This is a genomic window from Actinoplanes sp. NBRC 101535, assembly GCF_030269225.1.
GTDB lineage: Bacteria > Actinomycetota > Actinomycetes > Mycobacteriales > Micromonosporaceae > Actinoplanes > Actinoplanes rectilineatus.
Genome location: NZ_BSSY01000007.1, coordinates 397,864 through 453,820, shown reverse-complemented (window position 1 = coordinate 453,820; position 55,957 = coordinate 397,864). Strand labels below are relative to the sequence as shown.

General features: G+C 71.5%; 57 protein-coding genes (2 of these 57 running past the window's edge). 28 read left to right on the top strand and 29 right to left on the bottom strand.

Annotated elements, in window-relative coordinates; genetic code table 11:
* Together QSK32_RS22340 and QSK32_RS22335 are read left to right on the top strand one after the other, a co-directional pair.
* Positions 1–73, top strand: partial view of an AraC-like ligand-binding domain-containing protein gene (locus QSK32_RS22340; RefSeq protein ID WP_045741113.1) — the final stretch only. Its footprint begins 824 nt before the window's first position; the window shows 73 of its 897 coding nt (coding positions 825–897); its start codon lies off the left edge, out of view; its stop codon occupies positions 71–73.
* Between the two features lie 46 nt (positions 74–119).
* Positions 120–581 carry a DUF8821 family protein gene (locus QSK32_RS22335; protein WP_285473033.1) on the top strand — a complete coding sequence of 154 codons (462 nt, stop codon included), beginning with the start codon at positions 120–122 and terminating at the stop codon, positions 579–581.
* A 193-nt stretch (positions 582–774) separates the two neighbouring features.
* Here the strand turns inward: QSK32_RS22335 and QSK32_RS22330 are convergent, their stop codons facing one another.
* From QSK32_RS22330 to QSK32_RS22300, 7 genes are all read right to left on the bottom strand, one after another.
* Entirely contained in the window at positions 775–1,191 is a 417-nt protein-coding gene (locus tag QSK32_RS22330; protein WP_285473032.1) for a YybH family protein, read from the bottom strand.
* 31 nt (positions 1,192–1,222) lie between these two features.
* Positions 1,223–1,783 carry a hypothetical protein gene (locus tag QSK32_RS22325; protein ID WP_285473031.1) on the bottom strand — a complete coding sequence of 187 codons (561 nt, stop codon included), beginning with the start codon at positions 1,781–1,783 and terminating at the stop codon, positions 1,223–1,225.
* A gap of 177 nt (positions 1,784–1,960) precedes the next feature.
* Entirely contained in the window at positions 1,961–3,142 is a 1,182-nt protein-coding gene (locus QSK32_RS22320; RefSeq protein WP_285473030.1) for a hypothetical protein, read from the bottom strand.
* Between the two features lie 62 nt (positions 3,143–3,204).
* A complete protein-coding gene (locus QSK32_RS22315; RefSeq protein WP_285473029.1) occupies positions 3,205–3,807 on the bottom strand; it encodes a transglycosylase domain-containing protein in 603 nt (200 codons plus the stop codon).
* A 72-nt stretch (positions 3,808–3,879) separates the two neighbouring features.
* Positions 3,880–4,722: an aldo/keto reductase gene (locus QSK32_RS22310; protein ID WP_285473028.1), complete on the bottom strand. Its 843-nt coding sequence runs from the start codon at positions 4,720–4,722 to the stop codon at positions 3,880–3,882.
* Positions 4,723–4,887: 165 nt separating this feature from the next.
* Entirely contained in the window at positions 4,888–6,240 is a 1,353-nt protein-coding gene (locus tag QSK32_RS22305) for an FAD-binding oxidoreductase (protein ID WP_285473027.1), read from the bottom strand.
* The gene (locus tag QSK32_RS22300; protein ID WP_285473026.1) at positions 6,237–7,835 is read right to left on the bottom strand and encodes an AfsR/SARP family transcriptional regulator; all 1,599 of its coding nucleotides are present in this window, start codon (positions 7,833–7,835) and stop codon (positions 6,237–6,239) included. Before QSK32_RS22300 ends, QSK32_RS22305 begins: the two co-directional genes overlap by 4 nt.
* Positions 7,836–7,939: 104 nt before the next feature.
* Between QSK32_RS22300 and QSK32_RS22295 the strand changes: the two genes are divergently transcribed.
* The 4 genes from QSK32_RS22295 (at position 7,940) to QSK32_RS22280 (ending at position 12,537) form a co-directional block, all read left to right on the top strand.
* Positions 7,940–10,618, top strand: a complete 2,679-nt coding sequence (locus QSK32_RS22295) for a helix-turn-helix transcriptional regulator (protein ID WP_285473025.1) — start codon at positions 7,940–7,942, stop codon at positions 10,616–10,618.
* 10 nt (positions 10,619–10,628) lie between these two features.
* A complete protein-coding gene (locus QSK32_RS22290) occupies positions 10,629–11,738 on the top strand; it encodes an SGNH/GDSL hydrolase family protein (RefSeq protein ID WP_285473024.1) in 1,110 nt (369 codons plus the stop codon).
* Between the two features lie 44 nt (positions 11,739–11,782).
* Positions 11,783–11,959, top strand: coding sequence for a hypothetical protein (locus tag QSK32_RS22285; protein WP_285473023.1), 177 nt, complete (start codon positions 11,783–11,785; stop codon positions 11,957–11,959).
* A gap of 62 nt (positions 11,960–12,021) precedes the next feature.
* Positions 12,022–12,537 carry a DUF4260 domain-containing protein gene (locus tag QSK32_RS22280; protein ID WP_285473022.1) on the top strand — a complete coding sequence of 172 codons (516 nt, stop codon included), beginning with the start codon at positions 12,022–12,024 and terminating at the stop codon, positions 12,535–12,537.
* A gap of 147 nt (positions 12,538–12,684) precedes the next feature.
* Here the strand turns inward: QSK32_RS22280 and QSK32_RS22275 are convergent, their stop codons facing one another.
* Complete coding sequence (locus QSK32_RS22275; protein WP_083448865.1) at positions 12,685–13,581, bottom strand: endonuclease/exonuclease/phosphatase family protein; 897 nt, start codon at positions 13,579–13,581, stop codon at positions 12,685–12,687.
* 143 nt (positions 13,582–13,724) lie between these two features.
* Between QSK32_RS22275 and QSK32_RS22270 the strand changes: the two genes are divergently transcribed.
* Complete coding sequence (locus tag QSK32_RS22270; RefSeq protein WP_045741118.1) at positions 13,725–14,168, top strand: hypothetical protein; 444 nt, start codon at positions 13,725–13,727, stop codon at positions 14,166–14,168.
* Positions 14,169–14,213: 45 nt separating this feature from the next.
* Positions 14,214–15,041, top strand: coding sequence for an isocitrate lyase/PEP mutase family protein (locus tag QSK32_RS22265; protein WP_211275310.1), 828 nt, complete (start codon positions 14,214–14,216; stop codon positions 15,039–15,041).
* A gap of 85 nt (positions 15,042–15,126) precedes the next feature.
* Here the strand turns inward: QSK32_RS22265 and QSK32_RS22260 are convergent, their stop codons facing one another.
* The 4 genes from QSK32_RS22260 to QSK32_RS22245 all read right to left on the bottom strand — a co-directional run bounded on the left by QSK32_RS22260 (position 15,127) and on the right by QSK32_RS22245 (position 21,633).
* A complete protein-coding gene (locus QSK32_RS22260; RefSeq protein ID WP_045741120.1) occupies positions 15,127–16,362 on the bottom strand; it encodes an MFS transporter in 1,236 nt (411 codons plus the stop codon).
* Between the two features lie 74 nt (positions 16,363–16,436).
* Positions 16,437–17,894, bottom strand: a complete 1,458-nt coding sequence (locus QSK32_RS22255; RefSeq protein ID WP_052720253.1) for an NB-ARC domain-containing protein — start codon at positions 17,892–17,894, stop codon at positions 16,437–16,439.
* 527 nt (positions 17,895–18,421) lie between these two features.
* Positions 18,422–19,867: a sulfite exporter TauE/SafE family protein gene (locus QSK32_RS22250; RefSeq protein ID WP_285473021.1), complete on the bottom strand. Its 1,446-nt coding sequence runs from the start codon at positions 19,865–19,867 to the stop codon at positions 18,422–18,424.
* 530 nt (positions 19,868–20,397) lie between these two features.
* Positions 20,398–21,633, bottom strand: a complete 1,236-nt coding sequence (locus QSK32_RS22245; protein WP_052720257.1) for a tetratricopeptide repeat protein — start codon at positions 21,631–21,633, stop codon at positions 20,398–20,400.
* A gap of 91 nt (positions 21,634–21,724) precedes the next feature.
* Between QSK32_RS22245 and QSK32_RS22240 the strand changes: the two genes are divergently transcribed.
* Positions 21,725–23,110 carry a DUF4331 domain-containing protein gene (locus QSK32_RS22240; protein WP_045741122.1) on the top strand — a complete coding sequence of 462 codons (1,386 nt, stop codon included), beginning with the start codon at positions 21,725–21,727 and terminating at the stop codon, positions 23,108–23,110.
* Between the two features lie 28 nt (positions 23,111–23,138).
* Here QSK32_RS22240 and QSK32_RS22235 read toward each other — a convergent pair whose 3' ends face one another.
* The gene (locus QSK32_RS22235; RefSeq protein ID WP_157410887.1) at positions 23,139–23,843 is read right to left on the bottom strand and encodes a hypothetical protein; all 705 of its coding nucleotides are present in this window, start codon (positions 23,841–23,843) and stop codon (positions 23,139–23,141) included.
* Positions 23,844–23,974: 131 nt separating this feature from the next.
* On the opposite strand from QSK32_RS22235, the gene QSK32_RS22230 reads away from it, so the two are divergent.
* Together QSK32_RS22230 and QSK32_RS22225 are read left to right on the top strand one after the other, a co-directional pair.
* On the top strand, positions 23,975–24,847 hold the full coding sequence (locus QSK32_RS22230) for a hypothetical protein (RefSeq protein ID WP_285473020.1): 873 nt from the start codon (positions 23,975–23,977) through the stop codon (positions 24,845–24,847).
* A complete protein-coding gene (locus QSK32_RS22225) occupies positions 24,847–25,719 on the top strand; it encodes a hypothetical protein (protein WP_285473019.1) in 873 nt (290 codons plus the stop codon). The genes QSK32_RS22230 and QSK32_RS22225 overlap by 1 nt, the downstream gene beginning before the upstream one ends.
* Here the strand turns inward: QSK32_RS22225 and QSK32_RS22220 are convergent, their stop codons facing one another.
* Positions 25,720–27,003, bottom strand: a complete 1,284-nt coding sequence (locus QSK32_RS22220) for a diaminopimelate decarboxylase family protein (protein ID WP_285473018.1) — start codon at positions 27,001–27,003, stop codon at positions 25,720–25,722. It lies immediately after the preceding gene.
* Positions 27,004–27,227: 224 nt separating this feature from the next.
* Between QSK32_RS22220 and QSK32_RS22215 the strand changes: the two genes are divergently transcribed.
* The gene (locus QSK32_RS22215; RefSeq protein ID WP_285473017.1) at positions 27,228–27,719 is read left to right on the top strand and encodes a universal stress protein; all 492 of its coding nucleotides are present in this window, start codon (positions 27,228–27,230) and stop codon (positions 27,717–27,719) included.
* A gap of 4 nt (positions 27,720–27,723) precedes the next feature.
* Here the strand turns inward: QSK32_RS22215 and QSK32_RS22210 are convergent, their stop codons facing one another.
* A complete protein-coding gene (locus QSK32_RS22210) occupies positions 27,724–28,467 on the bottom strand; it encodes an SDR family oxidoreductase (RefSeq protein ID WP_285473016.1) in 744 nt (247 codons plus the stop codon).
* Between the two features lie 102 nt (positions 28,468–28,569).
* Here QSK32_RS22210 and QSK32_RS22205 point away from each other — a divergent pair, with 102 nt between their 5' ends.
* A complete protein-coding gene (locus QSK32_RS22205) occupies positions 28,570–29,409 on the top strand; it encodes a helix-turn-helix transcriptional regulator (protein ID WP_285473015.1) in 840 nt (279 codons plus the stop codon).
* A gap of 364 nt (positions 29,410–29,773) precedes the next feature.
* Here the strand turns inward: QSK32_RS22205 and QSK32_RS22200 are convergent, their stop codons facing one another.
* The 5 genes from QSK32_RS22200 to QSK32_RS22180 all read right to left on the bottom strand — a co-directional run bounded on the left by QSK32_RS22200 (position 29,774) and on the right by QSK32_RS22180 (position 36,319).
* A complete protein-coding gene (locus tag QSK32_RS22200; RefSeq protein WP_083448868.1) occupies positions 29,774–30,865 on the bottom strand; it encodes a M35 family metalloendopeptidase in 1,092 nt (363 codons plus the stop codon).
* 243 nt (positions 30,866–31,108) lie between these two features.
* A complete protein-coding gene (locus QSK32_RS22195; RefSeq protein WP_285473014.1) occupies positions 31,109–32,752 on the bottom strand; it encodes a dipeptide ABC transporter ATP-binding protein in 1,644 nt (547 codons plus the stop codon).
* Positions 32,749–34,413, bottom strand: a complete 1,665-nt coding sequence (locus QSK32_RS22190; RefSeq protein WP_285473013.1) for an ABC transporter substrate-binding protein — start codon at positions 34,411–34,413, stop codon at positions 32,749–32,751. Before QSK32_RS22190 ends, QSK32_RS22195 begins: the two co-directional genes overlap by 4 nt.
* Positions 34,410–35,405, bottom strand: a complete 996-nt coding sequence (locus QSK32_RS22185) for an ABC transporter permease (RefSeq protein ID WP_045741130.1) — start codon at positions 35,403–35,405, stop codon at positions 34,410–34,412. The genes QSK32_RS22190 and QSK32_RS22185 overlap by 4 nt, the downstream gene beginning before the upstream one ends.
* A complete protein-coding gene (locus QSK32_RS22180) occupies positions 35,402–36,319 on the bottom strand; it encodes an ABC transporter permease (RefSeq protein WP_285473012.1) in 918 nt (305 codons plus the stop codon). Before QSK32_RS22180 ends, QSK32_RS22185 begins: the two co-directional genes overlap by 4 nt.
* A gap of 142 nt (positions 36,320–36,461) precedes the next feature.
* Here QSK32_RS22180 and QSK32_RS22175 point away from each other — a divergent pair, with 142 nt between their 5' ends.
* On the top strand, positions 36,462–37,346 hold the full coding sequence (locus tag QSK32_RS22175) for an alpha/beta fold hydrolase (RefSeq protein ID WP_285473011.1): 885 nt from the start codon (positions 36,462–36,464) through the stop codon (positions 37,344–37,346).
* Between the two features lie 67 nt (positions 37,347–37,413).
* Positions 37,414–37,947 (top strand): NUDIX domain-containing protein, encoded by a 534-nt coding sequence (locus tag QSK32_RS22170; RefSeq protein WP_285473010.1) that lies wholly within the window; start codon positions 37,414–37,416, stop codon positions 37,945–37,947.
* On the opposite strand, the gene QSK32_RS22165 is transcribed toward QSK32_RS22170, so the two are convergent.
* Positions 37,944–38,549, bottom strand: a complete 606-nt coding sequence (locus QSK32_RS22165; RefSeq protein ID WP_285473009.1) for an NsdA family TPR-like regulatory protein — start codon at positions 38,547–38,549, stop codon at positions 37,944–37,946. The genes QSK32_RS22170 and QSK32_RS22165 overlap by 4 nt on opposite strands.
* A 249-nt stretch (positions 38,550–38,798) precedes the next feature.
* Here QSK32_RS22165 and QSK32_RS22160 point away from each other — a divergent pair, with 249 nt between their 5' ends.
* The 4 genes from QSK32_RS22160 to QSK32_RS22145 all read left to right on the top strand — a co-directional run bounded on the left by QSK32_RS22160 (position 38,799) and on the right by QSK32_RS22145 (position 41,643).
* Positions 38,799–39,161, top strand: coding sequence for a PadR family transcriptional regulator (locus QSK32_RS22160; RefSeq protein ID WP_045741134.1), 363 nt, complete (start codon positions 38,799–38,801; stop codon positions 39,159–39,161).
* Entirely contained in the window at positions 39,158–40,519 is a 1,362-nt protein-coding gene (locus QSK32_RS22155) for a permease prefix domain 1-containing protein (protein WP_285473008.1), read from the top strand. The genes QSK32_RS22160 and QSK32_RS22155 overlap by 4 nt, the downstream gene beginning before the upstream one ends.
* A gap of 157 nt (positions 40,520–40,676) precedes the next feature.
* Positions 40,677–41,306: a superoxide dismutase gene (locus QSK32_RS22150; protein WP_285473007.1), complete on the top strand. Its 630-nt coding sequence runs from the start codon at positions 40,677–40,679 to the stop codon at positions 41,304–41,306.
* A gap of 10 nt (positions 41,307–41,316) precedes the next feature.
* Positions 41,317–41,643 (top strand): hypothetical protein, encoded by a 327-nt coding sequence (locus tag QSK32_RS22145; protein ID WP_045741137.1) that lies wholly within the window; start codon positions 41,317–41,319, stop codon positions 41,641–41,643.
* Positions 41,644–41,794: 151 nt separating this feature from the next.
* Here the strand turns inward: QSK32_RS22145 and QSK32_RS22140 are convergent, their stop codons facing one another.
* Positions 41,795–41,977, bottom strand: a complete 183-nt coding sequence (locus QSK32_RS22140; protein WP_285473006.1) for a hypothetical protein — start codon at positions 41,975–41,977, stop codon at positions 41,795–41,797.
* On the opposite strand from QSK32_RS22140, the gene QSK32_RS22135 reads away from it, so the two are divergent.
* A complete protein-coding gene (locus QSK32_RS22135) occupies positions 41,959–42,429 on the top strand; it encodes an NAD(P)-dependent oxidoreductase (protein ID WP_285473050.1) in 471 nt (156 codons plus the stop codon). The two genes, QSK32_RS22140 and QSK32_RS22135, sit on opposite strands and share 19 nt — an antisense overlap.
* A 45-nt stretch (positions 42,430–42,474) precedes the next feature.
* Here the strand turns inward: QSK32_RS22135 and QSK32_RS22130 are convergent, their stop codons facing one another.
* Both QSK32_RS22130 and QSK32_RS22125 read right to left on the bottom strand, forming a co-directional pair.
* Positions 42,475–42,714 (bottom strand): hypothetical protein, encoded by a 240-nt coding sequence (locus tag QSK32_RS22130; protein ID WP_285473005.1) that lies wholly within the window; start codon positions 42,712–42,714, stop codon positions 42,475–42,477.
* Complete coding sequence (locus QSK32_RS22125) at positions 42,711–43,649, bottom strand: NADP-dependent oxidoreductase (RefSeq protein ID WP_285473004.1); 939 nt, start codon at positions 43,647–43,649, stop codon at positions 42,711–42,713. The genes QSK32_RS22130 and QSK32_RS22125 overlap by 4 nt, the downstream gene beginning before the upstream one ends.
* Positions 43,650–43,757: 108 nt before the next feature.
* Here QSK32_RS22125 and QSK32_RS22120 point away from each other — a divergent pair, with 108 nt between their 5' ends.
* A complete protein-coding gene (locus QSK32_RS22120; RefSeq protein WP_285473003.1) occupies positions 43,758–44,612 on the top strand; it encodes an MmyB family transcriptional regulator in 855 nt (284 codons plus the stop codon).
* Between the two features lie 67 nt (positions 44,613–44,679).
* Complete coding sequence (locus QSK32_RS22115) at positions 44,680–45,612, top strand: NADP-dependent oxidoreductase (RefSeq protein WP_285473002.1); 933 nt, start codon at positions 44,680–44,682, stop codon at positions 45,610–45,612.
* A gap of 400 nt (positions 45,613–46,012) precedes the next feature.
* Here QSK32_RS22115 and QSK32_RS22110 read toward each other — a convergent pair whose 3' ends face one another.
* Together QSK32_RS22110 and QSK32_RS22105 are read right to left on the bottom strand one after the other, a co-directional pair.
* Positions 46,013–46,405, bottom strand: coding sequence for a nitroreductase/quinone reductase family protein (locus QSK32_RS22110; protein WP_169792423.1), 393 nt, complete (start codon positions 46,403–46,405; stop codon positions 46,013–46,015).
* A 116-nt stretch (positions 46,406–46,521) separates the two neighbouring features.
* Positions 46,522–47,319, bottom strand: coding sequence for a helix-turn-helix domain-containing protein (locus tag QSK32_RS22105; protein ID WP_285473001.1), 798 nt, complete (start codon positions 47,317–47,319; stop codon positions 46,522–46,524).
* Between the two features lie 93 nt (positions 47,320–47,412).
* Here QSK32_RS22105 and gabT point away from each other — a divergent pair, with 93 nt between their 5' ends.
* Complete coding sequence (gene gabT / locus QSK32_RS22100; protein ID WP_285473000.1) at positions 47,413–48,723, top strand: 4-aminobutyrate--2-oxoglutarate transaminase; 1,311 nt, start codon at positions 47,413–47,415, stop codon at positions 48,721–48,723.
* Here gabT and QSK32_RS22095 read toward each other — a convergent pair.
* Positions 48,720–49,613 carry a LysR family transcriptional regulator gene (locus tag QSK32_RS22095; protein WP_045741146.1) on the bottom strand — a complete coding sequence of 298 codons (894 nt, stop codon included), beginning with the start codon at positions 49,611–49,613 and terminating at the stop codon, positions 48,720–48,722. The two genes, gabT and QSK32_RS22095, sit on opposite strands and share 4 nt — an antisense overlap.
* Before the next feature lie 115 nt (positions 49,614–49,728).
* On the opposite strand from QSK32_RS22095, the gene QSK32_RS22090 reads away from it, so the two are divergent.
* From QSK32_RS22090 to QSK32_RS22075, 4 genes are all read left to right on the top strand, one after another.
* Positions 49,729–51,018: an MFS transporter gene (locus tag QSK32_RS22090; protein ID WP_045741147.1), complete on the top strand. Its 1,290-nt coding sequence runs from the start codon at positions 49,729–49,731 to the stop codon at positions 51,016–51,018.
* Between the two features lie 13 nt (positions 51,019–51,031).
* The gene (locus tag QSK32_RS22085) at positions 51,032–52,666 is read left to right on the top strand and encodes an amidohydrolase (protein ID WP_285472999.1); all 1,635 of its coding nucleotides are present in this window, start codon (positions 51,032–51,034) and stop codon (positions 52,664–52,666) included.
* Between the two features lie 214 nt (positions 52,667–52,880).
* Positions 52,881–53,522 (top strand): NADPH-dependent F420 reductase, encoded by a 642-nt coding sequence (locus QSK32_RS22080; protein WP_285472998.1) that lies wholly within the window; start codon positions 52,881–52,883, stop codon positions 53,520–53,522.
* A gap of 64 nt (positions 53,523–53,586) precedes the next feature.
* On the top strand, positions 53,587–54,054 hold the full coding sequence (locus QSK32_RS22075; protein ID WP_285472997.1) for an NUDIX domain-containing protein: 468 nt from the start codon (positions 53,587–53,589) through the stop codon (positions 54,052–54,054).
* A gap of 36 nt (positions 54,055–54,090) precedes the next feature.
* On the opposite strand, the gene QSK32_RS22070 is transcribed toward QSK32_RS22075, so the two are convergent.
* Positions 54,091–54,696 carry a TetR/AcrR family transcriptional regulator gene (locus QSK32_RS22070; protein WP_045741151.1) on the bottom strand — a complete coding sequence of 202 codons (606 nt, stop codon included), beginning with the start codon at positions 54,694–54,696 and terminating at the stop codon, positions 54,091–54,093.
* An 89-nt stretch (positions 54,697–54,785) separates the two neighbouring features.
* Between QSK32_RS22070 and QSK32_RS22065 the strand changes: the two genes are divergently transcribed.
* The gene (locus QSK32_RS22065) at positions 54,786–55,541 is read left to right on the top strand and encodes an SDR family NAD(P)-dependent oxidoreductase (protein ID WP_045741152.1); all 756 of its coding nucleotides are present in this window, start codon (positions 54,786–54,788) and stop codon (positions 55,539–55,541) included.
* 46 nt (positions 55,542–55,587) lie between these two features.
* Here QSK32_RS22065 and QSK32_RS22060 read toward each other — a convergent pair whose 3' ends face one another.
* Positions 55,588–55,957, bottom strand: the 3' portion of a protein-coding gene (locus QSK32_RS22060; RefSeq protein WP_285472996.1) for an alpha/beta hydrolase family protein. Its footprint extends 2,300 nt past the window's final position; 370 of the gene's 2,670 nt are visible here — the last part of the coding sequence; its start codon lies off the right edge, out of view — the gene reads right to left on this strand; the stop codon is at positions 55,588–55,590.

The window sequence follows — 55,957 nt, the reverse complement described above, 5'->3', positions numbered from 1 at the left end:
CGCCGACGTGACCGCTTTCCATCGCGCGTTCCGCCGCGAGTTCGGGCATTCCCCCGGCCGGCTACGACCCTGACCAAACCCTGGTGACGGCTGCGCCGGGTGCCGTAGCGTCGGATGTCATGCCTACTGTCGTGGACTTCGGCACCGTCTCGACCACCGGCCTGGAGTCGTCACCGGTCGCGGACGCGCTCGCCGGCCTGCGGGCCAACGAGGCCCGCTACTTCAGCAACAAATACGACCACGTGTTCACGGTGTCGCCCGCCGACGAGGTTCCGGAGGTCGTCGAGTGGGTGCACGGCATCCTCGCCGACGAACGCGGGCTGGTCATCGCGTCCCGGCCCCTGGAGGCGACCGCCTTCCAGGTGGAGAACATCAGGATGGCGTACGTGTTCTACGAGAGCGGCCTGTCGATCAACGTGATGTACACGCTCGACGACGGCGGCAAACGCGCTGTCGGTTTCAAACTGTCCGACGGCATGGATGTTCCGGAGGAGCTGGGCGGGTTCAAGTTCGCCCGGCAGAAGTCGAAGCTGGCCGGCACGATCCGCGGCTCCTACTTCGTCATCAAGAAGGAGCACTGACGATCTGCCGGGCCAGGGCGACGAAGTCCTCCCACTCGGATACCGCCGCCTACGTTCCTGGAGCTGGAGCGCGGAGCCGGCGGCGTTCGCGGCCGACCGGGCACACCGCTCGAGAGACGCGATCGTGTGGTGACCGAAGGCACCACACGATCGTCGCCCCAGGAACGTGGCACACTCGCCGCGGTGATCGCACTCAGGAGGCGGTGCCGAACGGGTTGTTGATGAGATAGCGCCAGCGACCGTCGTCTCCCCTGCGAAGCACATCGGCGGCTGTCCCGGCCAGGTTCAGCGGGTAGCCCTGGCGGGCGGTGCCCCGCATCGACCAGTCGACGACCGACAGGGCGATGTCGCCCGCGACATAGAGGTGCCGGGTGTCCGCGACCATCGGGACGCCGAATCCGAGCAGATGCTCGTACGCGGCCAGGCGCTCGGCCGTACCCGTCAGTGGTGTTCCCGGTTGAGGGATGAGAATCGCACCGGGCTCGTAGAAGCGGTCCACGATGACACTCGACCCGGCGGCGAAGGCCGCGCTGTAGGCGGCCACGTGCCGGGCGGCGTCGACCTCCGGAAGCATGGCGGTGTCACGAGGGGGCTGCTGTGCATCTGTCATGCCCGACCAGCATAACTCCGGACCGGCCACGTCACTGCTCGCGCCACTCCTCCACGGTCTCCTCGAGCAGGTCCCGCAAGGACTCGGACAGCAGATCCGGCTCGGCCGTCAGGTGCGGGATCGACGCGGGGCGCTCGTTAGTCAGCTCCGGCGCGGCCAGCATGGTGAACGCGGCCTGCCGGGCGGCGACCCGGATCTCCGGATCCGGGTGTGCGAACTGGGTGGTGACGGCCCGGTACCACTCGGGGATCAGCGCGTAGCAGTCGTCGATGGCCGGGTCCTCCTCGACGTCCTCGGCGCCGGCGAACTCGACGGCGTTGGCCGCCACGTCGTCCAGCCACTCGAGCAGGTCCGCCCGGATCGGGGTGGTCCGTTCGTCGGTGAGGATCGCGGCCACGTACCGGGCGGCCGGAGCGGTCGCCGGATACACCGAACCCTGATGGGTCACCGTCGTGTACAGGAAGTGCAGGGCAGCGGTGCGCTCCTCCGGCCCGGCGCCGAGCAGCGCCGCGAGGTGCGCGGGCACGTCACCGGCGGGCCCCTGCGCGTGTTCCAGCCCGGCCCAGTCAGTCCCGTGGAGAAAGTCGATCACGAACGGTCATGATAGGTGGGCCAGCCACAACCAGAGGGCGAGCATCACGACGCCGCCCAGGATGCCGGCGGCTGCCCGGCGCCACGGTAGTTCCACTGTCACTCCCCGCTGATCAAGATGGCTGCCGGACCATATCGCCGCTCGGCGACGGCCCGGCCACGCGCGGGTGAACAGTGGTCAGCGGCGCCAGTCCTGCCGGGGCGGGACGAGGATGTCGTGGACGTCGCCGGGGCGGTTCATCGTCTTCATGTCGGCGAGGACGTCCCGCAGCAACGATGCCGGACCGCCCGCGGTCGACCGCGCGACGACGATCGGGGCGACCGGGCTGCGGCTCCGCGGCGGTTCCCGGGACGGGTCGGCGGCCGCCAGCCAGTCGCCCAGGTCGCGGCGGAACGTCGTCACCCACGGCATGTCGCGCAGCGTGTAGGCCACGTCCAGGACGTCCTCGCGGCGTTCGGCGATGCGGACGACGCCGGGCAGCACGAACGTCAGACCGCATCCGGTCAGCTGGAGCCGCAGCCGCTCGTTCACCGTGTGGCGGTCCGCCCGGAGGCCCCGCTGCCACGTCGCCAGGTAATCCTCGGTGACGGGTGGGCGAGCATCGAAGTTCCAGGATCGCCGGCCCGGCCGGGCCAGGCAGTATCCGGCGAGCCGGGCGCGCAGGGTGTGCGGCAGGTACGGGACGCCGTGCTCCTCGGCGACCAGCTGATGACAGCGGGTCCGCCACGTCGTCCAGGCGAGCCGGGCACCGAAGAGGGCGAGGTCCCCGGCCACCGCGCCGTCCGCGACGATGCCCACGATCATCTCGGGGATGCCGGCTGACGCGAGCGCCTCGGCGAGCCGTCCGCGCGCGGGCTTCTCCGGTTCACAGCCGCGCAGCCGGGGTTTGCCCTTGCGGCGGGCCGGGCCGACCGGGATCCGGGACTCACCGCCCCACTCGGTGATCGCCTGGACCTGTGCCGTCTCCCGGTCCCGCAGCCCGAAACCGGAGATGGCGTGCGGCTCGTAGCGCGTACCCCATCCGTTGTGGTTGGTGGTGTATCCGCCGTCGACGATGCCGACCAGTTCGGCGAGCCGGGCCTCGGTGGCGATCCAGGCGCTGGCGGTCTCGCGGATCCGGACGATGTCGGCCGAGCCCTTGACCACGGTCATCGCCTCGCCGAACGGGGCGACCAGGCGGCGCAGCGAGGCGGGGCTGCCGTCCAGGGCCGGGACCAGCACCCGGTCGAAGAACGCGAGGGCCTCCAGCACCTGCCCGGTCGCGGCGATGTGCCGCTCCGAGAGGGTCCGGTCGCCGTCGGGGAACAGCACCCGGCCGGCGTCCCGGACGGTCGCCGCGTCGAGCATCACCGCCGTCATCCGGCGAGGCTATGCGGGCCCGTTCCCGGAACCCGCGAAGCCCGGCCCCGACAGGCGGGATGTCACCCGGGGAAGGCCTGGCCGCCCCGGTCGGCCGCGGTCAGCCAGCCCAGGTCGACCATGGTGTCGAGCACCGCGTTCCAGGCGGCCTGCTGGTCGGTCGCGGCCGGGTCGAGCTGGACGGCCAGGAACGCCGCCTCGGCGACGGTCAGCTGCTCGGGCGCCTTCTGGAAGTACACCTGGGCGGCGGCGACCAGGCCGGTCGCGCCCCGGCCGTAGTCGGCCCGGTTCAGGAAGCGATCCAAGATCTCGACCTTGGTGTACGCGGACTCGGCCTTACGCGCCATGATGCGGGCCCGCAGGGAGGACTCCTCGCCGGCTCCCGCCGCCAGCACCACGTACCGGCGGGTGATCAGCGAGTCGTTCGACGCGTAGAAGTCCGGGTCGACGGCGGCGACGAAGGCATGTGCCGCGTCGTCGCTCACCGTGACGACCGGGTACCCGACGGCGCTCTCCACCAGGGGCACGCTGTCGTAGTAGTAGGCGGCCCCGGTGGTGCCGCCGGCCACCAGCGCCAGGGCGATCGAGGCGCCGACGACCAGTCGCCGGCCGGGACGCCAGGACGGCGCGGCGGGCACGGAACGGGGCATGTCAGCAACTGTCATCGCCACACCCTAGGTGACCGGGGCCAGGGTGTTGATCACCAGGGGCGCTGTGGGGCCGGCCGCGAAAGAGACCTAGTGGCCGGCGACGTCCGAGTCCACGACCGCGGACTCGCCCTGGTCGAGGTTGTTCAGGGTGGCCATCTGCGCGTCGGTGAGGGCGAAGTCGTACACGTCGAGGTTCTGCCGCAGGCGCTGCGGGTCGGCCGACTTCGGCACCGCGGTCAGGCCGGTCTGCAGGTGCCAGCGCAGCACCACCTGGGCCGGGGTGCGGCCGGTCTCGCGGGCGATGTCGCCGACGGCCGGCAGGTCCAGCACGCGGACGCCCTGACCGCCGATCGGCGACCAGCTCTGCGTGACGATGCCGTGCCCGGCGTGGAAGGCGCGGGCCTCGGCCCGGGTGGACGCCGGGCTGAGCTGGATCTGGTTGACGTCCGGGGCCACACCGGTCGCCGCGATGATCCGCTCCAGGTGGGCAGGCTTGAAGTTGCTGGTGCCGATCGCCCGGACGAGGCCGGACTCGAGCAGCTGGACCAGGCCCTCCCAGGCTTCGGCGTACCGGTCGTGTCCCGGGTTGGGCCAGTGGATCAGCAGCAGGTCGAGGTATTCCAGACCGAGGGTGTCCAGGCTGTTCTTCGCCGCCTCGGCGACCAGGTCGCGTCCGTGCCACTCCTTGTTGAACTTCGACGTCACGAAGATGTCGCCGCGGTCCACACCGGCGGCGCGCAGGCCCCGGCCGACGCCGCGCTCGTTGCCGTACGCCTGCGCGGTGTCGATCAGCCGGTAGCCGGCGGTGAGCGCGTCGGCGACCACCCGTTCGGCCTCGTCGTCCTTCAGCGGCCAGGTGCCCGCGCCGATCCGCGGCATCTCGGCGCCGTGCAGCAGTGTCACCGTCGTGCTGATCGCGTCATTCGTCATGATCCTCAGCCTACGTACCGGCGGATCCCGTCGGCCACGACATCCGGGCCGGTGAACGGCACGTCGTGTCCCGAGTGCGGGGCGAGGACGTGCCGTCCGGCCCGGTACGCGTGGGAGGTGTCCGTCCCGGCCCGGGGCTGGACGGGACGCCGTCGTCGCCCCTCGTCAGGGGCGGATGTTGTGGTTGATCCGGAACAGGTTGGCGGGATCGAAGTACTTCTTGATGTCGAGCAGCCGGTCCCAGGAGTCCGGGGCGAAGGCCGCGCGGACCGCCGCCGGGCCGGTGTCCTCGGTGCTCTGGAAGTTGGCGTACGCCCCGCCGGTGCTCCACGGCGCCATCCGCTCCAACAGTCGCCGCTGTGCCTCCCGGATCCGTTCGGCGTCGCCCGGGACCGGGGCGGGGATGCTCGCGGTGAACAGGCAGTAGGCGGCGTCCTGCCGGTTACCGACCGCGGCGGGCACCGCCGGCGGGCGCTGCAACGCCCCGCCGAGCAGCCGGATCTCGGTCATCATCAGGTCGTCCTCCGGGGCGGACAGCAGCGTGTCCAGCGCCTGCCGGGGCAGGTCACGCAGCACCGCCGACCGGTCGATGCCGGCGCCCGGCTCGGTCGGGTCGTTGTGGATCGTCGCGGTGGCGGTGTACGGCATCTCCGCCACCGTGTCCTGGAACGCCGGTGCCGCCGCGCGCAGCGGCGCGACCAGTGCGGCGCCCTCTTCGGCGCTGCCCAGGAAGGCGATCCGCACGTGCAGGATCAGCGGGTCGCCCGGCAGCCGGAGCAGGCAGAACGACGTGGACAGGTTCTCCGGCACGGTCGGCGCCCACTGCCGCCACACGTCGAGCACCGCCGGTACCTGCGCCTCGGTGAAGAACAGGCCGCCGCCGTACAGGCGGCTGATCGGGAACAGGCCGAACTCCAGGGCGGTGACGACGCCGAAGTTGCCCTTGCCGCCGCGGGCCGCCCAGAACAGGTCAGGTTCCCGGTCGGCGGTGACGTGGCGCAGCTGCCCGTCGGCGGTGACGACGTCGAACGCTCGGACGTGGTCGGCGCCGAATCCGCGGGTCCGCCCGAACACCGGGCTCAGTCCACCGCCGAGGGTGAAGCCGACCGTCCCGACCTGCGGCGACGATCCGGAGATGCCGGCCAGGCCGTGGACCGCGGCGGCCGGGATCACCTGGTCCCACCGGACGCCGCCCTGGACGCGGGCGGACCGGCCGGGTGCGTCGACCGTCACGCCGGACATCCGCCGGGTGGTGATCATGAGGCTGCCGTCGGCGGAGACCACCGCGCCGTGGCCGGTGGTGTGCACGGCGACGGCCAGGTCGTGATCGGCGGCGAAACGGACCGCGTGCTGGACGTCGGCGGGTCCGGTCGCGCCGACCACCAGGGACGGCCGGTGCGGCAGGGTCAGGTTGAAACCGGCGGTCTCCACGGCGTAGGCGTCGTCGCCCGGGGTGAACACCGGCCCGGCGATCAGGTCGGCCAGCCGGCCGCGGGCCGCAGGTGAGAGCGAAGTCATGCGTTCAGCACACCGGCCGGGCGCCGATCTCCGGTTGACATGCGGTTGACGGCCGCGATCGTGTGACGGATCCGCAGCAGTCCCGGGCCGGGGTCCACGCCGAGACGGTCGGCGAGCAGGTTCCGGCCGTCGTCGAAGGCGGCCAGCGCGGCGGCCGGCTGCCCGGACCGGGTCAGGGCCAGCATCAGCAGTTCCCGGGGGCGTTCCAGCATCGGATGCCGGGCGACCAGGCTCCGCAGCCGGGCCAGGGCCGGGGCGGGGTCGTGGCCGGGGGCGTCCAGGGCGGCGGCGAGGGCGTCGAGTTCGGTGGCGAACCGCAGTTCGCGCAGCATGCCCCGCTGGGCGACGGCGAACTCACCGGGCACCCCGCCGAGGGGCTCGCTGCCACGCCACAGTGCTCCGGCCGTACCGTAGAGGGGCAGTGCGGCGGCAGGCCGGCCGGCGCGCCGCAGGGAGGCCGCCCGGGTGACCAGGTCGCGGTGTACGCCGAGATCGATGCGGTCCGGGGCGATCGCGGCGGTGTATCCGCCGGAGGTCCCGGTGACGGTGGCGGCTCCCAGCGTCTTGCGCAGCCGGGAGACGTACGTGCGGACGACCGCCCCCGCCCCGGCCGGAGCCCGGGTGCCCCACACCACGGCGACGAGTTCCTCGACGGCGACCACCGCGCCCGGGCGCAGCAGCAGCGCGGCCAGTAGTGCCCGCTGTTGCGGGGTACCGACCGGCAGCGGCACCCCGTCGCGGACCGCGCCGAGCGGACCGAGCAGGGTGAACCGGAGGTCGGTGGCCGCGGCCCGGTGCGGCTTGCGCACCGGCGGCACCGGCTCCGGGGCTGCGGGTGTCGCGGGTAGCAGGGCCGGGTCGGCGGTCAGGATCCGGTGGTGCAGCGCGCGCAGTCCCGGTCCGGGTGTCAGGCCGAGTTCGGCGCGCAGACGCCGCTGGATGTCACGGAACCCGGCTAGCGCCTCGGCCTGCCGGCCGGAGCCGTAGAGAGCCAGCATGGACAGTTCCCGGAACCGTTCGTGCAGCGGGTGCTCGGCGACCAGCAGCGCCAGTTCGACGGTCTGCGCGGCGTGCCGGCCGAACTCCAGGTCGAGGGAGATCCGGTCGGCGAGGGCGAACAGCCGGGCCTCGGACAGCCGGGCGCGGTGGGCGGTGACGTGCTCACCGGGCAGTCCGGCCAGCGGGCAGCCCTGCCACAGATCAAGGGCTTCGACCAGTGCGGTGTACGCGGCCCGCGGGTCCCCGTCGCGGCGGGCGATGTGCGCGGCCGCCACCCGGCGGCGGAACACCGTCCAGTCGGCGGCCTCGGCGGGCAGCCGCAGCACGTAGCCGCCGGCCAGTGACCGGATCGGCGAGGCGGCGCCACCGAGCACGCGGCGCAGCCGGGAGACGTACGTGCGGATCGTCCCCACCGCGGTCGGCGGCGGGTCCTCGCCCCACACCGCGCGGATCAGTTCGTCCACTGTGGCGGGTGTTCCCTCGCGCAGCAGCAGCGCGGCCAGGACCACCTGTTGCTGGGGACCGCCCAGGTCGGCCTCCGTCCCGCCCTGCCAGGCCCGTACCGGGCCGAGCAGCGAGAACCGGAACATCGTCATGTCATCCCCCGTCTGTGTGACTGTCCTTGACAGGAGATCGCGGTGGCCGGACTGTCGGCTTCTGTATCGCGACTGCATCGGGAGATGTCGTACTGTTCCGCCCCGTGGAGGCGACAGTCACGGGCCGGGCGCGGGAGATGGCGATCCTCACCGGAGTCGTCGACGACGCCGCCCGTGGCGCCGGCGGGGTGCTGCTGGTGCGCGGCGAACCGGGGATCGGCAAGTCGCATCTGCTCGCCGCCGCGGCCGGGCACGCCCGGTCGCGGGGTGTGCTGGTGCTCGCCACGGTGGGCGTGCCGGCCGAGGCGCATCTGCCGTTCGCCGGACTCCACCAGCTGCTGCGGCCGCTGTTGTCCCGCACGTCGGAGCTGCCCGAGCCGCAGCGGGCGGCGATGCTGGCGGCGTTCGGGATGTCGCCGGGTTCGCAGAACGTCTTCTTCATCGCGCTGGCCGCCCTGGAACTGCTGGCCGACGCCGGCCCGGTGGTGGTCCTCGCCGACGACCTGCACTGGCTGGACGACGCGACCGTCGAGGTGCTGGCGTTCCTGGCCCGGCGGATCGCGGCGGAGCCGATCGCGGTGCTGGCCGCGACCCGGTCCGGCTCGTCGCTGGACGGCCGCCTGGTCGAGGTGACCGGTCTCGACGACGACGCCTCCCGGGCCCTGCTCCGGCGGCACGCGGCGGACCTGACCCCGGCCACTCGCGAGCGGCTGCTCACCGAGGCGGCCGGGAACCCCCTCGCCCTGGTGGAACTGCCCGCGGCGATCCGGGCCGGCCGGTGGGACGACGCGGCGGTGCTGCCGTCGATGCTGCCGCTGACCGCCCGGCTGGAGAGCGCTTTCAGCGCCCGGCTGGACGACCTGCCGGCCGCGACGAACGCGCTGCTGCTCGCGGCGGCGCTGGACGACGGCCGGGGCCTGCCGTCGGAGATCCTGGCCGCCGCCGGGGTCACCGAGGACGCGCTGACCGCCGCGCAGGTGGCCGGGCTGATCAGCCTCGACGGCGGGCGGATCCGGTTCCGGCACCCGCTGATCCGGGCCGCCGTGCACCACCGGGCCGGCGACGCCGACCGCCGGCGCGCGCATCTCGCCTGGTCGGCGGTGCTCGCCGAGCAGCCGGACCGGCATCTGTGGCACCGGGCGGCGGCCGCCACCGGACCGGACGCCGCCATCGCCGACGCCCTCGAGGAGGTGGCCGGGCGGGAACGCGACCGGGGTGCCCTGGCCGCGGCGAACATCGTCCAGCAGCGGGCGGCCCGGCTCACCGCAGTCCCGGCGGACCGCGCCCGGCGGCTGCTGGACAGTGCCGAGCTGGCCTTCGAACTCGGCCACCACCACCTGGTCCGCAGCCTGGTCGACGAGGCCGGGCCGATCGCGGACACCCCCCGCGAGCAGTCCCGGGTCATGCTGCTGACCGGCGTGCTCGACGACGGTCGGGCCGGGGACGTCGCGGCGATCCGGGGCATCACCGAGCAGGCCCGCCGGATGGCCGCGGCCGGCGAGCAGGACCTGGCCGGGCTGCTGCTGGTCGGGGCGGGCCGGCGCTGCTGGTGGACCGAGCCCGGCCCGGCGCAGCGCCGGGCGATCGCGGCGCTCGCCGACGAGTTGCCGGTGCCCGAGCCGGTCCGGTTGTCGGTGCTCACGTTCGCCGAGCCGATCGAGCAGGGCGGCCGGGTGATCGCCGCGCTGCCGGAGGTGTTCGCGGTCACCCGCGACCCCGGTGAGCTGGCGCTGCTGGTGCTGGCCGCCTACATCACCGGCGACTTCGACCGGTGCCTGGAGGTGGCCGGTCCGGCGACCGACGGGCTGCGCGCCCAGGGCCGTCTCGCCCTGCTCGGGCAGGTGCTAACCCTGGAGGCCAGCGCGGCGATGCACCGCGGTGTCTGGGCGGACGCGGCGACGATGGCGGACGAGGCGGTCCGGGCCACCGTGGAGACCGGCCAGCCGGACTGGATCCTGGCCGCCCGGCACGTGGACGCGGCGATGGCCGGGCTGCGCGGCGACACCGGCCGGGCCGGCGAGCAGGTCGCGTTGATCGTCGGGGACGACCAGACGTCGGCGGTGGCGTCGTCCGCCCACCAGTCCCGGGGGCTGGCCGCGCTGGCGTCCGGCGCGTACGCGGAGGCGTACGACCAGTTCCGCCCGGCGTTCGATCCGGAGCATCCGGCGTACCAGCGGGCCCTGCAGTGCTGGCTGATCAGCTATCTCGCCGAGGCGGCGATGCACAGTGGCGACCGCCTCGAGGACGCCCGTCTCGTACTCGCCGGCCTCGAGGAGCTGGCGGTGGTCAGCCCGTCACCGGCGCTGCACGTGTCGGTCCGTTACGCGCGGGCGGCGCTGGCCCCCGACGACGACGCCGAGAAGCTGTTCCGGGACGCGATCGACCGGCATCCGGCGCGCTGGCCGTTCCCGCGGGCGCGGCTGGATCTCGCGTACGGGTCGTGGCTGCGCCGGCACCGCCGGATCGCCGAGTCCCGGGAGCCGCTGCGGGCGGCCCGCGAGGCGTTCGACCGGCTCGGCGCGCAGGGCTGGAGCGAGCGGGCCCGCCAGGAGCTGCGGGCCACCGGCGAGAGCAGCAGCCGGCCCGCGCCCGACGGCTGGCAGCGGTTGTCCCCGCAGGAGCTGCAGATCGCCACGATGGCCGCGGCGGGCATGTCCAACCGGGAGATCGGCCAGCGGTTGTACCTGTCGCACCGCACGGTCGGCTCGCACCTGTACCGGCTGTTCCCGAAGTTGGGCATCACGTCGCGCATCCAGTTGAAAGATGCCATCGCTCATCGATAGCCTTCTCTTTATGGGAGCGCTCCCGATCAGTCTCGCCGCACTCGTCCTGGCCACCGCCGCCGTCGCCGTCCCCGCCCCGGACCAGGCCACCGCCGACCCCCTCTCCGCGGCCACCGGGCAGGCCGCCGCACCGGCACTGCCCGGTGTCCACACCCCCGGCCGCGTCGAGGACCGCGGCGCCGAGGTGCGCTACACCTGGCCGGGCGTCTACTTCGAGGCGACCGTCCGCGGCGGCGACGTCGGGATCGTCCTCGACGATGCGGTCAACGACTATGCCGTGACCGTCGACGACCAGCCGCCGGTCACCCTCACCCAGCCGGGCCGGCAGACCATCTGGGTCAAAGCCCGTCATCGGGTACGCCTCGCGAAGCGCACCGAGAGCCCCTGGACCCCCGGACAGTTCGGTGGTTTCGTCGCCGGTCCCGGCAATGCGATCGTCGGCACCCCGGCCGCCCGTCACCGTCAGATCGAGTTCATCGGCGATTCGTGGACCGCCGGCTACGGCAACATGTCCACGGTCCGCGACTGCTCGCCGACCGGCGGCGTCGACCGCAACTCCAACGCCGACCAGAGCTTCGGGGCGCTGACGGCCCGCGCGCTGAACGCCGACTACCAGCTCAACGCGTGGTCCGGGCGGGGCATGGTCCGCAACTACGACGGCGGCGACCCGGGAACCGACTACCGCACCTACTACGACCGGACCCTGCAGGCCGCGTCCACCGCCGTGTGGCAGCGCCCGGCGAGCTGGCGTCCGCAGGTGATCGTCATCGGTCTGGGCATCAACGACTTCTCGACACCGGTGCACGCCGGCGAGCAGTGGGCGGACGAGGCCGCGCTGTCCGCCGACTTCCGCACCGCCTACCTGGGGTTCCTGCGCAGGCTGCGGGACCGGTACGGGCCGAACCCGCGGATCCTGCTGACCCACCCGACCCTGAACGCCACCCTGACCGACGCGATCACCCAGGTCGCCGCCGCGTCCGGCGACCCGCGCGTCCAGGCGTTCCACTACGACAACGCCGCCCTGGGCCTGGACCTGATGGGCTGCGACTGGCACCCGTCGGCCCGCGACCATCGGCTGATCGCGGACGCCCTGACCGCCCACCTCCGGACCCTCACATAGAGGTGCGGCGTCTCCGCAGCTCGGCCAGGACCACGCTCTCCCGCTTGGTGACCTCGCCGTCCACGGCGGCCACCCGGCATGCCGACCGGACCGCGCCGACCTGGCCGAACGAGGCGACTGTGGACGGTTCGTCAGGTGGTGCGCAGCACGACGCGCCCCGGCGGGCGCGGGCCGTGATCAGCGCGAGCGCCGCCGCGAACCCGTCGAGCGGGAACCCTTGACAGTCGCTAGCTAATACAATTAGCTTTTAGCTAACTCAATTAGCCAAGGCGTGAGGAACGACATGAGCGAGCAACCGACCACCGCCGGCGTGGTCACCGGACGGCCCCTGACCTGGCTGCGCGCCGAAGGGCTCGCCGTCGCCGCCGGCGCCCTCGCCCTCTACGCCGGCACCGGACAACCCTGGTGGCTGGTGCCGGCGCTGTTCCTGGCCCCCGACCTGACCTGGTTCGCCTACCTGGCCGGGCCGAAGGTGGGCGCCTGGTTCTACAACCTCGCCCACACCGCGCCCCTGCCGATCGCGCTGCTCGCCGTCGGCGCATACGCGGACATCACCGCCCTCACCGTCGCCGGCGCCGTCGGGCTGTTCCACATCGGGCTGGACCGGCTGATGAAGTACGGCGTCAAGTACGACCACGGCTTCACCATCACCCACCTCGGCGTCCACGGCCCCGGCAAGCGCCCGCCTGTTCAGCGGGACCTTCTCTCCACTGCCGAACACGATCGCGTACGGCGAGACCATGGTCACGACGCTGCGCGAGGGCGGGCTGTCCCTGCTCAGCCGGCCACCCAGCAGTAGACCGGGTGTGGTTCGCCGATCGCGTCGTCCGCGTCGAAGAAGGCCCCGGACACGGTGGCGACCCGCCGGGCCGGCCCACCGGCGCACGACGGCCGCCCGGCGGGACGGTGCCGGATCACCGGACCGGCCCGCCGGACGTACCCGATATCAGGCGATCTTCATGCTGAAGATGACGGCTGCGTGGTCCGAATAGGGCGTGCTCGCCACCGCGCACCAACGCCACGGCTCGGTGCTGAACACGTGGTCGAACTTGACGTTCCACACCGTCGTCGAGCGCCCCGTGCGCAGCGGGTTCGCCGGGTCGGACTGGTCGCACTCGCGGTAACCGGTGGTGCCGTTCCAGTACAGGTCGGCCGGCCACACCCAGGCACGGGAGTTGCCGGGCCAGTCCGGCGGCGTCACGTTGAGGTCACCGCCGAAAGCCACCCTGTCGTACTTGTCGACCTCGGCCTTCACCTCGGCGAGCTGGTCGTCGGCGTAGTCCCAGGTCGGGTGGTCGGGGTTCACGCCGTACCGGGCGAGGTGCAGGTTGCAGAGCCGGATGTTGTCGAAGTACGTAGCCGTGGCGCACTGCTGCACGGTGTTCTGCCCGTTCCACGGCTGGGTCGTGGTGAGGGTCTTCGGGTTGGACAGACCGGCACCGATGACGATGGCCGTGCCGATCCGGTCCTGGCGGCTGCTGCCGTCCTCACCGCAGCGGCTGTTCGTGAGCACACCGTTGTTGGAGTAGTAGTACGGTGCGAAATTCTTGTGCCACACCGACCCGAGCCGGCCCATCAGGGCGGTCAGGTCGTCCTCGCAGATCTCCTGCAGCAGCAGCGCCTGCACGTAGTTCTTCGCAATGTGGTCCTCGATGACGCCGAGCTTGTCGGCGACGGTGCCATAGGCGCCACAGTTCCAGCTGGCCCGCTGCGACCCGCACATGTTCCAGGACATCAGCTGCAGGTTGGTGCCGGCGGGCGCGGCGGCCGCGGCCGGGCTCACCGGCAGCAGCGTGGCGAGCATCATCAGTGCGCCGGTGAGGGCGGCACGGAGCTTCCTCAAGTGTTACTCCCCCGAAAGATCGATCAGTTTCGACCACTGTAGATCTTGGCTCCGGGATCGCGCAGCCCGCGGTCACTCCTGTGCAGCCCGCCGGTCTCTCCTGTGCCGTCCACCGGTCACTTCCCCGTGCCGCCCAATGTCCGGTGGACGGCACGCGCGACCCGGCGGGATTCGAGGGCGGCCTGCCGGAGCATGCCGCCGAGTGTCACGTCGTACCCGATGAAGTGAAGACCCGGCCGTGCCGCCGCCCCGCCGTGCGTCACCGGCACGGCTGGATCGCCGACTACCCGTCGATCGAGAACTTCCTCAACCCGATCTATCGCACCGGCGGCTCCGAGAACCACGGCGGCTATTCGAACCCCGAGGTGGACGCGCTACTCGCGGAGGCCGACGCCGCGCCCTCCCAGCAGGCCGGCTGGCAGCTCTACCGGCGGGCCGAGGAGCTGATCCTGGCCGACATGCCGGCCATTCCGCTCTGGTACCAGAGCACGGTCTCGGCCTGGTCGAGCCGGCTGCGCGACGTGCGCCCCACCGCGTTCCGCGAGCTGGACCTGTTCAGTGTCCGGGTGGCCACCGGCCTCCGGTGACCCCGGGCTGTCCGATTCCCCGTACCGACATCCGAGGAGATCTCATTGAGTCAGACAACGCGGGCCCAGGAACTGCGCGCTCTGCACGACCGGCGCCCCCTGGTGCTCCCGAACGCGTGGGACGCGGCCAGCGCGCGGATCATCGAATCGGCCGGCGCCGCCGCGATCGCCACCACGAGCGCCGGCGTCTCCTGGGCCCACGGTCGCAGTGACGGCCAGCAGCTGAGCCGGGAGGACGCTCTGGCGGCGGTCGGCCGGATCGTGGCCGTGGTGAACGTCCCGGTCACCGCGGACATCGAGAGCGGCTACGGCACCGGTTCGCCCGACGACATCGCGGCGATCGTCCGTGAGCTGGTCGAGCTGGGTATCGCCGGCATCAACCTGGAAGACGCGCCGGGCACCGGTGACACACCACTACTCGATCCGAAGGCGCAGGCCGAGCGGATCCAGGCGGCCCGGTCCGCGGCCGCGTCCGCGGGCGGCGACCTGGTCGTCAACTCGCGCACCGACACCTACCTGCGCCAGGTCGGGCCCGCCGGCAGCCGCCTGGACGCCACGTTGGAACGGCTCGCGATCTACCGTGCCGCCGGCGCCGACAGCCTGTTCGTTCCCGGGGTGGTCGACGAACCGACGATCGAGGCGCTGGTCGCCGGAGTGGACGGCCCGGTGAACATCATGGCGGGCCCGGGCGCCCCCTCCATCCGGCGACTCGGTGAGCTGGGCGTCGCCCGGGTCAGCGTCGGCCCGCTGCTCACCCAGGTCGCGCTGGAGGCCACCCGGCGGGCGGCGGCCACGCTGCTCGGCGACGGCGACTACGGCGACGCAGCCGACGCGATCGACTTCGGCACGGTCAACGGCACCTTCACCCGCTGATCACCGTCCTGCGCAGCGCCGGGCGGACCTGTCTCGGGCCGCCCGGTGCTGCGCGTTCGTTCTCCTTCAGGGGCACACGGCTACGTCACGGTGCGGGCGTCTTCTGCGGCGCCATCGAGAACAGGGCGAGGGCCGCGGAGACCAGACCGAGCAGACCGCAGATCCACCACACACCGCCGTGCAACGCCTCCCAGACCGCCACCCCGAAGACCGGCCCGAGCGCCAGCCCCAGCCCGAACGACGCCTGGTGAGCGGCGATGTATCGGGCCTTCACCGCATCCGGGAAAGTCGCCGGATAGGAGAACATCATCGGACCACTGATCATCGCCCCGAACGCGACGACGACGGTGGCGACGAACAGCAGTGCCACATTGAACGTCGCCAGCGCGTACCCGATCAGGCCGATGCCGAAAATCGCCTGGCCGAGCGCACTGACCCGGTTCGCCGGACGGTTCTGGACATAGGAGGTGACCTTCAATTCACACAGGATCAGCGTCAATGACGACACGGCCAGAACAGCGCTGTAGACCGCGGTGGGATAGCCGTCGGCGGTGATCTGCAACGGCAGTGCGACGTAGTACTGGGCATAGATCAACGCACCCAGCAGCATCGAGGCCAGGAACAACAGGAAACGGCCGTCCCGCACCAGAGTGGCGTAGGCGTTCCCCGCCGGGGCCTCGGCGTCCTCGGAGGCGGCGGCCGCGGTGCCGGCCGGGAAGAAGATCAACGCCAGGCCGGCGTACGCCAGAGCGGTCACACCGTCGACCCAGAACAGCAGGTCCCAGTCGATCAGCACCAACCCGGCCGCGACCAGCGGGCCCAGCGCGGAACCGGCACTGATCGCCGTGCGCTGCATCGCGAACGCCATCACACGGTTCTCCGCGGGCATCAGCTCCGAGAGCAGCACCGACGACGCCGGCCGATAAGCCTGGGTGGCCAGCCCGGCCAGGCCGACCGCGACCAGCAGTACCGGGTAGAGAGTCGGCGTGGCCAGCCACGGCACGATCGAGATCAGGACGGCCGAGACGGACATCGCACCGATGATCGTCCGGCGCGGGCCGACCCTGTGCGTCACCTCCCCGCCCGCCAGGGTGCCCAGCACCGCCCCCGCGCTGTAGACCGTGAGCGCGACACCGGCCTGACCGATCGAGAACCGGTTGACGGTCAGATAGAGCAGCAGGAAACTCTGCGCGAAAGCGCCCACCTGGTTGACCAATATGCCCCCGAGCAGGTACCTGACCGGAACCGGGGTAGCGCGGAAACTCGCCAGGACGCCGGGCGAATCCCGGCGCTTCCGTGCGTTCGTCGTAGTGCTCGCCATGGCTGCGATCCCACCAGAGCCACCGATTGACCGGTAGAACGACGGCTCCCGAAAAATCAATTCCGCGGGGCACGTCAGCCGCACTCGAAGCGGAATCCACTGAAGGCGGGCTCCTGATTGACCGGCTCCGTTCGCGGAACCGAACGGAGAATGGCCCGCCGCGGCCCCTCGATCAGGCGCGCGTCGTAGTCGCCTCCCCCGCGTATCTGCCTGAGGAACACCCCGACCAGCCGGGGCGAGAAGTACCGGCCGGTGGTGGCGGAGCGCCACAGCAGACCCGCGTCGACGCTCGACTCCAGCCGGGCGTCGGCCGTCGCCTGCGGGATGTTCAGCACGGTCGCGGCCGCGGCGGCGGTGGTCCCGTCGGACAGGTCACGGGTCAGGGCCAGCAGCGCCGTCCGGGTGTCGTCCGGCAGCCGCTGGTAGGCGGCGGCGAACCGGTCGCGGAGCCGGATGTCACCGACCGCGATCAGCTCCAGCGCGGGGTCGGCCCGGGTCAGCTGGTCGGCGACGGAACTGATGGTCTGTTCCGGCCGGGCGGCGAGCCGGCGGCCGAGCAGGTTGAGCGCGAGCGGAAAGTTGCCGCAGGCGTCGGCGACCACGGCCATGGCGTCGCTCTCGGCGCGCATGCGGCCCACGCCGGTGATGAGGCTGAGCAGGGTCACCGACTCGTCACGGCTGAGTGCACAGAGCTCGATCCGGTGGGTGTCGTCGAGGCCGAGCAGCCGGGCCCGGCTGGTGACGATCGTCAGGCTTCGCCCGGCCGCACCGATGAGCGGACGGACCTGCCTCTCGTCCGTGACCCCGTCGAGCAGGACGAGCAGCCGGCGTTCCGCGAGCATGGAACGGTAGAGGTTGACCCGCTGGGCCGGGTCGCCGGGGAGCATCTCGGCGGGCAGGCCCATCGCGTGCAGGAACCCGACCACGACAGCGTCGGTGCCTTCCCGCGGATCGGTACAGCCCAGGTCGGCGTAGAGCTGACCTTCGAAATAGTCACGCGCCACCATGGCTGCCAGGCGCAGGGCCAGCGCGGTCTTGCCGACACCGACCGGACCGGTGATCAACAACGGGCGCCGCGTGCCGGCATCGGGCCGCATCCGGCCGATCGCCTGCGCCACGATCGATTCCCGGCCGACGAACGTGGTGAGATCCCGCGGAATCTGCGCCGGCCGTGGCAGACGCGCCGCGACGGGACCGCCCTTTCGCCCCGGTCCCGCGCCCGGTCCCGGGCTCTTCTCGGCCGGTGCGACGGTCTCCTCATCAACACCAAGATGGTTCGCGAGGCGATGCCAGCGCTGTTCCCACGCCGGCTGATCGCCACCGCAGGCCGCCACGAACGCCAGCGTCACCGGCAGGGTCGGCAGGCGGTGGCCGCTCGCGGCACTGGAAAGGACCGACGGGGCGAACAGGGCGGTCTTGGCGAGGTCCCGGTAACTCGGCTTTCCCCTGTGGTTACGCAACGCTCGCAGGTCGTTGGCGAACTCCGCGAGCGGCCCGGAATCCGGATCGATCAGACGTTCAGGCCTGGCCACCGCTCACCTCGACTCACGTCACAGCGCGACGTACCGGACGATAACGGAAACGATGTTCGCGTCCGCCACGGGCGAGCGAACGGATCAGGCCATGGCTCAGCGATTTGCACAGTAGACCCCCGCGTGTCCACTTCAGACGTTATCGACCCGCTTGACGATAACCTAAGTCCCACCAAACCGATAGGATAACAACCTGTGCCCCATCACTCACCCTGCGACAAGGTGGGCACCACGCCAAGGCGTACCGAACAGGCAAACGGGATTATCACTACAAAGGTAGCCTCCGGCACTCGTCCGCCAGCTGCTGAGCCGCGCGCTCCGGGCCTCTCCATCAACCCGAACAGGACCGGCGACATCGTCGACGCCGCAAGCCACCTCATCCACTTCGATCACCGCCACCTACGCGAATCTTGCTGCGATCACCTCAGTGGCTCGTCGCCGACTCGGCGGGTGGCTCTACCTTGACCGACACCATCCAGAACAGGACTCTTCGGCCGAGGCGGCCTCCGAACGGTGGCGGAGTTGCTTCAGACAGAAATGGTGGCGAGCGCGAGAACGGCCGTACCGATACCGGCCAGCAGGATGACGCCGGCGGTCAGGGTGGGCATTCGGTGGCGCAGCGTCCGGGCCAGCCGACCGTTGCCGAACGGCCGGAGGCGCTCCCCCCAGCGTGCCAGCGCCAGGCCGATGCCGATCAGGACAAGGGCGAGGCCGGTTCCGTACGCGACGACGAGCAGCACCCCGAACCACGTCCGCCCGAGCGCGATAGCCCCGAGCAGGACGACGACCGCCGACGGGCTGGGCGCCAGTCCCCCGGCAAGTCCGATGGCGAGCACGGTCCGCGCCCGAAACGGCTCCCCGTCAACAGGTACCGGCAACACCGGATGCGTGTGCACCCACCCGCCGTGCGCATGAGTGTGTCCCGACGAACCCTGATGCTCATGCGCACTGTGGTCGGCATGCTCGTATGCGTGCTTGTCGCCATGCTCGTGCGGATACGCGTGTGCGTGGTGGTCGCCGTGCTCGTGCGGATGCGCGTATGCGTGTTGGTCGCCGTGCTCGTGCGGATGGTGGTCAACATGCTCGTGTGGATGTTCGTGTGCCCTGCAAGCACCATGTGCATGGTCGGCCACGACTGTATGGACAGGGGAATCAACACGAGCGGGAGCATCAATACGAGAAGAGGAGTCAACATTGGCAGACGCATCAACATGAAGGGGCGGACCGGTGCGTATTGACGGGCCGGTCCGAACCGACGGGCCGGTGTGAACCGGCGAGTCGGCCTGTCCACCGAGTACCGAGTGCACATGGACCGACGCCGGCATGAGCGCGGCTGTCCGGCGGGCCGACGACGCGCGCCAGAGCAGATGACCGCCCACGGCCGCGATCAACAGGCCGCTGATCAGGCGTAACCATGCATACAGGGCACCCGGAGCCAGGGAGACCGTGGTTGCCAGGGCCACCCCTAGGAACAGCACGCCCACCGTGTGGGTGATCGTCACCGTCACACCTGTCCAGAGGGCGTGTGACAGGCGGCCTCTCGTGCCTACGAGGTACGCCGCCATCACCGTCTTTCCGTGGCCGGGCGCCAGTGCGTGTGCTCCGCCCAGGATCACCGCGCCCAGGAGTGCGAGGACGCCGATCCCCCAGTTCAACCGGACGCTGCCGGCCAGGCCGGTGAACCACCTGGTCAGCCGGTCGGCGACCCGATCCTGGCGTCCGCCGGCCCCGAGGTCCCCGGTGGACGAACCCTGGGCGGGGCCCCCGGCGCGGACCGTCAGTCGCGCTTCGCGGACGTCCAGGTTCGCGGTCCCGGCCGGGTACGACGTGAGCCGCCCGCTGACACTGGACGACGGCACGCTGGATTCCGTCACCGTGAGGTGATCGCCGACCGCTGTGATCTCGCGCCACCCGATCCGGTCGGGCAGGTAGCCGAGTCCGAAGGTGATCACGTCCCCGTCGGCCGGCCGCACGTCGGCGTGCAGTCGGCACTGGAGGCGCAGCGTGGTCAGACCTCCGGCACCAGGGGGAAACGTCAGTCCCGCGTCCTCACCGCTCATCGGCAGCGCCCGTCCGCCGACCGTGAGCGTGCCGGCTGCCGCGATCTCGGTGCAGGTCTTCACGGCGTACCCGGGAAGGACCTTGATCTGGAAAGCAGGGAGTTCCGCGAGATCCAGCACATGGTCGACGTCGACACCTGACGGCGTGACACGCAACCCGGCGTATTGATTGGTCGTGAAGTTGCCCAGCGGATGAGCGGGCACAGCACCCGGCGGGCGAGCCGGAGCAGCTCCCGGTGAACGAGCGTGGGCGGCGCCCGGCGGGACCACCGCGGCGAGAGCAACCTCCGGCGCGACCACCGCGGCGCGAGCAGCTTGTGGGGTGACCACCGCAGCGCGAGCAGCTCCCGGCGCGACCACCGCGGCGAGTACGGCCCCCGGCGCGACTGCGGCAACCATGGCGGCCAGTGTGGCTGCCGTCGATGTTGCGGCGGTCAGGCGCTTCATCGGGCCACGGCCGCACGTAGGGCCGCCTCGTGCCGCAGCGAGAAGTACGGGTTGATCGTCCACGCCTCGTGGAAGTCGGCGGCTGCGCCGGTCTCGTCGCCCAGCGACCGGCGGATCACGGCCCGCTGGAAGTGGGCGCGCGCGTCCCGGGTGCCCAGCCGCAGGCCGCGGTCCGCCTGCTGCAGCGCCTCCCGATCGCGCCCAGCGCTGTGCAGCGCCCACGCATACGCCGTCTCGACCGTCACCGACGGCCGGGAGCGCAGCAACGCCCGTCCGAGAACGACCGCCCGCTGTCCCGCACCACGGTCGGCGTGGAAGTGCACCAAGTCAACGTCGACCGTCGTCGCGTCCAGATGCTCGCCGACACGAATCAACTCGTCAACATGAGCGGATCCGGCGCGGTCGCCGGATGCGAGCAGGACGTCGGAGAGCAGGCTCAGGTATTCCACCGCGGGGAGGATCGCCACCGCCGCCCGGAGGTCCGTCGCGGCCGCTTCCACATCGCCTCGGGCGGCGGCCACCCTGGCCCGGCCGGCGAGCAGGGCCGGCCGCTCCGGTCGTTGGCGCAACGCGGCCGCATAGTGGGACGCCGCCGTCACGAGATCACCGGATCCGAAGGCCAGGGCGCCGAGGTGCTGCTCGGCGAACGCCCTGTCGTCGGGGGTGTCCGCCGTATCAAGTGCCCGGCGCATCAGCTCGCGGGCTTCCGCGTCGTCGCCGTGGAGTTCGCGCAGGTAGGAGGCGCGGGCGAAGGAGGCCGGGCCGGGGCGCAGGTCGAGCATCCGCTGGACCGCGTCGGTGGCCTCGCCGTAGCGTCCGAGTTCGACGAACGCGTCGGTGAGCACGCCGTACGCGTCCGCCGAGTACGGGTCGGCCGCCACCGCCTGGCGGGCCTGTCGCAGCGCACCGGCGAAGTCGTGCCGGGCGGCCGCCAGCGCGCCGAGGCCGGTGTGCGCGTCGGCGTTGTCCCGGGGGTGGATGGCGAGTGACCTGGTCAGGGCGGTGTCGGCCGCGGCCAGGTGGGACGGGTCGCCGGTGATCCGGGTGTCCTGGACGTGCGACATGCCGAGCGCGGCCCAGGAACGCCAGTCACCGGGCACCCGCTGCAGGTGCTCGGTGAGGGTTTCCCGGTGCGTCCGGCCGCCGTCGGCCCGGGGGGAAGGTTCCTGGGGCGGCCCGCCCGGCAGCATCGCTCCGGCCACGATCAGGATCGCCGCCGCGGCTCCCGTCACCGCTGCTACCTGACACCATCGTCGCCACATTTGATCATGCTAAATGCCGGTATAGAGCTCAAATGGGATGTTTCGCTGATATCACTAAAGAATGAAACTGATCGCGGTCGCCCTCACCGGCCTCACCGCTCTCACCGCACTCGGCCCGGCCCCGGTCGCCGCCTCCTCGCACCGGGAAGCGCCGCTGATCGCCGATACCCCGAAGCTCGACAACACCGACCTGTACGCCTTCGTCAGTCCCGACGCGACCGGCACCGTCACCGTGATCGCGAACTGGCAGCCGTTCCAGGAACCCGACGGCGGACCGAACTTCTACCCGTTCGCCACCGACACCGTCCACGACATCAACATTGACAACAACGGCGACGCGGAAGCGGACATCACGTACCGCTGGACGTTCCGCACCACCCGCCGGAACGTCAACACGTTCCTCTACAACACCGGTCCGGTCACGTCGCTCGACGACCCGCACCTGAACGTCCGCCAGCGGTACACATTGCAGCGCATCACCGAGGACAAGACCACCACCCTGCTCAAGGACGCGCTGGTCGCCCCGTCGTACACCGGCAAGGCGTCGATGCCCGATTACGCCGCCCTGTCGAACGCCGCGATCACCCCCTTCGCCGGGCCTTCCGGCTCGAACGGGGTCAAGGGCAAGTCGTTCGCCGGCCAGGCCGACGACCCGTTCTTCGCCGACCTGCGCGTCTTCGACCTGCTGTACGGCGCCGACCTGTCCGAGGTCGGCAAGGACACGCTGCGCGGCTACAACGTGAACACGATCGCCCTGCAGGTGTCCAAGTACGACCTGGCGCTCAAGACGAACCCGGCCGCCAACCCGGTGATCGGCATCTGGTCCACCACGTCCCGGCTCGGCGCCAGTGTCAAGGGCAAGCCGGCGACCTGGCAGCAGGTGTCCCGGCTCGGTAACCCGCTGGTCAACGAGGCGGTCCTGCCGTTGAGCCGCAAGAACGAGTTCAACGCCTCCGAACCGTCCGGCGACACGAGGTTCCTGCCCGCGGTCGTCACGCCCGAACTGCCCGTCCTGATGGAGGCGATCTACAAGATCCCGGCGCCGGCGACCCCGCGCAACGACCTGGTCGAGGTGTTCCTCACCGGTGTCTGCAAGGCGTGTGGCCCGGTGCAGGCGGACCTCAACTCGCAGCGCCTGAACCGGGACGTCAAGGCGGACAAGTTCAAGCCCAGCGAGCAGTTGCGCCTCAACATGAAGGTGCCGGTGGCCGAGACACCGGACCGGATGGGTGTGCTCGGCGGTGACCTGGCCGGGTTCCCCAACGGGCGGCGCCTCACCGACGACGTGCTGGACATCGCGGTCCGGGCCGCCGAGGGCGTGCTGCTGGCCGACCACAACACGGCGGTCGACACGCTCGGCGACGGCGTGGACGCCAACGAGCACGAGTTCCGGCCGGCCTTCCCGTACGTGGCCCTGCCGAACACCACCAGCGTCAACGAGTCGTAGACCGGCGGCGTTCCACCGGATCCTCGAGCTACGGGGATCCGGTGATCCGGCCCTCGGGACTGACGCTGATCACGGTGGCCGGGCCCGCCTCGGTGACCGGGTCCGCCTCGGCGGCTGGTCCCGTCTCGGCGGCCGGTCCCGTCTCGGCGGCTGGTCCCGTCTCGGCGGCCGGCTCCGCGCGTCGGCCGGTCGGGAGGAGTTCCGGCTCGTCGAAGCAGTACACCCGATCGCGGACCGCCGGGAACACCGAATAGCCCCAGACGTCGTCGGCAGACAGCGGAACCGCGAACCCGCTGATCACCGCCTCGGTGCCGACCAGCCCGTCCTCCCGCGCGAGAGGGCAGTCACCGATCACCACGATGTCGCCGGACGCGTACCCCGGCAGGGTCTCCGCCTCTTCGACGTCCATGGTGGCCCAGTCCATGTCGGGGTGCAGGAACGCCGGCCCGCCCCGCTGCACCCAGCCCTCGCCGCCCGGCGCCCAGTCCCATCCGGCCGCCGAGTCGGCCTTCAGCGCCCCGGCACAGTCAGGCGCGCGGCCGGACGGCGTCAGCGAGACGGTGAACTCCAGCTTGTCGGGCTCCTTCCAGTACGGCTCGCCGCCCTCGATGACGGCCACACCGTGCCGTCCCAGCGCCTCGGCCAGGTGTGCACGCACCACACCCGACGCCGAGGCGCGGGCACGGATCATGAGACGGAGAAGGATTCTCCGGTACGCCGGAAGATCGGTCACGTCGGCAACCTACCGAACGCCGGTCACCGATGTGCCCGGTGGATGATCGGCGGGAAAGGTGGGTCGCTCGGCGGAGACCGGCGCCGTCACGCCGCGTGATAGGCAGGCAGGCAGTCCTGAGGGGAGCCTGCATGTTCGCGGACCGTCGTCGCGTCGTCATCGTCAGCGCCGCGCTGACCGCATTCCTGGCCATCGGCACGTTCTGGCTGGTCAGAGTCGTCCTTGGTTCCACTCGCGCGGAGTTCGTGGCCGGCACCGGCGTGCCGTCGTCGACGGTGGTCATCCCGGATCCGGTCGTCGGCAGCTCCGCGGTTCCGTCAACCGTTCACTCTCCGGAGGGAACGACGGCGGAAACGACAGCGGAGACGACGCCAGGGGGAACACCCGGAGGTGGAACCCCCACGACGGCCGCTTCCCCACCGAGCGGAACGCCGGAAGACAGCAGGACGCCAGAGAAGAGCAGAACACCGGAGAGCGGAACACCGACGAGCAGCCGTCCCGCCCCCGATCCGCCCGTCCCGACCCACGCGATCCGGGTCGGCGGCGCCCTCCTGGACAACGACACCCCGCGGACCATGTGCGCCGTCTTCACCAACACCAGGCTGGGCGCCACGGTCACGGTGACCGGCGTCCGCGTCTCCGGACGGCTGGAGATCCAACCCGGCGGCTGCGCCGAGGACTCCAACACCGGCGGCAGACCGCCCTGCGAACGGAACCTGACCCTCGCGCCCGGCAACGGCTGCTTCGCCGAGACGGTCGCCGACACGACGACGGCCGGCGAGTACCGCGGCAAGGTCACACTCGATCTCCGTGTCCGGTGCACCTCGGTGGCGACGGCGGCCTGCGACGTGGCCGTCCTGCGCGACGATCCGCCCACCTCGGATCGTCCGGCCGTGCTCACCTGGTCCGACACCGGCGCGACGACGCTCTGCTACCGGGTGCCGGCCGCGGACAGCGAGGATTCCAGCCCGTTCTGCTCCTCCGAGCCGCAGCCCGATTCTTGATGGACCGGCTCGCCCGCCGCCGGACCGCACCGGCACCGGCACCCGCCGAGCCCGCCCCGGACTGGGCCACCCGCCTCCGTGACCTGGCCGGCCTGATCGCCCCCACCACGGCGCTGACCGCGTTGCTGGTCTACTTCGGCTACATCGGCACCCGAGCCCGCTTCGCCTACTTCGGGATAAGTCTTGATTTAACCGGTCTTTCCAATCAGAACCTCATTCTGTACGGGCTGGAAGTCGTCTACGCCCCCATCGCCCTCCTCCTCCTGACCGTTCTGCTGCTGACCCTCTGCCACGCCGCGGTGACCCGGCTGCTCCAGCGTCCCGGCACCGCCCGCCTCACGACGATCGTCGGCCTCTTCACCACAGCCGCAGGCGTACTCCTGGTGGCCAGGGCCTGCGTGGGCATCCTGGTCGTCGAGGTGTCCCAGACCGAGACACCCGGCACCAGTGCCCTCGCCCTGGCCGCCGGTCCGGTACTGATCACCTACGGCGGCTGGATCCTCACCCCCGGCCGTCCGTCGCGCCCGCTCCGCTACGCCGGCGCGGTCGCCGCCGCCCTGATGCTGGTCGGCCTGTTCTGGGCGGCCAACTCGTTCGCCGCCGCGTTCGGTCAGGGCCGGGCCTACCAGGACGCCCTGGACCTGCCCACCGAGCCCGCCGTCCTGCTCGACACCAAGGATCCGATCGCCGGCCTGCCACCGGAGGTCACCGAGACCACCCTGCCCGGCCCATTCCCGCACCGGTACCAGGGCCTGCGCCTGCTGCTGTCGGCCGGTGACCGCCTGTTCCTGGTCCCCGCCCACTGGACCGCCGAGAGCCGCACCCTGGTGATCCCGTACAACGACGACGTCCGCCTCCAACTGGACCCCTGATCAGGCGGCGTCCTGCAGCAGACGCTCCCACGACTCCCGGGCCGCGAGGGTGCGCACCACCCCGTCCCCCACCCCGAGCACCGTCGGCCCTGCGCCCCGGCCGTGGTACGCCCCCACCCCGGCGATCGCGATCAGGTCCCCCACCGCGGTGTCGGCCGGCAACTCCGAACCGGTCAGTGTTCCGCCCGCCCGGACCGGCGGCTCGCCGGTCAGCGAGGCCGGCAGCGCCCGCGCCGACGACACCCGCCCGATCAGCGCGGTCGCATGCCGTCCCGCGCAGTCCACGTGCGGCCCGCACCCGAGGTTCCCGTCGACGCCGGCCCGCAGCACCCCGTCGACGACCGTCACCGAGGTGACCCGGTGCAGGGCAACGCCCGCCCGCGCGGTGACCGACCGTCCCGGTGACACGGTCAACCGCGGTTCGGGCATCCGGTGCCGGTCGGCGGCCAGCCGCATCAGCGCCCGCATCCGGGCGGCGAACGGCGCCACGGCGAACCCGTCGTCCCCACTCGCGCAGGGCACCGCCTGACCGCCGCCGAGGTTGACCGCGCCGATCGCCAGGCCGTGCCGGGCGTACACCCGGGCGCCGAACTCCATCGCGTCCCGCAGACAGTTCTCGAAGGCGCCGAACCGGCTGATCCGATGTCCGGCCGAGCAGTCGACTCCCACCGGTCGAAGGTCCCGCCGGGCGAGGAGCGCCTCGACCGCGGCGAGGGCGGATCGTGAACCGGGGCGGAATCCGTACCGCGCATGGCGGCCGCCGACCGCGGACGGCACCACGCGCAGGAACACCCGCTGGCCGGCCGGTGCCCGGGCGATCACCGCCTGGATCTCCGCCGGAGTGCCGACGACCAGGGCCGCACCGCAGGCGTACGCGGCCTCCCGGTCGGCCACCGACTTGCCGCTGCCGGACATGACGATCCGTTCCGGACGGAACCCCGCGACCAGGGCGGTCCGCAGTTCGGCGGCCGATCCGACGTGGCAGCCCAGCCCCTCGCCGGCGATCCACCGTCCCGTGCCGACGGTCAGGCCGGCCCTGGCGCTGTAGGCGACCGCGTCGCTGCCGAATCCGGCCGCGTAGGCGGCGCACCGGGCGCGGACGTCGGCCCCGTCCAGCAGGTGCACCCCGGTCCCGTGGGCGGCGGCGACCGTACCCGCCCGGACGCCGCCGATCAGCAGGTCGCCGTGCTCGCCCCAGCGGGCTGAGGCGGGCCACAGGTCCGCGTCGAGGCGCGCCGCCCGCAGCGACACACCCAGCGAGGGGATCAACTCGGCGAGCGTCATCGCGTTCACCTACGTCCGGTCCGGTTCAGGCTCATGCTCTCACCGTCCGTCCTTGTACGACGCGACGGAAGACGCGGATACGCGACGTTGACGGGACGCCGAGAAATGTTGACGGCCGCGTGACACCGGTCGCAGGGGCGTACCGAAGTCGTCAACAACGCTTGCCAGGTGATCATCGGCGGGTTGCACTGGAGTGGACGGCAATCGGCGAAAGGGCAGCCGACATGACTCCTCATCCCCGCGGCCGGATCGTGGTCGGAGTGTCCGCGTCGCTCCCCGGGCTGGCCGCTCTGCGGTACGCCGTCGCCGAGGCCCGGCGCCGCGGCCGCACCGCCGTCACGGCGGTGCGGGCCTGGCCGGACCCCGACCACGGCAGCAAGCCGCCACCGTCGTGGGCCGCCGACCTGATGCGGTCGTGCGCCGCCGAGATCGGCACGGCGATCGACGAGGCGTTCGGGCCGGCACCGGACGGCATCACCTTCGTCGTGCGTACCCCGCGGGGACGGCCGGGTCCCGCGCTGGCCGACCTGCTCACCGAGGACGACCTGCTGGTGCTCGGCACCCGCCGCCGGCGCTGGCTGGGACCCGGTACCGCCCGCTACTGCCTGCGTTTCGCTCCCTGCCCGGTGGTCGTCGTGCCGGCACCCCGGATCACGGCGGGCGGCCGGGCTCGGGATCTCGACGACGAGTTGCGCCGCCTGGTCCAGGAGCAGTGAGCGATCACGCCAGGGTCGTCGGGTGGACCAGCAGTTCGCGGATGTGGACGCCGCGCGGCCGGGCCACCGCGTCCGCGATCGCGTCGGCGATGTCCGACGCCGCCAGGGGGTTCATCGCCTCCTTGTGCGCGGCGAGCATCTCCCGCCACCCGTCGTGGGCGATCCGCTCCCCCAGTTCACTGTCGGTGACGCCCGGTTCCACGTTGGTGACCCGCAGCCCGCGCGCCCCGAACTCGACCCGCAGGCTGTGGGCCAGCGCCGACACCGCGGCCTTGGTCGCACCGTAGGCCCCGAACCCGGGGTTGTGCATCCGGGCACCGAGCGACGACACGATCACCAGGTCGGCGGTGCGGCCGCTGTCGGCGACCGTCAGCAGTCCGGGCAGGAACGCGCGGACCGTGTCGAGCACGCCGAGCACGTTGAGGTCGAGCATCCGTACCCATTCGTCGCGCTGCTGTTCGAGGAACGGCGCCACGTGCATCACCCCGGCGTTGGCGACCACCAGGTCGGCCGGGCCGAACTGATCGCGAACGGTCACCGCCGCGGCGTCGAGGTCCTCGGGCCGGGTCACGTCCGCCGTGATCGCGAGTGCTCCGGCACCGGAGGCGACCTCCTGCAACCGGTCGGTCCGCCGGGCGAGCACCGCCACCCGGGCCCCGTCGGCGGCCAGCCGTACCGCGGTGGCGGCGCCGATGCCCGACGACGCCCCGGTGACGACGGCGACGCGGCCGTCAAGATTCTTCGTCATGCCGATCACCGTCGTGGAGAGCGCCGGCCACCACCAGACCGAGCCTGGTCCTAGGATTTCTAGGGCCAGGTTCCCCGGACGCCGGCCGGGCACACTGGGACCATGGGCGACAAGAGCACCGGCCTCGGCCACTTCCTCCGGACCCGCCGTGACCGTTTACGCCCTGCCGACCTGGGTCGGGAAGCGGGCGCCGGTCGCCGCGTACCCGGACTGCGCCGTGAGGAGCTCGCCCAGCGCGCCGGTCTCAGCCCGGACTACCTGGTCCGCCTGGAGCAGGGCCGCGACATCCACCCCTCCCCGGCAGTGTTGGGTGCTCTCGCCGCCGCCCTCGATCTGGACGCCGACGAGCGCGATCATCTGTACGCCCTGGCCGGGGCCGCCCGCCGGGGCCGTGCGGACTGTCGCCGCCGCCGTCCCCGCCAGCAGGTCCGGCCGGGTACGCAGCGGCTGCTCGCCGCGGTCCACGGCTCGCCCGCGCTGATCCTCGGCCGCTGGCTGGAGGTCCTGGACCAGAATCCGGCGGCCGTCGCTCTCTACGGCGATCTCCGTGGCGGCAATCTGCTGCGGTTCCTCTTCCTCGACGACGCTTCCCGGGATCTGTTCCCGCACTGGGAACAGGTCGCCGAACGGACGGTCGGTTTCCTGCGCGCCACCACCGTCGCCGACGACGCCGACCGCGGCACCTGCGAGCTGGCCGGTGAACTGCTGCTCGGCAGCGGGACCTTCGCCCGGTTGTGGGCCGGTCACCACGTACACCATCGGATGTTCGGCAGCACCCGGTTCGCCCACCCGCAGCTCGGCGCGCTCACCCTTGATCACGAGATCCTGGCGCTGCCCGATCCGGATCAGTGGCTGCTGGTGCACACCGCCGCGCCGGACAGCACCGCCCACACCGACCTGATGGCACATCTCATGCTTCGTCCCGAGGCGCTGCGCATCTGAGTGACAGCATCCGTGTGGTGACGTGGGGCCCGTAGCGCGGCCGTAATCACCACACCCACCACGAGCGTGGTGACTTCGGGCGCCCAGCACGGCCGTAATCACCACACCCCACGCGGGTGTGGTGATTTGGGGCGCCCAGCGCGCCCGAAGTCACCACGCGGACGGGCTTCGCGCCCCCGACCACGAAACGTGTCCATCGGGACCCGCTCGCCGGGCTGGATCTTCGGCTGCCGGTGCGGCATGGCTGCGGTACGCCCACCGGTCGGCACGCAGCCCGTCCCCGGCCCGGGGCATCGTGGACGATTCGCCACGACGCCCCGAGGACCCGGGAACGGGCTGCGTGCCGGAACGAGCTGGTCGCCGGTCAGCGGCTCTCGGCGAAGTACTCGTAGTTGTCGGCGTTGTCGACGGCGTTGGCAGGGCTCGAGATGGCGAGCGCCTTCGCCGCGGTCTGGCCGTACGCGTGGTCGTCGGTGCCGCCGTTGACGGTGAAGTGGCTCGACTCGTGGATCAGGGTGCCGGCCTTCGAGTCGGTACCGGTGGCCGGCGCCGTCCAGAACGCGTTGCAGAGGTAGATGATGTAAGGCTCGTCCGGGTAGACGTACGCGTAGTAGTCCTCGTTGCTGGTGCAGTCGAGCGTCAGGGCCTTGGTGGTCAGCTCGGTGGTGATCTTGCTGTAGGCCGACGTCACACGGGAGAACCGCGACGCGCTGTAGGTGCCGAACCAGGTGGCGTAGGCGCCCCCACCGGACGGGTTCGCCGTGAGCCACGTCGTGGATTTCTGCGAGTACGTCGCGGCGTTCGTGACGGCCGTCGCCAGCGCGGTCTGTTCACTCGTCGTGCAGCCCCGGTAGGTGATGCTGACCGCGGCGGCGGCGACCTTCACCTGCTCGGTGACGGTCGGCGCGACGCTTGCCGCCTTGCCGGCGCTGCGGATGGCGGCGCTGGTGCGGACGGTGGCGCGACCGGCGTCGACCCGGAGCGTGTCCTGAGGGGTCGCGGTCGCCCGGTTCAAGGCCCGCACCTGGTTCGATGCCAGAGCGACGGTGAAGGTTCCCGGCCGGGACAGGTCGTAGTCGGCGGCCAGGTCCACGGTCACGGCGTAGCTGCCGCCGGCGGGAATGCGGGTGTAGTCGGCCGCGGTCGGTGCTCCGAGCTTCGCCAGCCTGCCGCGATAGGGCACCGGCACGCCATCCCTGGTCACGGCCAGGACGGATGTGGACTCGCGCGCCTGCGGCAGGTCCCGGGAGAGTACGTCGACGGCCGACGATGACGTGTTCCGCACCGTGACACGCACGGTGAGTGCGCTTCCGGTCACCTGGCCGACCTGAACGGTCGCGGTGAGGCCGGTGACGCCGGGCGCTGCCGCCGCGCCCGTGGCGGCGGTGACGGCCGCGGGAATCGCAACCGCGACAGCGAGGCACGCCGCCCAGAGCGGAGGTCGAGAGATGCGCACGTGATTTCCTTTCTCGCCATCGACTCTCGGGGATGCCCTATCGGGGTCAATAGGACGGGAGTCGATGCAAAAACATCTATTGATCTAAATCTATAAGATTCCTCCTGCCTGTCTATACAACCTGTCATCCCTGATGGGTCATATCGCGGGTCGATGTCACCGAGGACGGCCCGGGCCCGGACGGCTCTCCGGAGGGCCTGCCGACAAGGGCCGGGCGTGAGATGCGGTCCAATCCCGTGGGGACTACGGCACGCCTGCCGTCCTCGCGACCCTGCGGGCCGCTTGGCGGACCGGGTCGGCCACCGGGACCGCCGCCAGCAGCTTCCGGGTGTACGGGTGCTGAGCACGGTGCAGCACCTCGCCGGAGGTGCCCTCCTCCACCAGGGTGCCCCGGTGCATCACCGCGACCCGGTGGGCGACCTGTTCCACCACGGCCAGGTCATGGCTGACGAACAGGCATCCGAACCCGAAGTCCCGCTGCAACGATCGCAGCAGGTCGAGGATCCGCGCCTGCACCGACACGTCCAGGGCGCTGGTCGGTTCGTCGGCGATCAGCAGCGCCGGGTTCAGCGCGAGCGCCCGGGCGATGGCGACCCGCTGGCGCTGCCCACCGGACATCTCGTGCGGATAGCGGGTGCGCAGGCCGGCCGGGAGCCGGACGGCGTCGAGCAACTCCTCGACGCGGGCGCGCCGGGCCGCCGCGTCCAGGTCACGGTGCAGGACCAGCGGTTCGGCGATGCTGTCGCCGACGGTGCGGCGCGGGTTCAGCGACGACGCCGGGTCCTGGAAGACGACGCCGATGCCGGCGCGCAGCCGGCGCAGCGCGCGGGCGTGCCGCCACGGGTGCCGGGTCAGCCGGGTGAGGTCCGCGCCGCCGACCGTGGCGGTGCCGGCGGTGACCGGGACCAGTCCGGCGAGGACCCGGCCGACGGTCGACTTGCCGGAGCCGGACTCGCCGACCAGTCCGACGACCTCGCCTGCGCCGACCCGCAGGGTGACGCCGTCCACCGCGCGGAACCGTCCGTACTCGACGACCAGGTCACCGACGGCGGCCACCTCCGGTCCCGGCTCGGGCGCCGGCCGTGGGTCGCCGAGGCGCGGCACCGCCTCCAGCAGGGCCTTCGTGTACGCGTGAGCCGGTTCCGTGAACAGCCGGCCGGCGGGCGCGGTCTCGACGACCCGTCCCCGGTCGAGGACGACCACGTCGTCGGCGAGGTCGGCGACGACACCCATGTCGTGGGTGATGAGCAGGATCGCCATGCCCCGGTCGTCGCGGAGTTCGCGCAGCAGGTCGAGGATGCCGGCCTGCGCGGTCACGTCCAGGGCGGTGGTCGGCTCGTCGGCGATCAGCAGCACGGGGTCGCCACTGATCGCCATCGCGATCATGGCGCGTTGCAGCTGCCCGCCGGAGAGCTGGTGCGGATACGACCGTGCCACGCGGTCGGGGTCGTCGAGCCCGACGGTGGTGAGCAACTGGCGGACGCGGAGCTTCACGCTCGTACCCTCAAAGATCTTGTGGGTGTGAATTGCTTCGGCGATCTGATCGCCGAGCGTGAGGACCGGGTTGAAGGCCGCCATCGGCTCCTGGAAGACGGTGCCGATCCGGCCGCCACGCAGGGCGCGCAGTTTCTCGGGTCCGCAGCCGATCAGTTCCTCGTCCTCGAAGAGGAGACTGCCGGCGACCCGGGCGTTGCCGGGCAGCAGTCCGAGGATGGACATCGCGGTGACGCTCTTGCCGGAGCCGGACTCGCCGACCAGGGCCAGGACGCGCCCGCGGTGCAGCTGGAAAGCCACACCGCGGGCCGCCTGGTGCCCACCGTCGCCGGTGTCGAACGAGATGGCCAGGTCAGCCACCGCGAGCAGCGGCGACACGGTGGTCTCGGTCATCGGTTCTTCAGCGTTACCTTGAGGTAGTTCGGGTACGCCGGGAACGCCGCCACGAAGAAGTTCTGCACGTTGGAGCCGTGCAGGAACGAGTTCTTGTTGTACTTCAGCGGCACGACCGGGGCGTCCTGCAGGATCCGCTTGTCCGCTTGCGCCCACAGGGCCTGGGCCGCGGCCGGGTCCGTGGTGGCGAGCGCCTGCTCGATCAGCTTGTCCACCTCGGCGTTGGAGTAGCGGGAGATGTTGTATCCGCCGCCGCCGATCTCGCTGGTGGCGAAGAGCGGCTGGATGTTGCCGTTGGCGCTGGGGAAGTCCGGCTGCCAGCTGCTGACCGCGATGTCGAAGTCGGGCTTGTCGCCGGTGAGGGTGTCGGTGACCGTGGTCTCGTCGGCCGGCTTGATCGTCACGGTGATGCCGGCCCGCTGCAGACCCTGCTGGATCGCCTGCGCCTCGGCCAGACTCTGCTGGTCGTTCTCGGACAGCAGCGTCAGGCTGAGGGCGGTCTGGCCGGCCTCGGCGAGCAGCTGCTTCGCCTTCGCGACGTCGCCGGACTCCCCGGCCGGATAGAGGTCGTACTCCGCACGGCCGGGGATGCCCGGGGTGATCAGCGTGGTGGCCAGGTCACCGCCGGCCGCGCCGCCGGTGGCCACCTGGTACGCCGACTTGTCGACCGCGTACTGGATCGCCTGCCGGACCTTGACGTCCTTGAGCGCGCCGCGCCGGGTGTTGAGCGCCAGGTAGGACAGGGCGCCGGCGTCCGAGGTGACCAGACGCTGCTTGGCGCTCGCGTTCTGCTCGATCTGGGCGAGCTGGGCCGGCGGGACGAACCCGGCGCCGAAGGCGTCACGGTCGTCGCCGGAGTCGGCGATCAGGCGCTGCGCGGCGACGGTGGCGTCCTGACCGAGCTGGAAGACGACCTCGTCGGGGCCGCCGGTGCGCACGCTGTCGGTGGCGGCGTCCCAGTTCGGGTTGCGGGTCAGGGTGACCGCGGTGCCCTGCTGGTAGGAGGAGACCTGGTACGGGCCGGACGCCACCGGGTTCTGCGAGTAGGTCTTCGGGTCGTCCTTGGCCTTCGGCACCGGCGTGAACGCGGGCATCGACACGATCCACGGCCAGTCGCCGTACGCGGCCTTGAGTTTGAAGACGATGGTCTTGTCGTCCGGCGTCTCGATCGAGGCGAGGTCACCGCCGGTGTACGGGCCCTGGTACGTGTCCCCGCCGATCAGCAGGCCCTTGTGGTACCCGAGGCCACCGGACAGCTCGGCGGCGAACGAGCGCTCCACGCCGTACTTGATGTCCGCGGTGGTGATCGCGGTGCCGTCGGCGTACTTGAGGCCGTCCTTCAGGGTGAAGGTCCAGGTCTTGCCGTCGTCGCTGGCGGTGCCGGTGTCGGTGGCCAGGTCCGGGACCACCTGGGCGGTCTTGCCCGGCTGGATGTCCCAGGTGGTCAGCCGGCGCAGCACCAGGCCGAGCGTGGTGATGGCCAGGTTCTGGCTCTTCGCCGGGTCGAAGTTGATGTCGGTCGAGGCGCTGAGGACGGTCAGCTTCCCGCCCTTGCCGGCCCCTCCGGCGTCGTCGCTGTCGTCCGCCGCGTTCGCGCCGCAGCCGGCCATCAGGAGCATGGCGGACAGCGCCACGGCGGTGAATCCGCGGGTTCTTCTCATCGGGAGGTTGTTTCCTTTCCTACACGGGGGTCGAGGACGCTGTAGACCAGGTCCACGAGGACGTTGGCGACGATCACCAACAGGGCGGAGAAGAGGGTGACGCCGACGATCACCGGCAGGTCGACCGTGCCGACGGCGTCGATGAGCAGCGCGCCGAGGCCCTGCATGCTGAACACCCGTTCGGTGATCACCGCGCCGCCGAGCAGGGTGCCCAGGTCCAGGCCGAAAACGGTGACCACCGGGATCAGCACGTTGCGCAGCCCGTGGCGGCCGATCACCCGGCGTTCCCGCAGGCCCTTGGCCCGGGCGGTACGGATGTAGTCCTCGCCCAGCACCTCGATCATCTGGCCGCGGGTGAGCCGGGCGTAGACGGCCGCGTTGAGCAGAGCCAGGACGGTCCAGGGCAGGATCAGGTGCCAGGCCCAGTCGACCGGGCTCTCGGCCAGCGGGATGTAGCCGCCGACCGGAACCATGTCCAGGGTGAAACCGAACAGCAGGATGCCGAGCAGGCCCACCAGGTAGCTGGGTGCGGAGACGCCGACGGTGGAGAGCAGCATCGCCGACCGGTCGATCGCGGTGCCCCGCCGGACCGCGGCCAGCACACCCGCGCCGACGCCGATGACCAGCCAGAGCAGGGCCGCGCCGCCGGCGATGGAGAACGTCACCGGCGCCCGGTCGAGCAGCAGCCGGGTGACCGGCGCGTTCAGCCGGAACGACCAGCCGAAGCAGGGTGCGGCGCAGTCCACCGCGGCCCGGCCCGCCCCGAAGTGCCGACCGGTGACGATGCCGCCGAGGAAGTCCAGGTACTGCTGGAACCAGGGCTTGTCGTAGCCCATGAACGCGCTGGCCTGGGCCAGCCGGTCCGGGGTGCACGGGCGCCCGCAGGAGAGCTGCGCCGGGTCGGCGGGCAGCAGGTAGAACACCGCGAAGGTGAGCAGGCTGATCACCACCAGGGTGCCGAGCACACCCGGGAGCCGCTTGAGGGCGGTCATCGCTTCAGCCCCCGGGTCCGCGGGTCGAGGGCGTCGCGCAGGCCGTCGCCGAACAGGTTGAACGCCAGCGTGATCAGGAACAACGCGGTACCCGGGAACACCAGGAACATCGGGTCGGTCTGCACCCAGCCGACCGCGTCGCCGATGGTGCGCCCCCACGCCGGTGTCGGCGGCGGCACCCCGACGCCCAGGAAGGACAGCGCCGCCTCGGCGCCGATCATCCCGGGGATGGTCATCGTGCTGTAGACGATGATCGTCGAGGTCAGGTTCGGAAGATACTGGTGACGCAGCAGGTGACCGGGCCCGGCGCCGAGCGCGGTGGCCGCCACGACGAACGTGCGCTGCTTGAGGGCGAGCGTCTGACCACGGACGACACGGGCGATGCCGGGCCAGCCGAAGAGGCCGATCACCAGGATGATCAGCAGCTGCTTCGGGAGGTCCGCCGGGGCGATGGCGCCGAGGGCGATCACGAAGACCAGCCAGGGGAAGCCGAACAGGACGTCGATGAAACGGCTGACCAGGCGGTCGTACCAGCCACCGAGGTAGCCGGCGGTCAGCCCGACGGCCACGCCGATCAGCACCGCCAGGGCGGTCGCGGCGAACCCGACCAGGAACGACGTGCGGGCGCCGTGCACCACGATCGCGAACAGGTCGCGCCCGGTCATCGGCTCCACCCCGAACCAGTGCTCGGCGCTGATCCCGCCGCCGAAGCCGAGCGGCGCGCCGGTGTCCGAGACGGCGTCCAGGTCGTACGTGTAGGGGTCGTGGCCCTCCAGCCCGGACAGCAGCGGCGCGGCGAGGGCGATCAGCAGGAAGACCACGATGGTGGCGCCGCCGGCCACCGCCCACCGGTCCGACGCCAGCTGTCGCAGGGGGTGCCGCGCCAGTTCAGGGGGTGGGATGTCGACGACCATGGTGCCTTCTTCTCGGTTCCGGTGACGCCTTCCATCGACGTCGGCCCTGATCGTAGGGCCGTCAACTGGTTTTCCACCCCGACAAGAGACCTACAACACATATATGTACAGTAGGTTTTGAGCGTCCACTGAGGGGAGCACAATGCCAGCGGTCACCGTCGATGGGGTCCGGCTGTTCACCCGGCGCTTCGGCGACCCCTCGTCACCGCCACTGGTGGTGATCCACGGCGGCCCCACCTGGGATCACAGCTTCCTGCTCCCCGCCGTTGCCGCCCTCGCCGACGTCGCCCAGGTCGTCCTGTTCGACCTGCCCGGTTGCGGGCGCAGCCACCGCACTCCCCCTGCCGGCGACCTGCCACACGACCGCCTGCAGCCCGAGGCGCTCGCCGACACGGTCGCCGGCCTGATCAGCACCCTGGGCCACCCCAACGCCGACGTCCTGGGCTTCTCCTTCGGCGGCCGGATCGCCATGCGCCTGGTCCAGCGACACCCCACCCTGGTGAACCGGCTGATCCTCGCCTCGACGACGGCCTACACCGACTTCGACCCGCCACCCGTCCCCGCCGACCGCCTCGCGCTCAGCACCCCGGTCAGTTTCGACGACCCCCTTCTGACGGGTACGGACGGAGCGCTCAGCCGCGCCATGGCGCACGGCGACGCCGCCCAGATGATCTGGCAACTGGACCGCCTCGACGAGTGGCGCCAGGTCCTCGACCGGGTCCGCTTCACCAGCGACTACAACGAGATGCACGCCTCCGGCCGCCTACGCCCGGCGGCCCCGCCGGACATCGTGGACGTCCTACGCGCGTGGGCCCGCCCGGCCTTGATCCTGCACGGCGCACACGACCTGGGCTTCCCGGTGGACGTCGCCCACCGCCTGCACGCGGAACTCACCAGCAGCCGTCTGGCCGTGGTCCCGGACGCCGCCCACATGGCCCACTTCGACAACCCGGACGCCTGGCTCGCCGCCGTCCGCACCTTCCTGTCGGCGACCCCTTCCACTTCAGAAATCGTCCTGGCAGAGTGATTTCCCTCGTGCTCGGTGGGACCGCCTGCTCGGTGGCGGTCCCACCGCAACGCGTAGCGTGAGGTTCGTGGGTGAGTGGCTGGAGCCGGAGCAGTGGTATGCGAGTCTGCCGAGTTTTCTGGCGTCGGCGAGCGCGCTGATCACGAACCCCTCAGGCACCGCGGTGCTGGCGGTGAAGCCGAACTATCGGGCGTGGTGGAACGTGCCGGGCGGCATCATGGAGGCCGCCGAGCCCCCGCATGCGTGCTGCGCGCGAGAGGTCGCTGAAGAGCTCGGGCTTCACATCGATCTTGGTCGGCTGCTGGTGATGGACTGGGTGGCTCCGAACACCGTCCGCAAGGCGTGGTTCGGCTATGTGTTCGATGGGGGCGTCCTCGAAGATCTGTCGGGAATCGCACTGCAGTCCGAGGAATTGGACGCCGTCGAGTTCGTCGAGCGCTCGCAGTTACGGCAGCGGTTCACGGCGAACACCGCCGACCGGGTCGAAGCCGCCCTGTCCGCGAGGAAGTCCGGTGGTCTGGCGTACTTGCACAACGGCGTGTTCGTCGAGCAGGCCAGCACCGGGGCGCTGGGCGCCGGCCGGCCGGTTGGCGATCGTTAGGCCGCGGTGAGCAGCTGCCTGGCTTCTGCCCGCCACGCTTGTGCCGCGGGATGACGCTGGTGCGGCCTGAGTTCGATGGCGTACTCCCGGATCCGATCGTGCAGGCGTCGCGACCGCAGCCGTACGGCGGCGCGCAGCGCTCGCCGGGCGGTATCGCAGGAGCGTTCGATGTCACGCAGCCCCAGGTGGACACGGGCGAGCAGGATTTCGTGCAGGGCTCGAGCCCGGGCGCTGTCGTGCGGGAGGTCGAGAGCGGAGAGGCTGTGCCGGGCGGCTTCGGCGTGCAGGCCGAGGTCGTGGAAGCAGTGCATGGCGGAGCCGGCGTGGTGCGCGGGGCTGGAGGCGCCGAGCCATGCGGGGGTGTTGCCGAAATGGCCGGTCGCGTGTTCGGCCTGGGCCAGGGCGGTCCGGCAGGCGTTGATGTCGCCGGCGAGGGCGTGTCCGCGGGCTTGTGTGGTGTAGATCCGTGCGAGCAACGGGCCATGCCCGAGCCGGGTGGAGGTGGCAGCGGCGTGGGCCATCTCGGCTGCGGTGCGCCCGTCGCCGAGGTAGACGAGCTGGGCGGCCATGTTGCTCATGACGTAGGCGCCGAAGGCGGCCATCGGTCAGAGGATGACGGGGGCGCTGACCAAGTTCGAAAAGGGACCCGTTTAGTTCCCCTGTCCCGGAGTCGTGCCACTGAATCCGGGGCGGCCGGTGGAGCGGGGCCGCGTCGAGATCATGGCAGCGGCGGGGCTTTTGTGGCGTACCCGCAAAGGAAGCGTGAAGGAATCGCGCAGCCGGACCCACGCGGTAGCGAAGGGTTGATACCTAGAACTACTATGCCTTGCAGTTCTAGGTAAGGAGGCCGTGTGCGCATCGCCAAAGACCTGGTCGCCGCGTCGGCGACCCCCCTGGTGCTGGGCATTCTCGCCGAGGGCGAGAGCTACGGGTACGCGATCCTCAAGCAGATCAACGACCTGTCCGGCGGGCGGCTGGAGTGGACCGAAGGGCTGCTCTATCCGCTGCTGCACCGGCTGGAACGGCTCGGGCACGTGGAGTCGTCCTGGCAGAGCCCGCCCGAGGGGCGCCGCCGCAAGTACTACCGGATCACCGAGCAGGGCCGGGCCGAACTCGCCGAGCAGCGCCGGCAGTGGGACACCGTCGTCGACGCGCTGCGGGGTGTCTGGAACAGCACACCGACCATGACGCCGCTTTGGGAGACAGGGCATTGACCGTCGAGAGTGACAACGACAGCGATCTGGAACGCCAGATCGCGGCATGGCGGGCCTACATGCAGCGCCGGCCCGAACTGCACGACGACGACGCGGCCGAGTTGGAGGACCATCTGCGGGAGCGGATCGGCGATCTGATCGAGGCCGGTCTGCACGCCGACGAGGCGTTCCTGATCGCGGTCAAGCGGATGGGCAGCCTCGACGAGCTGTCCCGCGAGTTCGCCCGGGAACACTCCGAACGGTTGTGGAAGCAACTCGTGCTGCCCGGCGACGCCGGCACCCCGGCCGCCGCACGGACCCGCCGCGAGGTGCCGATGATGGTGCTGTTCGCGGTCCTCGCCGCGATCGGCATCAAGATCCCGGACGCCTTCGACGCGGCCGAGAACTTCTACGTGACCAATCTCAGCCTGTTCGCGCTGGTACCACTGGCCGGCTACTTCATCTGGCGCCGCCGGGCCGGCCTGCGCCTGGCCGGGATCGTGGCCGCACTGTTCGCCGTCGGGGCGGTGGGCGCGAACGCGTTCCGGCTTGCCGACGACTCGTTCTCGATCACTCTCACCGCGATCCACCTGCCGATCGCGCTGTGGCTGGTGGTCGGGCTCGCGTACACCGGTGGTGACTGGCGGTCGAGCCGGCTGCGGATGGACTTCATCCGGTTCACCGGCGAATGGGCGATCTACTTCGTGCTCATCTGCCTCGGCGGGGGCGTGCTGATCGCGTTCACCGCGGGCACCTTCAACGCCATCGGCCTGCACCCCAGCCACTTCATCGAGCACTGGATGGTGCCGTGCGGCGGTATCGCCGCGGTCGTCGTGGCGGCCTGGCTGGTCGAGGCGAAGCAGAGCGTCATCGAGAACATGGCGCCGGTCCTGACCCGGGTGTTCACGCCGCTGTTCGCGGTCACCCTGCTGGCGTTCCTGGTCGCCGCCATCTGGACCAACAACGGCATCGACGTGGATCGCGACGCGCTGATCCTGTTCAACCTGCTGCTCGTCGTCGTCCTCGGCCTCCTGCTGTACGCGATCTCCTCCCGCGACCTGACCGCGAAGCCCGGCGTCTTCGACCGTCTGCAACTGGGGCTGGTCGTCTGCGCGCTGCTCATCGACATGCTGGTGCTGGCGGCGATCACCGGCCGGATCACCGGGTTCGGGTTCACCCCCAACAAGAGCGCGGCCCTCGGCGAGAACCTGATCCTGCTGACCAACCTGGCCTGGTCGGCGTGGCTGTTCGTCGGGTTCCTGCGCGGGCGGATGCCGTTCGGCCGGCTGGAAAGCTGGCAGACGCGGTATCTGGCGGTCTACTTCGCCTGGTCGTGGGTGGTGGTGCTGGTCTTCCCTCCGTTGTTCGACTTCGCCTGATCCGGCGCGCCGGCGAAGGGCGTCCCCGCAGCGTGGATCATCGCGGGCCGGGACGCCCTTCAGTGTCGACAACGACCGCCCGGGCCGCTGAGGGCAATCACCCTGATGTCATGATTGTGCAGTTGCCAAGAGTTGGCAATAGTAGATACTGGGCAACATGGCGATCTACACGCTTCCCGACATGCCCTACGACTACGGCGCACTCGAGCCGGCGATGTCCGGGCAGATCCTCGAACTGCACCACAGCAAGCACCATGCGGCGTACGTCAAGGGCAGCAACGACACCCTCGACCAGCTCGCCGAGGCGCGCGACAAGGGCGACTACTCCGCACTGGTCGGCCTGGAGAAGACCCTGGCCTTCAACCTCTCCGGCCACGTGCTGCACTCGATCTTCTGGAACAACCTGCGGCCCGGCGCCAGTGCCGACCGCCCCGGCGGCGAACTGTCCGCGGCCATCGCCGAACACTTCGGATCGTTCGAGGCGTTCGCCGCACAGCTCTCCACCGCCACCAAGGGTGTGCAGGGCTCCGGCTGGGGCGTCCTCGCCTGGGAACCGCTGTCCCAGCGCCTGATCGTGGAACAGGTCTACGACCACCACGGCAACGTCGGCCAGGGCTCCACGCCGATCCTGGTCTTCGACGCGTGGGAGCACGCGTACTACCTGCAGTACAAGAACGTCCGCCCGGACTACGTCGACCGCCTGTGGAACCTGGTCGACTGGTCCGACGTGACGAAGCGCTTCGACGCGGCCCGCGCAGCCGGCAACCCGCTCATCGTCGCACCGTGAGGATCCACCGTTGAACGACACCGGCCCGGCCGACCACACCCCGGGGAGCGGCACCCCCGGGGCCGGCGGTCCCGGGCCGGTCTTCCTCGCCGCCCAGCAGGCCGCCGGAGTGATCGCCGCCAAGCACCGCGGCGACTTCCCCGGCGCCGAGGAGCTACTGGCCGCGATGGGCGACGAACGCACCCAGGCCCGCGGTTTCTGCCTGCTCGCCGAACTCGCCCTCAGCCTGATCCGCTCCCAGACCGGCCAGACCACCGACGAACTCGTCCAGGAGCTCACCCTGCTGATGGCCGAGGTCGTCCACGCCGGACCCCAGGCCCACGGCGACGCCGCCTGACGTGGCCGGCCGGCCGGCGCTCCGCCGCGGAGCGCCGGCCGGCCTTGCGAAACACCGGCTTTTCAAGAGCCTTCGGGGGTACGCCCGAAGCACCGTCCCGGTGAGCCAGCGATCCTCCGCCGAGCCCGGAGTCGCCGGACGGGTGACCGCGTTACGACGGCCGGCGGTGGCGCAGCAGTCCGTCGATGACGACGTTGAGCTTCCAGTCGGCGTAGGCACGGCTGTCGCGCCCGGCGGTGGTCATCACGGGGAGCAGAGCATGGATGGTCGGGTGGGTGCCCGCCGGCAGGCCGCCGTAGACCGCGTCGAGCTCCGATCCGGCGGCCTCGGACATGGCCTCCTCAGTGGCCCCGGCCGCGTTGCCGGCCGCCGTCAGGGCTCGCTGGCCGCGCAGCCGGTCGCCTCTACTCCGACGGCGCCCGCGCCATCGTGGCGGCGATGCGGGCCACCGGGGTGAAACGGCTGCTGGCCATCACCTCCGTCGGCGTCCGGCACGACGACCCCCACCACGCCTGGTGGTACCACGGCCTGATCCGCCCGATCGGCGCGAACCTGTACGCCGACATGGCCGACATGGAACGCATCGTGCGCGACATCGACCTCGACTGGACCTTCGTGCGGCCCACCTACCTCCAGGACCGCGAACCGACGGGCAGCTACCGCGCCACCGACGACAGCACACCCCTGGGTGGCCGGCGCGTCACGCGTACCGACGTCGCCCGCTTCATCGTCGAGGAACTCGGCGCGCACCGCTGGTCCCGCCAGGCACCCAGCCTCGCCGAATGACGACGACCACGCCGCACCCTTGATGCCGGCGGGCACGGCCGCGTGTCAGGGTTCGAGCAGGAGGCGGTGTTCGGACGTCCAGTCGTGGGCGGCGCGGACGGCCTGCACCGTTCCGTTCTCGCGGAGCCGGACCATCGCCGGGTCGCCCGCGTCGGCGGCCGCCTCGATGCCGCGCGCACCGCTCCTGCCACCACAGAGCCACGGCAGCGTGCTGCCGTCCACCAGCCGCATGTCCTGCCGTCGCCGCCACGTGGTCGGCGCATCTTCGACGGTGAACCACGTCACCGTCCGGGCCGGGGCGCCAGGACGACGACCTTGCCCGGCAGCGGCGTCGTCATCGCCCGCGCATGCAGGGCCGGCAGATCGGCCAGTGCCACCCGGTGCGCGACGTCGAGGAACAACTCGCCGGTTCCGACCCGGGCGACCAGGTCGGCGAGCTGATCGGTATCGCCGCGTACCCGCAGGCCGACGCCCCGCACACCACGCTTCCCGTCGCCGGGGACGGGCCTTTCGGCAGTGGTGCTGACCAGTGTGCCGCCGTCACGGATCAACGAGACGAGGGCGTTCATCCGGTACGCGGAAAGCGGCGTGAAGTCGAGGACCAGGTCGACCCGTTCCGTGACGCCGGTGAGAGTACGGTCGACCACCTCGTCGGCTCCCACGGCCGTGACCCATGTCGTCCGGTGCGGACTCGCCGTGGCCAGCACGTGCGCACGTGCCTCCTTGGCCAGCTGCACGGCGTACCCACCGATTGTTCCCTCCGCACCGATGATCAGAACCCGTTGCCCGGCCGTCAGGTTGCCGTGGTCGAACACTGCCTGCCAGGCGGTGAGGCCGACGAGCGGCAGGGCGGCCACATCGGTCAGCGACAACTGCCTCGGCACCCCGGTCAGGGCCTCCGCGGGCGCGATCACGTACTCCGCGGCCGCCCCCGCAGCGGTCATCGGCAGAAACCCGACGACGTGGTCCCCCACCGCGACGTCGGCCGTGCCCGGGCCGAGCGCGTCCACGGTGCCGGCGACGTCGATGCCGGGCGTGTGCGGCAGCCGGACCGGGACCGGCCCCCGCAGCAGGCCCGCGCGGATGCCGGCGTCGACGCTGTTGAACGAGGTCGCGGCGACCCGGATCCGCACCTCGCCGGCGACCGGGTCCGGCCGCTCGACGTCCTCGTACCGCAGGACCTCGGGGCCGCCGAACCGGTGGAAACGTACTGCCTTCACAGCTGGGCCCGCTTTCGTGATGGGGACGCTGACCAACGTCGCAGCATCCGGCGGATCCCACCTGGGCCGGTCCGGCCCACCCTGCGGCGGCCGAGGCACACTGGTGCCGTGGAACGTCACGAGTTCGGCGCGGCAGTGCGCCTCTTGCGGGAAAACACGGCACCCGAGTCTGTCGGCCTGCCGGCGGGCGGACGGCGGGTACGCGGCCTGCGGCGGGAGGAGCTCGGTGACCTCGCGGGGATGTCCGCGGACTACGTCCGCCGGCTGGAGCAGGGACGCAGCCACCCGTCGGCCGGCGTGGTGAACGCCATCGCCCGCGCGTTGCGGGTCCGGCGGGCCGACTACGAACGGCTCTGTGCGCTGGCCGGGTACGCCGCCGCGGGCGGGCAGGTGCCGACCGATCTCGGTCCGGGCGCGCTGCGGCTGCTCGAAAGCTTCCCGGACACCCCGATGTTCGTCTCCGACGCCGCGATGAACCTGATCGCCGTCAACAGTGCCTTCCTCGCCCTGGAACACTGGGATCTCACCGGGAGCCGCTGGGACTGGAACGTCGCGTGGCGCACGTTCTGCGATCCGTTCGACGGTTTCCAGCAATCCCAGACGGACGCGACCGACCACCAGACGATCCTCGTCACCCAGCTCAAGTCCGCACTGCTGCGGTATCCCACCGACGCCCCGCTCACCGAACTGGTCGACGAACTCCGCACCCGCAGCCGGCTGTTCGACACCTCATGGCGCGCGCCCCGGCCGGTGGAGGCGTACCAGAGCACCGCGACCTTCCTGCATCCCGAGGGTGCCCCGGTCGCGCTGGCCGGGAGCCTGCTCGCCATCCCCGGCGACGACCTGGCCGCGCTGATGCTGACCGCGACGCCCGGTTCGGCCGATGCGTTCCGCCTGGCGGAGGTGGTGGGTGCGGCCGACGGCCCGGCGGTCGTCAGGGTGGGCCGATCTGGCCCAGGTTAGATCCGGCCGAACCTGCGAAGTTGGTTGACGTCACCGGACGGGAACCACCACGAAAGCAGGCTCAGTCATGAAGGCAGTACGTTTCCACGAGGTCGGCGGTCCCGAGGTCCTGCGCTACGAGGACGTCGAGCAGCCGGCCCCGGGCGCCGGCGAGGTGCGGATCCGGGTCGCCGCCTCGGCGTTCAACGCCGCCGACAACGGCATGCGGGCGGGCTTCCTGCCGATCCCGGTCGTGCTGCCGCACGTACCCGGCTATGACGTCTCCGGCACCGTCGACGCGCTCGGCGAAGGCGTCGACGGCCTGCGGGTGGGCGACGCCGTGATCGGGTTCCTGCCCATGGAGCGCGACGGCGGCGCCGCCGAGTACGTCATCGCCCCCGCGGACCGCCTGGTCCCGGCCCCCACCACCATCCCGCTGGCCGACGCGGCCGCATGGCCGTCGGTGGCGCTGACCGCCTGGCAGGCCCTCTTCGACGACGGCGCCCTGCAGGCCGGTCAGCGGATCTTCATCAACGGCGCCGGCGGCGTGGTCGGCAAGTACGCCGTCGCCCTGGCCAAGCAGGCCGGCGCCCACGTCGTGGCCACCGCCACCGCCCGCAGCCGGGAGGCCGTCCAGGCGGCCGGGGCGGACGAGATCGTCGACTACACCACCACGGAGGCCCTGACCGCGATCGGTCAGCCGGTCGACGTGCTGCTCAACCTCGCCCCGATCGACCCGGACCGGTTCACCGCGCTGGTGGCCCTGGTCCGCGACGGCGGCAAGGTGGTCAGCACCACCGCCTTCATGGCCACCCCGGGCGACGAGTCCCGCGGTGTCACCGCGGCGACCGTGTTCGTCCTGCCCCACCGCGAACGCCTCACCGAACTCGTGACCATGATCGACAAGGGCGAACTGCGGGTCGAGGTCACCCGCCGGATCCCGTTGACCGAGCTGCCCGCCCTGCACGCCGAAGCAGCCGCCGGCCGCATTCCGGGAAAGACCATCGTCCTGCCCGCCTGAACCTCGGCACGACCGCCGTCACCGGGGCGGCGGAGTCCACCGTCGAGGCCTGGACCTGTTCCGGATCTCGCACATCGACGGCCACGACCGGTACTACGCCATCGGCAATCCGGTCGTGGCGGGCGAGGACGACGGCTTCACGATGACCGACGGGCCGGTCCCGGCTCTCCCCCAGCCGTCTCGGCATCGCCCTGACCGCCTCGGCGACACCGCAGACGCGCGCTGTCGCGGCCGCCGTCGCCACGGACTAGACACGTTTCGCGGTCAGGGTGCGAAGCCCGTCCGCGTGGTGATTACGGGCGCGCTGGGCGCCTGAAGTCACCACGCTCGGGTGGGTGTGGTGATTACGGGCGTGGTGGGCGGCTGAATTCGCCACGCGGACCCTGACGACGAAACGGGTCTAGCGAACGATCAGGTGAAAGATCGGGATGGTCCGGTCGACGCCGGCCTCGAACTGGGCGAAGACCGGTGAGACGGCACGGAACCTCTGCCGGGCCGCCTCGCGGTCGGGTCCGTCGAGTTCGACCGCGCGCACACTGTGGGTTTCGATGCCGGCCGTCGGCAACGGCACCTCGACATCGATGTCGGGGTGGGCGCGAAGGTTGTTCACCCAGGCGGGGTTCCGGGGATTGCCGCCGAAGGTGGCCGCGACGACCCATCCTCCGCGGAAGGCGATTCCCCGGGTCAGGTGGGAACGGGGCTCGCCGGTCCGCGCTCCGATCCCGTGCAGCAGGACCAGGTCACGCCCGAAGCGGGGGTGATCGCCGCCGCTGCGCTGAAATTCGTCGATCATCGGATCGATCCAGCCACTCATACTTGTTCTCCATGGATCTTTCCGCATTCCTCGATAGCGATCCGAAGCTATCGCGCGGAGGATCGAGGAGACAGCCACAGGTTGTATCTCCCGGGTCAGGACGGGGACGCCACCTGTAGTCCGCCGTCCGGAGAGAGGAAGACGACGTACTGGTCCTGGTCGGGAACCAGCATGACGTCACAGGTCACGGTCTCGGCGCCGAGAGCCACCCGGCCGGAGCCCCGGAATCCGGTGTGCACCCGCGCCCAGGCATCCCGGAAGTGCGGGCTGTGTTCGCGGAGCTCGGCGACGAGTGCGGCGGTCTCCTCGTCGTCGGGGTACCGGGCCACCGTCCGGCGCAGCTGAGCGGTCGCGAACCGGGTGAAGGCGTCGAGCCCGGCCGTGGTCCAGATGTCGCCGTCGTCACCGGCATCGGGCAGGAAGTGCCGCCGGATCAGATTACGGCGGCGCGGGGCCGTCACGGTGAAATCCTCGAGCAGTTCGACGGCGGCGTCGTTCTGGGCGATGACGTCGAACCGGGCGCTCAGCACGAGGGCCGGGGTGGGTTCCAGTGTGCGCAGCAGGCGGCTGGTGGCGGCGGGCAGCTCCATCGGCGGGTGCCGGGGCCGGGGTGGGGCTTCGCCGGCGAGTTCGAACAGATGCCGGGTCTGGCCCGGGTCGAGGCGGAGCCCGCGCGCGATCGCGTTCAGCACCTGCGGGGACGGGCTGGCGCCGGTGCCCCGTTCGATGTTGATGTAGTGCGCCACGGAGATGTTCGCCCGCGCGGCGGCCTCCTCACGGCGCAGGCCCGGAGTGCGCCGTGCGGAAGCCGCCGACTCGGAGCCGGTGGGCTGCTGCCGCTCCCGCATCGTCCGAAGGAACTCCCCCAGCGCCCGGCGGCCCGACGTCTCCATCCGGTCAGCCTACGACTCGACATGCCCGGCAGGCCTGGGTTGGTGGCTCAACAAGTATTGGACGGCATAGCTGGAGCTTCGCAGACTGCTGACATGGAGCAACGACGACGACTCGTGACGGCGATCCCCGGACCGCGATCGCAGGAACTGATGGCACGGAAGAAGGCCGCGGTCGCCTTCGGGGTGGGCACCACGATGCCGGTCTTCGCGGCGGGTGCCGGCGGTGGCGTGGTGGTCGACGTGGACGGCAACCACCTGATCGACCTGGGTTCGGGCATCGCGGTGACCAGTGTCGGCGCCAGCGATCCGCGGGTCGTCGCGGCCGTCACCGAGCAGGTCCGGGCGTTCACCCACACCTGTTTCATGGTCACCCCGTACGAGGGGTACGTGGCCGTGGCCGAGGCACTCAACCGCTTGACGCCGGGTACGCACGACAAGCGGACCGCCCTGTTCAACTCCGGCGCCGAGGCGGTGGAGAACGCCGTGAAGATCGCCCGGCTGGCCACCGGGCGGCCGGCCGTCGCGGTGTTCGACCACGCCTATCACGGGCGGACCAACCTGACGATGGCGATGACGGCCAAGTCGATGCCGTACAAGCACGGGTTCGGGCCGTTCGCCCCGGAGGTGTACCGGGCACCGCTGTCGTACCCGTACCGCGACGGCGGGCTGTCCGGGGCGGACGCCGCCGCCCGGGCGATCGATCAGCTGGACAAGCAGGTGGGTGCGGCGAACCTGGCGGCCCTGGTGATCGAGCCCATCCAGGGTGAGGGCGGTTTCATCACCCCGGCGCCGGGGTTCCTGGCCGCGCTCGCCGACTGGTGCCGGAAGCACGGGGTGGTGTTCATCGCCGACGAGGTGCAGACCGGGTTCGCCCGTACCGGGGCCTGGTTCGCCAGTGAGCACGAGAACGTCGTACCCGATCTGATCGTGACCGCGAAGGGCATCGCCGGCGGCCTGCCGCTGTCCGCGGTGACCGGCCGGGCCGAGATCATGGACGCCGCGCACACCGGCGGCCTCGGCGGCACGTACGGCGGGAATCCGCTGGCCTGCGCGGCGGCGCTCGCCGCCATCGAGACCATCGAGCAGGACGGGCTGATCGCGCGGGCCGGGCGGATCGGCGAGTTGCTCACCGCGCGACTGTCCGCGTTGCGCGACGGCGACCCGCGGATCGGCGACATCCGCGGCCGCGGCGCGATGATCGCCGTCGAGCTGGTCGAACCGGACTCCGGGCGGCCGGATGCGGCGCTGGCCAAGGCGGTCGCCGCCGCCGCGCACCGGCGTGGCGTGATCGTGCTGACCTGCGGCACCTACGGTAACGTGCTGCGGTTCCTGCCGCCGCTGACCATCTCCGACGACCTGCTGCACGACGCCCTCGACGTGCTGGGCGAGGCGCTGGCCGGTTAGGACCGCGCGATCGCCGTCGTGCAGAACTCCTCGATCTCGTCGATGAGGTGGATCAGCAGATCGGCCGCGTAGTGGGTGGGGTCCCAGCCCGCGTACATCGGGATCAGGATCGGACGGCCGCCGTTGCTCACCGGCACGGCGGCCAGGTCGAAACGTGACCAGTTGGTCAGCAGCGCCACCCCGCGGCCGGCCGCCGCCAGCCCCTGTGCCAGCAGCGAGGAACTCATCTCCACCAGCCGGGCCGGCCGCCGGTCGAGCCCGGCGAGGGCCTCGTCGACCACCAGCCGGGCCATGTTGGTCCGGTTCATCACGATCAGCGGGTCGTCGAGCAGGTCGATCAGCTCGATGCGGTCGAGTTCCGCGTACGGATGGCCCGCCGGCACCTGCGCGTAGAGCGGGATGTCCGGCAGCCGCCGGGCCCGCCAGCCGGCCGGCGGCGGGTACGTCGACAGTCCCAGGTCGGCACCGAGTGCCACGATCTCGTCGAAGACCCGGGCCGGTTCCATCTCCACCCCGTCGATCACCGGCAGGTCCGCCCCGCGGGCGGCGAGTAGCGGCGCCACCAGGTCGTGCAGGGTGGCCAGCGGCGCCACCACGGTCAGTTCCGGGGTGCCGCTCAGCTCGCCGGACGCGCCGAGGCGCAGCACCTGCCGGGCCATGCCCTCGCGGCGCAGCAGGTCGCGGGCGACCGACAGCATGCGGCTGCCGGCCCGGGTGAGTTGCAGCGGCCCGTTGCCCCGGCGGAACAGATCCGCCCCCAGCTCCCGTTCCAGCGCCCGTAGCTGCCGGGACACGGCAGGCTGGCTGATGCGGACCGCCTCGGCGCCGGCGGTCAGGCTGCCGGCCTCGGCGATCGCCACGAAGTAGCGCAGGACGCGTAGTTCGACCATCTGCGGATTCTCGCATTGCCTGGAAGGCAAGGAAACGGAAACCATCCGGCATTGGACGGCATGAGCACAGGCCGGAAGGCTGGCCGCACTGCACCTCGCCGATTCAGGAGAACCCATGGGCGTGTTGACCACCGACTCCCGGCGAGCCCGCCGCGCGGGCTTAGCCTCGTTCATCGGCACCGCCGTGGAGTGGTACGACTTCTACATCTTCGGTACGGCCGCAGCCCTCGTCTTCGGCACCGTCTTCTTCCCCGAGGTGAGCCCGGCCGCCGGCATCCTCGCCTCGTTCGCCACCCTCTGGGTCGGCTTCGTCGCCCGACCGCTGGGCGGCATCGTCTTCGGCCACCTCGGCGACCGGTTCGGCCGCCGCGGCACCCTGGTCACCACCCTGGTGCTGATGGGCGCGGCCACCACCTGCATCGGTCTGCTCCCCGGGTACGCGAGCATCGGGGTCGCCGCCCCGATCCTGCTGGTCGTGCTCCGCTTCCTGCAGGGCTTCGCGGTCGGCGGCGAGTGGGGCGGCGCCGTGCTGATGGCCTCGGAGAGCGCCGAACGCGGCCGGGGCGTCTTCGCCGGCATGTTCGTCCAGCAGGGCTCCCCGGCCGGCAGCATCCTCGCCACCTTCGCGTTCCTGCTGGTCAGCCGGCTCGACGACGACGCGTTCCTGTCCTGGGGCTGGCGGCTGCCGTTCCTGGTCAGCGCGGTCCTCGTGGTGATCGGCCTGGTGGTGCGGCTCAAGGTCGAGGAGACCCCGGAGTTCACCGAACGGGTCGCCGCCGCAGCTCCGGAACGCGCCCCGCTGAAGGAGGTCCTCACCCGGCACCCGGTGGTCGTCGTGCTCGCCCTGCTGGCCAGTGTCAGCGGCATCGCGGCCGCCTACTTCACCAACACGTTCATGCTCTCGTACACCACCACCGAGCTGGGCGTTCCGCGGCAGACGATGCTGAACATCCTGCTCTTGCTGGCCATCACCCAGTTCGTCTGGCAGCCGTTCGCCGCGCTGATCGCCGAGCGCACCGGCCCGGCCCGTTTCATGACCGTCTGCCTGGCCGCCAACGTCGTCGTGGCGATCCCGATGTTCCTGCTGGTGCAGACCGGCCAGGCCGTGCCGATCTTCATCGGACTGGCGCTGAGCATCGTCGCCGGCGCCGGCTACTACGCCGTCCTGGCCGGCTTCCTCGCCGCCGCGTTCCCGGCCCGGGTGCGCTACACCGGCATCTCGCTGAGCTACCAGCTGTGCTCGACGCTGATCGGCGGCACCACCCCGTTCATCGCCCAGTACATCGCCACCCGTACCGGCGGCTGGGGTGGCATCGCGGTGTTCTACATCGTCATCCTGCTGGTCACCGCCGCCGGAGTCGCCGGCCTGGCCGCCTGGACCCGCCGCCGGCCCGTCGCCGCCTGAGAGGGAACCGACCGTGCGACTCGACACCATCTTCACCAACGCCGTCGTCCACACCGTCGACGACGACCACCCCCGCGCGACCCGGATCGGCGTCTGGCAGGGCCGCGTCGCCGCCCTCGACGACGACCTCGACGGCGTCTCCGCCCGGCGGGTCGTCGACCTCGGCGGCGCCACCGTGGTCCCCGGCTTCCACGACGCCCACCAGCACTTCTCCATGGTCGGCCGGGAGATGCTCCAGCTCGATGTGTCGGCGCCGGCAGCGCCGACCCTCGACGCCCTGCTCGCGGCGGTGGCCGGGCGCGCCGCGCGACTCGCGCCCGGCACGTGGATCATCGGGCACGGGTACGACCAGAACAAGATCGGCGCCCACCCGACGGCGCAGCAGCTGGACCGGATCGCGCCGGAGCATCCGGTGTGGCTGGTGCACACCTCGAAGCACATGGCGGTGGCCAACTCGGCCGCCGCCCGGGCCGCCGGCTTCTCCGGACTGGACGCCCTGCCCGAGGTGCCCGGCGGCGCCGTCGTCCGCGTCGACGGGGTGCCGACCGGCCTGCTCCAGGAGGAGGCCATGACGCGCGTGTCGGACGTGCTGTTCCCGGTGCCGTTGCCGCAGCTGGGCGACGCGCTCGCCGCCGCCTCCGAGCACTGCCTGGCCCGCGGCATCACCAGCATCACCGAACCCGGCATCGGCGGCGTCGGCGGGCTCGGCTCGTCCCGCGCCGACCTGCGCGCCTTCCAGGACGCCCGGCAGTCCGGCCGGCTGCGGGTCCGCACCACCGTCATGCCCTACATCGAGGCGCTGCACGACTTCGGCCCGATCGGGCCCGGCGAGAACGGGTACGGCCTGGACCTGGGCCTGCGGTCCGGGCTCGGCGACGATTGGGTACGCGTCGGCGGCGTCAAGATCGTCTCGGACGGTTCGCTGATCGGCCGGACCGCCGCGATGTGCTGCGACTACCACGACACCCCCGGTGAACGGGGCTTCCTCCGCGTCGAGCAGCCCGAACTACGCCGGCAGATCGTCGACGCGCACCGCAACGGCTGGCAGGTCGCCACCCACGCCATCGGCGACGCCGCCCTGGACGTGGTCCTCGACGCGTACGCCGAAGCCCAGCGCCTGCACCCGCGCGCCGACACCCGGCACCGCATCGAGCACTGCGCGGTCACCAGCCCCGAGCAGGTACGCCGGATCGTCGACCTGGGACTGATCCCGGTCCCCCAGGGCCGGTTCGTGTCCGAGACCGGCGACGGGCTGCTCGCCGCCATGGGCCCGGACCGGTCCGCCGGCCTCTACCGGATGCGGACCTGGGTGGACGCCGGCATCGAACTGCCCGGCAGCTCGGACGCCCCGGTCGTCGACTCGCCGCCGCTGTGGGGCCTGCACGACATGGTCAACCGGCGGACCGCCTCCGGCGCGGCGTTCGGGCTCGCCGAGGCGCTCACCGTGGAGCAGGCGCTCCGCGCGTACACGCATGGTTCGGCGTACGCCACCCACCAGGAACACCTCAAGGGACGGATCAGGCCCGGCCTGCTGGCCGACTTCGCCGTCCTCGACCGGGACCTGCTCACCGTCGCGGCCGAGGAGATCCGCGACGTGGCGGTGGTCGCGACGGTCGTCGGCGGCGAGACCGTCCACGAGCGCCGCTGATCTCGGCCGTGCCGCCCGGCTCGCTGACCGATCAGCGTGCCGGGCGGTTGACCGACCGCGTCCCGGGGAGCCGGCGATCGCCCTGCGACCATGCGCCGACGGCAACGACCGGCGGGTCAGGCGGCCCCGACCGCGATCACGGCCACGATCAACACCTACAGGATCGATCGACTTCGCGGGAATAGGACCGGGTGCTCCGGAGTTGCGACAGATCATGACGACATTCGGAATCATCGGGGCCGGAAACATCGGAAGCCAGGTGGCCCGGGCGGTGATCGCGCTGGGACACGACGTCGTGATCGCGAACTCGCGCGACCCCGAGACCCTCTCCGCCCTGATCGACGACCTGGGGCCGTCCGCGCGGGCGGCGACGGCACGGGAGGCCGGCGCCGCCGGTGACGTGGTGGTCGTCACCGTGCCGTTCGGCAAGTACAAGGACGTTCCCGTCGAGCCGCTGGCCGGCAAGATCGTGCTCGACACCGACAACTACTACTGGGAACGCGACGGCCGGTTCGGCGAGCTCGACCGCGGCGAGGCGACCACCTCGGGCCTGCTGCAGCAGCACCTGCCCAGCTCCAAGGTGGTCAAGGCGTTCAACCACATCACGGCCGCCGCCATCACCACCGACGGTTCCCCGTCCGGCACGCCGGGACGACGCGCGCTGGTGGTCTCCTCGGACCATCCCGATGCGGTCGCGTTCGCCATCGAACTCTACGACCGGATCGGATTCGACGCGGTCGACGTCAGCCCGCTGAGCGAGTCGTGGCGGGTCGAGCGGGACCGTCCGGCGTACGTCGTCAGGCAGGACCGGGCCGAGCTGGAAGCCAACCTGGCGAAGGCGACGCGCACGATCTGACCGGCGGCGGCCGGAGACCGCGACCCGGAAGAATCGGCCTCGGGGCAGGCGTTAGCTTGGCACGGTGGGTATCTCCGCGCACCTGGCCCGGCTACGGGCGATGATCGGCCACGAACTGATCCTGCTGCCGTCGGTGTCGGCCCTCGTCCGCGACGGTGACGGGCGGCTCATGCTGGTCCGGCACACCGGCAAGCAGGACGGGTGGGCGGTGCCGGGCGGCGCGGTCGACCTGGGCGAGTCCCCGGCCCAGGCGGCGGTCCGGGAGATCCGCGAGGAGACCGGCCTGCGGATCCACCGGTTGCGGCTGCTGGATGTGCTCGGCGGCGCCGATTACGAGGTGACCTACGCCAACGGGGACCGGGCCGCCTATGTCACCGCCGTCTTCGAGGCCGCCGTCGCCGGCGGGACTCCGGCGCCCGACCGGGAGGAGATCAGCGAGCTGCGCTGGTTCGCCCCGCAGCGCCTGCCCGCGATCGGTCTCAACCGTTTCAGCCGGGCTTTGCTGCAGGCGACGGGCCATCTGACCCCTTGAGGGGTACGCCGTGAAGCAGTCCGGTGTCGGCACCGATCACGTCGCCGGATCACGCCGTAGCCCGGCGACCTCGAGGGCGGCGTCGGCGGCATCGCGCAGGACGTCCTCGCCCACGTCGGCCTGGGCCAGCGCCTCCATCCCGCGGAGCACCGCCAGCAGGTGACGGGCCGTGCGGCGGGCGTCCCGGTCCGCGGGGACGTCACCTGCGACCTGGGCCTTCTCGATCTCGGCCTGCAGCAGTCCGGCGATCGTGACGAACGTCTGCCGTGCCCGGTCGGCGACCTCGGGGTTGGTGGCCGCCAGCTCGGCCGCCGACTTGGCGAGCAGGCAGGACCGGTGCGGGCCGGGCTGTCCGAGGGCGGTGACCATCGTGTCGAACAGGTCCCGCAGACGGTCGGCCGACGACGAGCCGGGACCGTCCAGGTGGTCGCGCAGGTGTGCCGTGCTGGTCGCGCAGTAGCCGTCGAGGACCCGCTGGAACAGGGCCTGCTTGTCGCCGAAGGCGCCGTACAGGCTGCCTTTGCCGAGGCCGGTGGCCTGCATCAGGTCGTCCAGCGAGGTCGCGGCGAAGCCCGCGTTCCAGAATGCCTCGGTGGCGGAGCGCAGCACCTGCTCTTCGTCGAACTTGCGGGGGCGTGCCATACCCCGACGATATTCGTTCTGGACCGACCGGTCAACATTGTGCTTGTATTGGACCGTACAGTCCGGAACTGAACGAGAGCGAGCACCCCATGACTGACCTCGACGGCAAGGTGGCCCTGGTGACCGGCGGCGCCACCGGCATCGGCCGGGCCACGGCCGCCCTCTTCGCGGCCGAGGGGGCCCGGGTCTTCATCACCGGCCGGCGGCAGGCCGAACTCGACGAGGCCGCCGCGGCGATCGGCGCCACCGCGATCCGTGGCGACATCGCCGACCTGGACGACCTGGACACGGTCGCGGCCCGCATCGCCGAGAGCGCCGGACGGCTCGACGTCCTCTTCGCCAACGCCGGCGGCGGCGAGTTCAACACGCTCACCGACCTGACCCCGGAGAGCTTCGACCGGACCTTCGACACCAACGTGCGCGGCACCACCTTCACCGTGCAGAAGATGCTGCCGCTCATGCCGGACGGGTCGTCGATCGTGCTGACCGGCTCCACCACGGCCAGTCGCGGCGGCCCCGGCGGCGGCACCTACTCGGCGTCCAAGGCGGCGATCCGGCAGTTCGCCCGGGTCTGGGCCGCCGAACTGGCCCCGCGCCGGATCCGGGTCAACGTCCTGGTCCCCGGGCCGACCGACACGCCCGGCCTGCGCGGCATCCCCGGCGACGAGACCCACGTCGACGGCTTCCTCGCGCAGATGGCCGCCTCCACGCCGCTGCGCCGGGTCGCGGACCCGGCCGAGATCGCGCAGGCCGCGCTCTTCCTGGCCGGCGACCGGTCGAGCTACATGACCGGCAGCGAGCTGTTCGCCGACGGCGGCGAGGTGCAGGTGTTCCCGGCCGCCTGACGAAAGACGTCCGTGCCCGGCCGGCCGGCCGGGCACGGACGGCGACTCAGTCCGTCACGGTCCCGCGGAACGTCCCGAGGTCGTTGCCGAACTCCAGCTCGACCGTCTCGGGCCCCTCGGCCACGTCGTCGGTGATCGTCGGCACGGTCAGGTCGGCGGAGATCTCCCCCGGTTCCACGAAGGTGTACGGGAACACGTCCGCCCCCGACAACGGCAGCTCCGGGTCGGGTTCGCGGCCGGTGAGGCTCCACAGCCAGTCCGGGTCGACGTCCCGCGTGGACAGCTCGGTGCCGTCGGCGGGCGGCACCGCCCACGCGTCGACCGGGATCCACGCCTCGGCCCGGGTGGACAGCGTCGCCCGCCAGGTCAGCGTGCCGCCCTCGGCGACCGTGTCCGTGACCGGTGCGACGGTGACG

Bases quoted from the DNA above. Each gene is read 5' to 3' on its own strand.
- QSK32_RS22215 (WP_285473017.1), top strand. From the start codon at position 27,228: ATGACTCCTCATCCCCGCGGCCGGATCGTGGTCGGAGTGTCCGCGTCG.
- QSK32_RS22310 (WP_285473028.1), bottom strand. From the start codon at position 4,722: ATGACGAATGACGCGATCAGCACGACGGTGACACTGCTGCACGGCGCC.
- QSK32_RS22240 (WP_045741122.1), top strand. From the start codon at position 21,725: ATGAAACTGATCGCGGTCGCCCTCACCGGCCTCACCGCTCTCACCGCA.
- QSK32_RS22190 (WP_285473013.1), bottom strand. From the start codon at position 34,413: ATGAGAAGAACCCGCGGATTCACCGCCGTGGCGCTGTCCGCCATGCTC.
- QSK32_RS22205 (WP_285473015.1), top strand. From the start codon at position 28,570: ATGGGCGACAAGAGCACCGGCCTCGGCCACTTCCTCCGGACCCGCCGT.
- QSK32_RS22070 (WP_045741151.1), bottom strand. From the start codon at position 54,696: ATGGCACGCCCCCGCAAGTTCGACGAAGAGCAGGTGCTGCGCTCCGCC.
- QSK32_RS22305 (WP_285473027.1), bottom strand. From the start codon at position 6,240: ATGACTTCGCTCTCACCTGCGGCCCGCGGCCGGCTGGCCGACCTGATC.
- QSK32_RS22105 (WP_285473001.1), bottom strand. From the start codon at position 47,319: ATGGAGACGTCGGGCCGCCGGGCGCTGGGGGAGTTCCTTCGGACGATG.
- QSK32_RS22115 (WP_285473002.1), top strand. From the start codon at position 44,680: ATGAAGGCAGTACGTTTCCACGAGGTCGGCGGTCCCGAGGTCCTGCGC.
- QSK32_RS22315 (WP_285473029.1), bottom strand. From the start codon at position 3,807: ATGACAGTTGCTGACATGCCCCGTTCCGTGCCCGCCGCGCCGTCCTGG.
- QSK32_RS22225 (WP_285473019.1), top strand. From the start codon at position 24,847: ATGGACCGGCTCGCCCGCCGCCGGACCGCACCGGCACCGGCACCCGCC.
- QSK32_RS22195 (WP_285473014.1), bottom strand. From the start codon at position 32,752: ATGACCGAGACCACCGTGTCGCCGCTGCTCGCGGTGGCTGACCTGGCC.
- QSK32_RS22080 (WP_285472998.1), top strand. From the start codon at position 52,881: ATGACGACATTCGGAATCATCGGGGCCGGAAACATCGGAAGCCAGGTG.
- QSK32_RS22230 (WP_285473020.1), top strand. From the start codon at position 23,975: ATGTTCGCGGACCGTCGTCGCGTCGTCATCGTCAGCGCCGCGCTGACC.
- QSK32_RS22280 (WP_285473022.1), top strand. From the start codon at position 12,022: ATGAGCGAGCAACCGACCACCGCCGGCGTGGTCACCGGACGGCCCCTG.
- QSK32_RS22210 (WP_285473016.1), bottom strand. From the start codon at position 28,467: ATGACGAAGAATCTTGACGGCCGCGTCGCCGTCGTCACCGGGGCGTCG.
- gabT (WP_285473000.1), top strand. From the start codon at position 47,413: ATGGAGCAACGACGACGACTCGTGACGGCGATCCCCGGACCGCGATCG.
- QSK32_RS22185 (WP_045741130.1), bottom strand. From the start codon at position 35,405: ATGACCGCCCTCAAGCGGCTCCCGGGTGTGCTCGGCACCCTGGTGGTG.
- QSK32_RS22180 (WP_285473012.1), bottom strand. From the start codon at position 36,319: ATGGTCGTCGACATCCCACCCCCTGAACTGGCGCGGCACCCCCTGCGA.
- QSK32_RS22175 (WP_285473011.1), top strand. From the start codon at position 36,462: ATGCCAGCGGTCACCGTCGATGGGGTCCGGCTGTTCACCCGGCGCTTC.
- QSK32_RS22300 (WP_285473026.1), bottom strand. From the start codon at position 7,835: ATGACGATGTTCCGGTTCTCGCTGCTCGGCCCGGTACGGGCCTGGCAG.
- QSK32_RS22140 (WP_285473006.1), bottom strand. From the start codon at position 41,977: ATGTCCGAGGCCGCCGGATCGGAGCTCGACGCGGTCTACGGCGGCCTG.
- QSK32_RS22335 (WP_285473033.1), top strand. From the start codon at position 120: ATGCCTACTGTCGTGGACTTCGGCACCGTCTCGACCACCGGCCTGGAG.
- QSK32_RS22150 (WP_285473007.1), top strand. From the start codon at position 40,677: ATGGCGATCTACACGCTTCCCGACATGCCCTACGACTACGGCGCACTC.
- QSK32_RS22090 (WP_045741147.1), top strand. From the start codon at position 49,729: ATGGGCGTGTTGACCACCGACTCCCGGCGAGCCCGCCGCGCGGGCTTA.
- QSK32_RS22095 (WP_045741146.1), bottom strand. From the start codon at position 49,613: ATGGTCGAACTACGCGTCCTGCGCTACTTCGTGGCGATCGCCGAGGCC.
- QSK32_RS22065 (WP_045741152.1), top strand. From the start codon at position 54,786: ATGACTGACCTCGACGGCAAGGTGGCCCTGGTGACCGGCGGCGCCACC.
- QSK32_RS22220 (WP_285473018.1), bottom strand. From the start codon at position 27,003: ATGACGCTCGCCGAGTTGATCCCCTCGCTGGGTGTGTCGCTGCGGGCG.
- QSK32_RS22290 (WP_285473024.1), top strand. From the start codon at position 10,629: ATGGGAGCGCTCCCGATCAGTCTCGCCGCACTCGTCCTGGCCACCGCC.
- QSK32_RS22110 (WP_169792423.1), bottom strand. From the start codon at position 46,405: ATGATCGACGAATTTCAGCGCAGCGGCGGCGATCACCCCCGCTTCGGG.
- QSK32_RS22165 (WP_285473009.1), bottom strand. From the start codon at position 38,549: ATGGCCGCCTTCGGCGCCTACGTCATGAGCAACATGGCCGCCCAGCTC.
- QSK32_RS22330 (WP_285473032.1), bottom strand. From the start codon at position 1,191: ATGACAGATGCACAGCAGCCCCCTCGTGACACCGCCATGCTTCCGGAG.
- QSK32_RS22260 (WP_045741120.1), bottom strand. From the start codon at position 16,362: ATGGCGAGCACTACGACGAACGCACGGAAGCGCCGGGATTCGCCCGGC.
- QSK32_RS22320 (WP_285473030.1), bottom strand. From the start codon at position 3,142: ATGACGGCGGTGATGCTCGACGCGGCGACCGTCCGGGACGCCGGCCGG.